This window comes from Pseudomonas sp. HP_14 (genome assembly GCF_055283875.1).
On record NZ_JBTOQI010000008.1, the window covers coordinates 57,672 to 115,342 of the forward strand.

General features: G+C 55.2%; 47 protein-coding genes and 1 tRNA gene (1 of these 48 only partly in view). 27 read left to right on the forward strand and 21 right to left on the reverse strand.

From position 1 onward, the window contains the following. The first annotated feature begins 630 nt into the window (after positions 1-630). Positions 631-1,719 carry an enoyl-CoA hydratase/isomerase family protein gene (locus ACYASS_RS07845; protein WP_463585713.1) on the forward strand — a complete coding sequence of 363 codons (1,089 nt, stop codon included), beginning with the start codon at positions 631-633 and terminating at the stop codon, positions 1,717-1,719. Positions 1,720-1,722: 3 nt separating this feature from the next. Further along, positions 1,723-2,874: an acyl-CoA dehydrogenase family protein gene (locus ACYASS_RS07850; RefSeq protein ID WP_463585714.1), complete on the forward strand. Its 1,152-nt coding sequence runs from the start codon at positions 1,723-1,725 to the stop codon at positions 2,872-2,874. 125 nt (positions 2,875-2,999) lie between these two features. On the opposite strand, the gene ACYASS_RS07855 is transcribed toward ACYASS_RS07850, so the two are convergent. Further along, positions 3,000-8,168 carry a dermonecrotic toxin domain-containing protein gene (locus ACYASS_RS07855; protein WP_463585715.1) on the reverse strand — a complete coding sequence of 1,723 codons (5,169 nt, stop codon included), beginning with the start codon at positions 8,166-8,168 and terminating at the stop codon, positions 3,000-3,002. A 127-nt stretch (positions 8,169-8,295) separates the two neighbouring features. Next, a complete protein-coding gene (locus tag ACYASS_RS07860) occupies positions 8,296-8,859 on the reverse strand; it encodes an NADPH-dependent FMN reductase (RefSeq protein ID WP_463585716.1) in 564 nt (187 codons plus the stop codon). 293 nt (positions 8,860-9,152) lie between these two features. Here ACYASS_RS07860 and ACYASS_RS07865 point away from each other — a divergent pair, with 293 nt between their 5' ends. After that, complete coding sequence (locus ACYASS_RS07865) at positions 9,153-9,365, forward strand: hypothetical protein (protein ID WP_122663823.1); 213 nt, start codon at positions 9,153-9,155, stop codon at positions 9,363-9,365. 283 nt (positions 9,366-9,648) lie between these two features. Here the strand turns inward: ACYASS_RS07865 and ACYASS_RS07870 are convergent, their stop codons facing one another. The 4 genes from ACYASS_RS07870 to ACYASS_RS07885 are packed head-to-tail and all read right to left on the reverse strand — an operon-like array spanning position 9,649 to position 12,236. After that, positions 9,649-10,200, reverse strand: a complete 552-nt coding sequence (locus ACYASS_RS07870; protein WP_463585717.1) for a GNAT family N-acetyltransferase — start codon at positions 10,198-10,200, stop codon at positions 9,649-9,651. A gap of 40 nt (positions 10,201-10,240) precedes the next feature. Then, positions 10,241-10,999, reverse strand: coding sequence for a DNA polymerase III subunit epsilon (dnaQ, locus tag ACYASS_RS07875; RefSeq protein ID WP_243249127.1), 759 nt, complete (start codon positions 10,997-10,999; stop codon positions 10,241-10,243). Continuing rightward, complete coding sequence (gene rnhA, locus ACYASS_RS07880) at positions 10,992-11,444, reverse strand: ribonuclease HI (RefSeq protein WP_122663826.1); 453 nt, start codon at positions 11,442-11,444, stop codon at positions 10,992-10,994. Before rnhA ends, dnaQ begins: the two co-directional genes overlap by 8 nt. A 30-nt stretch (positions 11,445-11,474) precedes the next feature. Continuing rightward, a complete protein-coding gene (locus ACYASS_RS07885; protein WP_463585718.1) occupies positions 11,475-12,236 on the reverse strand; it encodes a class I SAM-dependent methyltransferase in 762 nt (253 codons plus the stop codon). 70 nt (positions 12,237-12,306) lie between these two features. Here ACYASS_RS07885 and gloB point away from each other — a divergent pair, with 70 nt between their 5' ends. The 8 genes from gloB (at position 12,307) to fabI (ending at position 23,254) form a co-directional block, all read left to right on the forward strand. After that, positions 12,307-13,086 carry a hydroxyacylglutathione hydrolase gene (gloB, locus tag ACYASS_RS07890; protein ID WP_463585719.1) on the forward strand — a complete coding sequence of 260 codons (780 nt, stop codon included), beginning with the start codon at positions 12,307-12,309 and terminating at the stop codon, positions 13,084-13,086. A gap of 99 nt (positions 13,087-13,185) precedes the next feature. Continuing rightward, positions 13,186-14,772, forward strand: a complete 1,587-nt coding sequence (locus tag ACYASS_RS07895; protein WP_243249130.1) for a lytic transglycosylase domain-containing protein — start codon at positions 13,186-13,188, stop codon at positions 14,770-14,772. A 281-nt stretch (positions 14,773-15,053) separates the two neighbouring features. Next, positions 15,054-16,883: an extracellular solute-binding protein gene (locus ACYASS_RS07900; RefSeq protein ID WP_463585720.1), complete on the forward strand. Its 1,830-nt coding sequence runs from the start codon at positions 15,054-15,056 to the stop codon at positions 16,881-16,883. Further along, on the forward strand, positions 16,880-18,733 hold the full coding sequence (locus ACYASS_RS07905) for an extracellular solute-binding protein (protein ID WP_463585721.1): 1,854 nt from the start codon (positions 16,880-16,882) through the stop codon (positions 18,731-18,733). The genes ACYASS_RS07900 and ACYASS_RS07905 overlap by 4 nt, the downstream gene beginning before the upstream one ends. Position 18,734: 1 nt before the next feature. Then, positions 18,735-19,808, forward strand: a complete 1,074-nt coding sequence (locus ACYASS_RS07910) for a microcin C ABC transporter permease YejB (protein ID WP_243249133.1) — start codon at positions 18,735-18,737, stop codon at positions 19,806-19,808. 1 nt (position 19,809) lies between these two features. Continuing rightward, positions 19,810-20,829: an ABC transporter permease gene (locus ACYASS_RS07915; RefSeq protein WP_463585722.1), complete on the forward strand. Its 1,020-nt coding sequence runs from the start codon at positions 19,810-19,812 to the stop codon at positions 20,827-20,829. A 1-nt stretch (position 20,830) separates the two neighbouring features. After that, positions 20,831-22,441 (forward strand): ABC transporter ATP-binding protein, encoded by a 1,611-nt coding sequence (locus tag ACYASS_RS07920; RefSeq protein ID WP_087274481.1) that lies wholly within the window; start codon positions 20,831-20,833, stop codon positions 22,439-22,441. 18 nt (positions 22,442-22,459) lie between these two features. Next, the gene (gene fabI / locus ACYASS_RS07925; protein WP_099267271.1) at positions 22,460-23,254 is read left to right on the forward strand and encodes an enoyl-ACP reductase FabI; all 795 of its coding nucleotides are present in this window, start codon (positions 22,460-22,462) and stop codon (positions 23,252-23,254) included. Positions 23,255-23,949: 695 nt separating this feature from the next. Here the strand turns inward: fabI and ACYASS_RS07930 are convergent. From ACYASS_RS07930 to ACYASS_RS07950, 5 genes are all read right to left on the reverse strand, one after another. Further along, positions 23,950-24,957 (reverse strand): lysylphosphatidylglycerol synthase domain-containing protein, encoded by a 1,008-nt coding sequence (locus ACYASS_RS07930; RefSeq protein WP_463585723.1) that lies wholly within the window; start codon positions 24,955-24,957, stop codon positions 23,950-23,952. Further along, positions 24,954-26,237 (reverse strand): cardiolipin synthase ClsB, encoded by a 1,284-nt coding sequence (gene clsB / locus ACYASS_RS07935; RefSeq protein WP_463585724.1) that lies wholly within the window; start codon positions 26,235-26,237, stop codon positions 24,954-24,956. The genes ACYASS_RS07930 and clsB overlap by 4 nt, the downstream gene beginning before the upstream one ends. After that, a complete protein-coding gene (locus tag ACYASS_RS07940) occupies positions 26,234-27,019 on the reverse strand; it encodes an endonuclease/exonuclease/phosphatase family protein (protein WP_463585725.1) in 786 nt (261 codons plus the stop codon). Before ACYASS_RS07940 ends, clsB begins: the two co-directional genes overlap by 4 nt. After that, positions 27,016-27,933 (reverse strand): DUF72 domain-containing protein, encoded by a 918-nt coding sequence (locus tag ACYASS_RS07945; RefSeq protein ID WP_463585726.1) that lies wholly within the window; start codon positions 27,931-27,933, stop codon positions 27,016-27,018. Before ACYASS_RS07945 ends, ACYASS_RS07940 begins: the two co-directional genes overlap by 4 nt. A 139-nt stretch (positions 27,934-28,072) precedes the next feature. Next, complete coding sequence (locus tag ACYASS_RS07950; RefSeq protein WP_463585727.1) at positions 28,073-29,224, reverse strand: hypothetical protein; 1,152 nt, start codon at positions 29,222-29,224, stop codon at positions 28,073-28,075. Between the two features lie 714 nt (positions 29,225-29,938). On the opposite strand from ACYASS_RS07950, the gene ACYASS_RS07955 reads away from it, so the two are divergent. The 3 genes from ACYASS_RS07955 (at position 29,939) to ACYASS_RS07965 (ending at position 33,452) form a co-directional block, all read left to right on the forward strand. Beyond that, a complete protein-coding gene (locus ACYASS_RS07955) occupies positions 29,939-30,478 on the forward strand; it encodes a cytochrome b (protein WP_463585728.1) in 540 nt (179 codons plus the stop codon). A gap of 78 nt (positions 30,479-30,556) precedes the next feature. Continuing rightward, a complete protein-coding gene (locus ACYASS_RS07960; RefSeq protein ID WP_463585729.1) occupies positions 30,557-32,728 on the forward strand; it encodes a PA5441 family protein in 2,172 nt (723 codons plus the stop codon). A 4-nt stretch (positions 32,729-32,732) separates the two neighbouring features. Beyond that, entirely contained in the window at positions 32,733-33,452 is a 720-nt protein-coding gene (locus ACYASS_RS07965) for a DUF3142 domain-containing protein (protein WP_463585730.1), read from the forward strand. Here ACYASS_RS07965 and ACYASS_RS07970 read toward each other — a convergent pair whose 3' ends face one another. Next, positions 33,453-34,010 carry a cysteine hydrolase family protein gene (locus tag ACYASS_RS07970; protein ID WP_463585731.1) on the reverse strand — a complete coding sequence of 186 codons (558 nt, stop codon included), beginning with the start codon at positions 34,008-34,010 and terminating at the stop codon, positions 33,453-33,455. A gap of 25 nt (positions 34,011-34,035) precedes the next feature. Then, complete coding sequence (locus ACYASS_RS07975; RefSeq protein WP_463585732.1) at positions 34,036-34,959, reverse strand: LysR family transcriptional regulator; 924 nt, start codon at positions 34,957-34,959, stop codon at positions 34,036-34,038. 118 nt (positions 34,960-35,077) lie between these two features. Here ACYASS_RS07975 and ACYASS_RS07980 point away from each other — a divergent pair, with 118 nt between their 5' ends. Then, the gene (locus tag ACYASS_RS07980) at positions 35,078-35,827 is read left to right on the forward strand and encodes a 3-oxoacyl-ACP reductase family protein (RefSeq protein ID WP_463585733.1); all 750 of its coding nucleotides are present in this window, start codon (positions 35,078-35,080) and stop codon (positions 35,825-35,827) included. 174 nt (positions 35,828-36,001) lie between these two features. Here the strand turns inward: ACYASS_RS07980 and ACYASS_RS07985 are convergent, their stop codons facing one another. After that, the gene (locus ACYASS_RS07985; RefSeq protein WP_463585734.1) at positions 36,002-37,531 is read right to left on the reverse strand and encodes a hypothetical protein; all 1,530 of its coding nucleotides are present in this window, start codon (positions 37,529-37,531) and stop codon (positions 36,002-36,004) included. A 1,629-nt stretch (positions 37,532-39,160) separates the two neighbouring features. Here ACYASS_RS07985 and ACYASS_RS07990 point away from each other — a divergent pair. Then, positions 39,161-39,595, forward strand: a complete 435-nt coding sequence (locus tag ACYASS_RS07990) for an N-acetyltransferase (protein WP_463585735.1) — start codon at positions 39,161-39,163, stop codon at positions 39,593-39,595. Positions 39,596-39,819: 224 nt separating this feature from the next. On the opposite strand, the gene ACYASS_RS07995 is transcribed toward ACYASS_RS07990, so the two are convergent. Together ACYASS_RS07995 and ACYASS_RS08000 are read right to left on the reverse strand one after the other, a co-directional pair. Continuing rightward, complete coding sequence (locus ACYASS_RS07995) at positions 39,820-42,093, reverse strand: hypothetical protein (RefSeq protein ID WP_463585736.1); 2,274 nt, start codon at positions 42,091-42,093, stop codon at positions 39,820-39,822. Between the two features lie 988 nt (positions 42,094-43,081). Further along, positions 43,082-43,243, reverse strand: coding sequence for a hypothetical protein (locus ACYASS_RS08000; protein WP_463585737.1), 162 nt, complete (start codon positions 43,241-43,243; stop codon positions 43,082-43,084). 305 nt (positions 43,244-43,548) lie between these two features. Here ACYASS_RS08000 and ACYASS_RS08005 point away from each other — a divergent pair, with 305 nt between their 5' ends. From ACYASS_RS08005 to ACYASS_RS08020, 4 genes are all read left to right on the forward strand, one after another. Further along, positions 43,549-44,172, forward strand: coding sequence for a recombinase family protein (locus ACYASS_RS08005; RefSeq protein WP_463585738.1), 624 nt, complete (start codon positions 43,549-43,551; stop codon positions 44,170-44,172). A 250-nt stretch (positions 44,173-44,422) separates the two neighbouring features. Then, positions 44,423-44,707 (forward strand): hypothetical protein, encoded by a 285-nt coding sequence (locus ACYASS_RS08010; protein ID WP_463585739.1) that lies wholly within the window; start codon positions 44,423-44,425, stop codon positions 44,705-44,707. A gap of 10 nt (positions 44,708-44,717) precedes the next feature. Further along, positions 44,718-45,737, forward strand: a complete 1,020-nt coding sequence (locus tag ACYASS_RS08015) for a hypothetical protein (RefSeq protein WP_463585740.1) — start codon at positions 44,718-44,720, stop codon at positions 45,735-45,737. A 143-nt stretch (positions 45,738-45,880) separates the two neighbouring features. Beyond that, positions 45,881-46,378, forward strand: a complete 498-nt coding sequence (locus tag ACYASS_RS08020) for a ribonuclease H family protein (RefSeq protein WP_463585741.1) — start codon at positions 45,881-45,883, stop codon at positions 46,376-46,378. Between the two features lie 156 nt (positions 46,379-46,534). Here ACYASS_RS08020 and ACYASS_RS08025 read toward each other — a convergent pair whose 3' ends face one another. Further along, the gene (locus ACYASS_RS08025) at positions 46,535-48,271 is read right to left on the reverse strand and encodes a DUF6538 domain-containing protein (RefSeq protein ID WP_463585742.1); all 1,737 of its coding nucleotides are present in this window, start codon (positions 48,269-48,271) and stop codon (positions 46,535-46,537) included. 109 nt (positions 48,272-48,380) lie between these two features. Continuing rightward, positions 48,381-48,470 (reverse strand) — tRNA-Ser (locus tag ACYASS_RS08030). A gap of 228 nt (positions 48,471-48,698) precedes the next feature. On the opposite strand from ACYASS_RS08030, the gene ACYASS_RS08035 reads away from it, so the two are divergent. From ACYASS_RS08035 to ACYASS_RS08055, 5 genes are all read left to right on the forward strand, one after another. Continuing rightward, positions 48,699-48,887 carry a hypothetical protein gene (locus ACYASS_RS08035; protein ID WP_463585743.1) on the forward strand — a complete coding sequence of 63 codons (189 nt, stop codon included), beginning with the start codon at positions 48,699-48,701 and terminating at the stop codon, positions 48,885-48,887. Between the two features lie 141 nt (positions 48,888-49,028). Next, positions 49,029-49,322, forward strand: coding sequence for a DUF6388 family protein (locus ACYASS_RS08040; RefSeq protein WP_243248080.1), 294 nt, complete (start codon positions 49,029-49,031; stop codon positions 49,320-49,322). Positions 49,323-49,329: 7 nt separating this feature from the next. Next, on the forward strand, positions 49,330-49,992 hold the full coding sequence (locus tag ACYASS_RS08045; RefSeq protein WP_463585744.1) for a class I SAM-dependent methyltransferase: 663 nt from the start codon (positions 49,330-49,332) through the stop codon (positions 49,990-49,992). A gap of 110 nt (positions 49,993-50,102) precedes the next feature. Then, on the forward strand, positions 50,103-50,795 hold the full coding sequence (locus tag ACYASS_RS08050; protein WP_243248082.1) for a crotonase/enoyl-CoA hydratase family protein: 693 nt from the start codon (positions 50,103-50,105) through the stop codon (positions 50,793-50,795). A 118-nt stretch (positions 50,796-50,913) separates the two neighbouring features. After that, positions 50,914-51,885, forward strand: a complete 972-nt coding sequence (locus ACYASS_RS08055) for a magnesium and cobalt transport protein CorA (protein ID WP_243248083.1) — start codon at positions 50,914-50,916, stop codon at positions 51,883-51,885. 127 nt (positions 51,886-52,012) lie between these two features. Here the strand turns inward: ACYASS_RS08055 and ACYASS_RS08060 are convergent, their stop codons facing one another. The 3 genes from ACYASS_RS08060 to ACYASS_RS08070 all read right to left on the reverse strand — a co-directional run bounded on the left by ACYASS_RS08060 (position 52,013) and on the right by ACYASS_RS08070 (position 56,242). Further along, positions 52,013-52,732 carry an amidotransferase gene (locus ACYASS_RS08060; RefSeq protein WP_463585745.1) on the reverse strand — a complete coding sequence of 240 codons (720 nt, stop codon included), beginning with the start codon at positions 52,730-52,732 and terminating at the stop codon, positions 52,013-52,015. A gap of 117 nt (positions 52,733-52,849) precedes the next feature. Then, entirely contained in the window at positions 52,850-55,006 is a 2,157-nt protein-coding gene (locus tag ACYASS_RS08065; protein ID WP_463585746.1) for a 3-hydroxyacyl-CoA dehydrogenase NAD-binding domain-containing protein, read from the reverse strand. Positions 55,007-55,036: 30 nt separating this feature from the next. Next, a complete protein-coding gene (locus ACYASS_RS08070; protein ID WP_463585747.1) occupies positions 55,037-56,242 on the reverse strand; it encodes an acetyl-CoA C-acetyltransferase in 1,206 nt (401 codons plus the stop codon). Positions 56,243-56,874: 632 nt separating this feature from the next. Between ACYASS_RS08070 and ACYASS_RS08075 the strand changes: the two genes are divergently transcribed. Together ACYASS_RS08075 and ACYASS_RS08080 are read left to right on the forward strand one after the other, a co-directional pair. Continuing rightward, positions 56,875-57,246 (forward strand): rhodanese-like domain-containing protein, encoded by a 372-nt coding sequence (locus ACYASS_RS08075; protein ID WP_463585748.1) that lies wholly within the window; start codon positions 56,875-56,877, stop codon positions 57,244-57,246. A gap of 4 nt (positions 57,247-57,250) precedes the next feature. After that, on the forward strand, positions 57,251-57,671 hold the 5' portion of the coding sequence (locus ACYASS_RS08080; RefSeq protein ID WP_463585749.1) for a cytochrome c. 401 nt of this gene lie beyond the right edge of the window; the window shows 421 of its 822 coding nt (coding positions 1-421); its start codon is at positions 57,251-57,253; the stop codon falls past the right edge of the window.

Genomic DNA, 57,671 nt, shown 5'->3' on the forward strand with positions numbered 1-57,671 from the left:
AAAAGCGCGGCGGCCTTATAGCCGACCTGTTTTCTTGGGCTTGCGGACATTCTGTAGGAGCTGCCGAAGGCTGCGATGCGGTGTGTCAGACGAAAAATTTGTTGGATGTGCTGACGTCTCGCGAACAAGTTCGCTCCTACCGGTCCGGGGTGCTAGCGCTGTATTCGCTCTGCTTTTGATCTGCTTTTGATTTTGATCTTAAGCGCCCCGTTAAACCACGCCGGCCGGAATCCGATATTGCTGCGTGGGGCAAACCGGCAGGGATGCCGGTTTAGCCGCCTCAGGCCATGGATGGCCGGTGGCGGCGGCCCCGCGCAGCAATGTCGGATTACGGGTATGCCGAGCGACAGCGAGGCACCCAGTGGTGGGGCAAGAGCCTTTTGGTTACTTTTGGCTGGGCCGGCTTCCGGATTCAAAAGTGACGCGCTGTAAAAGCGCAACCAATGTCAGCCGTCACCGCAAAAATGGATATGCACACAAGAACAAACGCATCATGGATATCAACCGCACCCTGCAAGAACGCCCTAGTACTATGCACCTTTACCGGCTGTCTTTTGCAAATTTGCACTGTTAGCATCGTGATTGTCATCTCTCGCAGCCTATAAAACAAAAACGAACAGGGAGTTTGTAATGACTGCATCTGCTTTACCTGCCCACGAGCCGCTTATCGATAACAGCATTCTGGCCCAAGTGCGTAATCACATCGGCCATCTGACACTCAATCGTCCGGCCGATCTGAACGCCATTGATCTAAGCATGGTACGCAGCCTTCAGGCACAACTGGACGCTTGGGCCAGTGATGACTCGATCTACGCCGTAGTCCTGCGCGGTGCCGGAGAAAAGGCGTTTTGTGCCGGTGGAGACATCCGCTCGCTGTACCAAAGCTACAAAAACGGCGAGACCACACACCAGACGTTCTTTGCCGAAGAATATGCCCTGGACCTGACGATTCACCGCTATCGCAAGCCGATCGTTGCGCTCATGGACGGCTATGTTCTGGGTGGCGGTATGGGGCTGGTGCAGGGCGCAGATTTACGGGTGGTGACCGAACGCAGCCGTCTGGGTATGCCGGAAGTGGCCATCGGTTACTTCCCCGATGTGGGCGGCAGTTACTTTTTACCGAGAATCCCTGGCGAGCTGGGGATTTATCTGGGCGTGACCGGCACCCAGATAGGTGCCGCAGACGCCTTGTATTGCGGGCTCGCCGACTGGTACCTGCACAGTGAAGCACTGGCAGAACTGGACAAGAAGCTCGACCGTCTGCAGTGGCGCAGTCAGCCTCTCAAGGACCTGCAAGGCGCTCTCGCGAAAGTGGCCAGCCAGCACTTGCCGGGGTCTTCTCTGGAAAAACTTCGCCCCGCCATCGACCACTATTTCGCCCAGCCAGACATCTCCAGCATCATCGAACAACTGCGTGAAGTCGCCGTTCTGGACACCCACAGCTGGGCCCTGAGTACCGCAGCGCTGCTGGAAACACGCTCTCCACTGGCCATGGCCGTCACCCTTGAGATGCTGCGGCGCGGACGTCACCTGTCACTTGAAGACTGCTTCACGCTGGAACTGCATCTGGACCAACAATGGTTTGAACGTGGCGACCTCATCGAAGGCGTACGCGCACTGATTATCGATAAAGACAAGAAGCCGCAATGGAACCCGCCCAGTGCTCAGGCGCTAAACGCCGAACACGTGCAGAGTTTTTTCAGCGGCCATGGAGATTGAGCGATGAACGATATCGAACTCACAGAAGAACAGGTGATGATCCGCGACATGGCGCGCGATTTCGCCCGCAATGAAATTGCGCCCCATGCACAGGCCTGGGAGAAGGCCGGCTGGATCGACGACGTGCTGGTCAGCAAGATGGGCGACCTGGGTTTGCTGGGCATGATTGTTCCCGAGGAATGGGGCGGCACCTATATCGACTACGTCGCCTACGCGCTGGCGGTCGAGGAGATTTCTGCGGCTGATGCCGCTACCGGTACCCTGATGAGCGTGCACAGCTCAGTGGGTTGCGGCCCGATTCTGAATTACGGCAGCCAGGAGCAGAAACAAACCTGGCTGGCCGAGCTGGCCAGTGGGCGCGCCATTGGCTGTTTTTGTCTCACCGAACCGCATGCCGGTTCAGAAGCTCATAACCTGCGCACGCGCGCCGTGCTGCAAGGCGATGAGTGGGTCATCAGCGGCGCTAAACAGTTCGTCAGCAACGGCAAACGGGCACAGCTGGCTATCGTGTTTGCCGTCACCGACCCTGAGCTGGGCAAGAAAGGTTTGTCGGCGTTTCTGGTGCCCACCGACAACCCCGGTTACGTGGTGGATCGCTCCGAGCACAAGATGGGCATTCGCGCTTCGGACACCTGTGCGGTGACCTTGAACAACTGCCGCATACCCGCAGCCAATCTGCTTGGCGAGCGTGGCAAAGGTCTGGCCATCGCCCTCTCCAACCTTGAAGGTGGGCGAATCGGCATTGCAGCTCAAGCGCTTGGCATCGCCCGCGCGGCGTTTGAAGCTGCCTTGGCCTATGCACGGGAGCGGGTGCAATTCGACAAGCCAATCATTGAGCATCAGAGCATCTCCAATCTGCTTGCCGACATGCACACCCGCATCAACGCAACACGCTTGCTGATCCTGCATGCCGCCAGATTGCGCAGTGCGGGCCAACCCTGCTTGTCAGAGGCATCCCAGGCCAAGCTGTTCGCTTCAGAGATGGCCGAGTCGGTCTGCTCCAAAGCGATCCAGATTCATGGCGGTTATGGTTATCTGGAGGACTACCCGGTTGAGCGCTATTACCGGGATGCCCGAATCACCCAGATCTACGAAGGTTCCAGTGAAATACAGCGGCTGTTGATTGCAAGGGAACTGAAGCATTACTTGATCTGATACTGGCGTAGTGGGACCGGCTTTAGCCGGGAGAGGGGCGGTACAGCCGCAGCACTTCTATCGTCAGGAATGCAGTCTTCCCGGCTAAAGCCGGTCCCACGCCAATATCAAGTCATGTCACTGAGTCAAAATCGTTCGCGCCCCAGCAGTGTCACCAGCAAGGCCACGGAATCGGCATTGGCCATTATCACCTTCGCCCGTATCCGCGCATCATCCAGAAAAATGTCCCGCGCAACGTCAAGGGTGGGGGCATCCGTCAATTTCAGCACCTTGGCCTTGGCACCCCCGTCGGCGGTCTTGAGGTCGCGCCAGGTCCCGTTCTCACCCTCGACTTTAAACAGATCATCACGAATGGCCAGATGTGAAAGCTTGCTCTGGGTTCTGGTTTGCTCCCTCTTCAGACGGACCCGGTACTCGCCCGTATCCTCAAGCAGATCCAGGTAGGGTCTCTCTGAGTCCAGATAGGCGATATCTTCTGTTTTCCCGGCTATGTGGGAAAGCTCATGAATCAACGCCGTGGCACGAAAATGCGCGCCGGCATTGAAGCCACCCAACCGCGACTGCGCTGATTTGAGACGCGCAAAAGGAATCGCGAAGAAACGCTCACTTAAAAACACTCGTTGCAGCGGATCATCCGTGTAAGTGAATGCCGTGACATCCCGAGACTCGAGCTTGTTTGTACCTGCCACGTATCGTTGTGACGAATGCGGGGAAAGCGTGGGGTCAAGCAGCAGTCGATAAATATCAGAGATCGCCAGCTTCACGGGAATGACAAGCGAGTTACTTAAAGCCCTCACCCCAAAGAAATCCTTGAATATGCGCTCGACACGAGGATCAAGGACACGACTGGGGGACCGTAACGTCAAGTTATCCAGGGCGTTCCTCAGATAAACCCTGGCCTGCCGATGGGCTTCGACCAGTTGCGTGGCCCTCAGTGGATACAGGCGTTGAATCTCGCCCACCCCTCGAGCCTCTACTACAAAAACGTCTTCGACGTTGTAGTCAATGATGTTGGCCTTGAGGCGAGTCAGCGCACCACCGTTACGCCGCCTGCCAATTCCCATCCCAAACATCCACTGTTGCTGGGCATCAAGCGTGATCTGAGGCCCCTCTTTTTCATCTGCAATGACGTGCCAGCCATCGGTTCCGTTGCTGACTTGGTAAACGTTGCCAGAGACTGCGGCGTATTGCTTGCCGGTGAGAGGGTTTCTGAAAACATGCAGTGCATTATCTTTCTCCAGTTGGCTCAGAGAAACGTCGTGCACCTCAAACTGTCGCAAAAGGACGTCCAGATCCTGTTGCATTTGTGGGTCGTTCCACTGGTGTTCGGACCAATCATCGAGATCGCTGTCATTCTCCTGAAGTTGCGCAGAGCCTTCATTCAACTGCTGGCCGGTGGTAATCAGCACAAGTAAAGCCGCGGCAAACTCAGCAATGGCCTCGCCCCACTGTTTATCCTTGGCTGAGTCCAGCGATGAATGTAACAAGTCTTTTGCCTGCCATAAACTCACCAGCCCACCAACCCTGCCGGGCAAGAACGTCAAGGACTGCTCGACGCCCAACAACATCAAGTGCTGCCACTGAGCGCGGTCGTCCTGTGCGGTGCTTACGCTGCTTCGTCGGGCAATCAGCAACATCACCTCTTGCGCAGCCCGAAACAGGCTTAACAGGAAGTTTTCCTGAACGGCCTCAACCTTCAGTTGCACAGGACCTGGTATAGATTCACCCAGATCGGTAAAACCACCCGTGGCCCAGGAAAGGTGAGGTGTCAGAAATCCCCCCCGCTTGTAGACAAAATGCACGGTTGGATCCAGACGCTCGATCACCAACGCCTGCAACTCGGTATTGGTCTGCAGTTCGGAGAGAAAATCCGCCTGGCTGGCGTATTCCTTGAAGGTGTAATCCACGCTGGCAACAACATGCAGAATCCATGGCCCGGCATCCTGATCTTGTGGGCCGATCAGATAGATCCCGGTAGCGACATCCGGGAGATAGCCAGGGGCTGGCACCAGTTGCAACGGGCTGAAGATGATGCTTCGCCCGCCTACGGGTAGCCGGGCGAAGCCATCCGGCATATTGATCAGATTCTCGACGAAGCCATACGCGGTGCTCGTCAGTTTGCCCTGAAGCCTCAACTGGAATGCCATGAGCAACAGTGCACACGGGGCCTGCTCGATAAACTGGCCCAGCCGCTCGAGGTAGTCCGGAGACGTTTCGCTGAACTTGCCCTTCAGGTATTGCTGATAACTGCTACCAACATCCAGAGTTCGAGCCAGATTGCGCACATAGAGCGCATCCAGAGACGCAGGCAACGACGTCGTGCTACTGGTCGAAACACTCAAAGAGGCGTCCTGAAACCTGGAAAAGCGATTGATGGCGAAGTCAGACAGGGATTCGCTCACCGTGCTGGTTGCTGCAGGGATCGACGAGGGAATTTGCCCAGCTCCGACGGGTGCGGCGGTGTAATGCGTCAGCGTGATCAATATCTGTTCAGGATCGAGTTGCGCTGCGGGGAAATCCTTTTGCAAACGCTGGCGCACCTGTTCAACAGTGTATTGATCCAGTGATGCAAGCGAGACAACCCGTTGTCGCGATGTGTAGAGCTGCCAGAAACGGATCATCAGCCCCCTGAACGCTGACAAATCGCGCTCGCAAGCGTTTTTCAGCCAATCCGGCAGCAGCCCTTTCATCAACGTGTACTCAAGCCGACCGGACAGCGTATCAATAACGGTTCTTGCCTTGTCGTCCGACTCCATCGGGATCAGCATCCGTTTCAACAACACGGCATCGGTTTGCCATCGAACTGCCGTGCGGTAAGCATGTTCAATACCCAGGCATTGCCTGCTCAGCTCATCCTCGACCAGGCGCTCGATGAAGTCCTCGTCGACACGGGCCAGATTGATGGTGAGGTTTGGCGTCGCGCCGTGCCTGAAAAACGCCCGAAGCCTGGGCTTGTCGGATTCGGCGATCAGGTCAAACCATCTATCCCGGGATCCGGGATACGCAAGCCTGGCATTGAGATCGGTCTGAAGGGCACTGATGCTTTCGAATTCCCTGAGACCCAGGATCGCAGAACACAGCAGAGGTTTGCCATGACCATTCAAGGGCTGCTGGAGGACGAACACATTGGTGAGTTGCAAGGGTGGCTGATTACTGTCGTACACCAGGTAAGGAATGGACACTTCGACGGCCTCGAAACCAAAGCGCTCACGAAGCTTGAACAAGGGGCGGTCCAGCACTTGCTCAAGCATATCAAGCCCGCTTTTACTCACCTCGCCGGAGGTGCGATGCATGCTCAGGGCAAGTCTGATCAGCCCGTCCTGAATCAGGCGCGAAGCATTGGCCGAAATCACTCTGGAACCGCGTACCCGCAATTGCGAACCATAAAATGCCCTGACCTGATCCAGGTACTCCTTGGCAAAGCTCTGCCGGGCACGATTCATTACGTGATCGAGCAACTCCGGCGTCAGCCATGACAGATGCATGGCGTAAGCGGAATCAGGTGGATCGGCGTAAACCTTGCAATCCTCGGGCACCTTTGCCCCGCGACGCCCAGTGACCCGGTCCAGAAGCAGCACCGACAAACTCACAACGCTGTCATCGTCATCGCGGAACCACATGCGCTGTGCATCCACGCCTCCACTGTGCAATACCGAAAAATAGCGATTCAGGAGTCTGCGAGCACATTCAGAAACGGTTGGGTGAGCGTCGAAAATACTGTCGACCCGCGTGCGAGCATCACGAAGGTACGTTGCCCATAGCAGCGGCGCAGCCTTGCTGGCATCCTGGATCTGGATACCCAATGCAGAGATTCTCGATGGTGAACTGAAGCTGGTCCAGAGCTGCTCGGAGCCCGCCAACGCTTCGTTCCATTGCTTTGTCTCACCGGCAATAACGAGACGCGGGTCAATCAAATGACGGATATCCAGTGCAACCTCGAGCAATACCGATGCTTGAGCCGGAGACTTGAAAGCAGATTTCAGGATGCTGGCAAGGTTGCGTTTTTGCAGTGCAATCACTGACTCGGCGAGCCTGATGAGCGGAGTGTTGCTGACCGAGTCCAGCCTCAAGTGAACCGCGCCTTGAGCACGCAATAACTTTTCATCATCGAGCGATGCGTAGTCGAATATTTCGGTGCGGCCTTCGATACCGGCGAAGTGCACAGCCACCGCGTCCACGCTGTTGAACCGTCGCAAACCGCGCTTCGCGCAATACAGGAAAATATCCGACAGCAGCTCCGAGGTGAATCCGATCAGCACGACGCCCGTCAGCTTGAGCGGCTCCTGATCACGTATCGCGACCGAAACCCGAGACATTTCCACGCTTCCTGACACAAGTCCATCTGCCTGACACAGGGTCTTGAGCAAGGCATATTCAGCAGCGGTGACCGTGCAATCCTGTCGAGCGGTCAGCAAATGCTGTCGAAAACAACCGATGAATGCCTGACCGAGCACATCACGCAGGGTCATGCCGTCCGCTACCCAGGTGCGCCAGTAATCATCCAGAAGGTTTTCATAGACACCGGCCAGGGTGCCTGAAACGCTGGTGACCGCTCGTTGCCATGAGCTGGCTGCTTCCCCCGTCAGCTCATTGCCTTCAATGTCCAGCCATTGCTGCCGGATTCCGCTGATCAAAGGCGTCCCACAAAAGCCCCGTATAGCCACATCGACGAGCGTCTGTGTGCCCAGAATGGCGTCTTTTTGCGTGCCGTTCTCAGCCTGTTTGATCTGCGCGATATGCGTGAGCACGTTGAGCTTCGAGCCAGGGAAACGCGTAGCAACCTCTTTTTTCAGTGCGTCACCCATGGCGGTGCGCAGTGACGGCAAACGCTGCAAGAGCCGGGACAGCCGCTCAAGCTGTTGTGCCTGCTGATCGATGATCGAGAACATACGGTGCCCGGACACCTCGCCTTCGATTTGCTCGTATTCAAATTGTGCCGGATCACCACTTTGCAGACCGAACCGCGCGGTTAAGCCCGCCACCAGTTCCTGACGAGTGCTGAACCTTTCTACGCCATCGAGGGGGCTACAGAAATAAACCTCGGGGGTCAGATTCGTGACATCGCTGATCAACAATGCCCCCGCCAGTTCAGCGTGTATCAGCCCGTCGTCACCACGGGTCAGTCGATCAACCCGCGGCGGGGTCGCCTGCTCATCTCCGGGCTGGACGAGGAGCTCCAGCCACCGGGCCTGCTGGTCGGTGATGCGTCCGGCTTCCAGCGCATCGGCAATGTCCAGAGGAAGTCGCGAACTGAGCGACTCGGAATAAAACCAGGGGGAATCTGTGGATGACATGACAAGTTCCTTTTGCAATGAAAACCCATCGCCTCACAGGGCGATGGGTTGAAAGAGCAAAGGAGCTTATCGGGGGCTACTTCAATGCAGACGGTACATAAAGCAGCGCATTGCCGAATAAGTCGGCTCAGGCCTTGTGATTCTGCTCAACCCAGGCGGCGTAGGCATTGATGAAGGTTTGCAGGAAAGGCCTGGTCTGTTCGGACAAGGCGCCTGACGCATCAAAAAATGTACCGGCGTTGCCCAGGTAGGCTTCAGGCTGCTGCAGGCACGGCACGTTGAGAAAAACCAAAGACTGGCGCAAATGGTGATTGGCCCCAAACCCGCCGATAGCGCCAGGTGAAGCGCTGATCACTGCGCCAGGCTTACCGCTCCAGGCACTTTTGCCGTACGGACGGGAGCCGACATCAATGGCGTTCTTCAGAGCGCCCGGTACCGACCGGTTGTATTCAGGCGTCACGAACAGCACGCCGTCGGCCGCGCTGATCTGCTGGCGAAACGCTGTGTAGCTCTCCGGGCTTGAAGTCGCAGTATCGATGTCTTCGTTATAAAGCGGCAGGTCACCGATTTCGACGATCTTCAGTTGCAGGTTGGCCGGAGCCAGTGTGGCGAGGGCCAGCGCGATCTTACGATTGATGGAATCAGCCCGCAGGCTGCCAACTACCACGGCGATCGAATAAACCTGACTCATGGATATGTCCTTCAACGAATGAAAAGAGCCATTAGTTATAGATCAAGTCGGCGCCCAGGTGCAGATTGCATTGCAGCGATGGATGATTAAACAGCACAAACCATCCAAAATCCCGACGCCGACTATTTTTTAATCGCAGGCAAACTACCCGTCAAAACAGCGGTCTACTTCGCTTGATTGCACGCTGCGTGCTACGTCTGTCCGAGTCTTGCTGGATACGGACCCTGGCGCTCGATGCGCAGTGTTAGCATGCAGGGGTAAACAGGCGGTTATCTTCAGAGGTTACAAAGCAAATGGCTTCAATCAAGGTTGGACAATTTCATGCACGCGACGCCGAAGGCCGCATTTATTCAGTGCATGAATTCCGGGAATCACAGCTCGCCGAGGCGGGTGGCACGGAGCCTGTTTCAATCTACAAACTGGCGATTGGCGACAGGGTCAATCACTTGGGCGGGGATGAGTTTCAGCTGGTCCAGTCCGGCATTACCATGACGCGTACCTCCTGAGAGTGACCCATACGAGGTCGCTCGATATCACTGACACAGCGCTGTCGTGAAGCAAACAGAGGACTGGTAGGACCGGATTTATCCGGGAAGGCAGCATTGCTGACGATAAAAGTGCGGCGAATGTGATGGCCCCTTCCCGAATAAATTCGGTCCCACGGGCTCTGTATGAAATCAGATAATTACAGGTTGTTTGAGTAAGAGCAGCTTTGGTCGCGAGCGGTCCGGTAAATTAAGATCTTCACTGCCTGGTACTCACTTCTCCCGGCTAAAGCCAGTCCTTCTGTCAACTGAACAATAGATACCAGAAAATCGCAGACTCGCGCGTTTGAGGGTCGATGGCGCGATAGCGCAGATGATCGACCCCTCCCATCACGAAACCATAGCTTTCATACAACCGGCAGGCAGCCAGATTATTGTTCTGGGTTTCGAGCATGATCCCCGGCAGGTTCTGTTTGCGCGTCCAGAACTGCGCGACATCCAGTAGGGAGCGCGCGACACCGTTGCGGCGCGCAGAAACGTCAACGGCCAACTCATCGACATGCGCGAAACCATTCCAGTGTCGGCTGAGGACCACATGCCCGACAGCCCGCTCGCCCAGCCAGGCGACCATTACCGTACTGTCAGCGGCATCCCGGTAGTCGCAAAACTCCTGGGAATCGATACCGTAGTTTTTACTGTAAGGCTCCACAGCCTCGACCTGCCACTGCTCAACGCTCTGCCCAACCTGTGCGACCGCATAGCCGCTAACGGTGAAGGTGAATTCGCTGTTGAGGATGTAATCCTCGAAGCATTCGTCTGCAACGCGAATGCTCAGTGCCGGATTAGCCAAGCTCATGACCTCGTTAAGCAGCCAATGAATCGGTCGAGCCGGTGGCTTACGCCTGTTGGGCAGCCGCCGCTTCCTGCAACTGTACCCACAGCGCCGGAGCACCCGCAGACTTGGCGATGGCAGCCATGCGCACGTCATGCTCGGCCAGCTCACCTTCGCTGGCGCGAATTACCCGGCACTTCTGCCGATCGGCGGGCAGACGGCGAATTTCAGTCGCGGTATTACCCGAGCCTTCACCGGAGCCATTGCCATCACTGGCGTTACCCGCCAGGGACAAGCTGGTCTGGCCGCCGGTCATGGTCAGATAAACGTCAGCAAGAATCTCGGAGTCGAGCAAGGCGCCGTGCAATTCACGGCCGGAGTTGTCGACGCCATAACGTTTGCACAATGCATCAAGGCTGTTGCGCTGGCCCGGGTGACGCTCACGCGCCATCATCAAGGTGTCGAGCACGGTGCAATGCTGAGTGATGTCAGCCCTGTCTTGCTGGCCGATCAGCGCGAATTCGTTGTTGATAAAACCAACGTCGAACGCCGCGTTATGAATGATCAGTTGCGCGCCTTTGATGAATTCGAAGAACTCGTCGGCGACTTCAGCAAAACGCGGCTTGCCCACCAGGAATTCGTTGGTGATGCCGTGGACGCCAATCGCGCCCTCGTCACTTTCCCGGTCAGGTTGCAGGTAAACATGGAAATGCCGCCCTGTAAGACGACGGCCCATCAGTTCGACACAACCGATCTCGATGACACGGTGGCCATCGGTGACCGGCATACCGGTCGTTTCGGTATCGAGTACAACGCTACGCATGTTTGATGCCTCTTACTTCGTCCACACCGCGGTTAGCCAGTTGGTCGGCCCGCTCGTTGCCGGGGTGACCAATGTGGCCACGCACCCATTTCCAGGTCACGGTGTGGCGATTGACTTGTTCATCCAGCAATTTCCAGAGGTCGGCATTCTTTACCGGCTCCTTGGCTGCGGTTTTCCAGCCACGCTTCTTCCAGTTGACCATCCATTCGGTGATGCCTTTCATCACGTACTGGGAGTCGGTCACCAGCAGCACTTCACAGGAGCGTTTGAGTTCTTCCAGGCCGCGAATGGCGCCCATCAACTCCATGCGGTTGTTGGTGGTATTGGCCTCGCCGCCCCACAGTTCCTTTTCAACGCCCTTGCAGACCAGCAAGGCGCCCCAGCCGCCAGGCCCGGGGTTGCCCTTGCAGGCGCCATCAGTGAACAGCTCAACGGTATCGCTCATTAATACATCCAGAATTGGTGGGCTTCAGCGCTACTCAGGCTCGCAGGTATCGCGATTGACCTTGGCCATCGGCAGCGGGATCAGCTTGCCCATTGGCTCGCGACGTAACTCGCGCAATGGCCGCAATCCTACCACCAGCTTGCGCGCGACTAATAAATAGAAGCCACCGCCCGGGCTTTGCCAGCCATCGCCGAGCCGTTCGAGACCTGCCAGACGGGCTTGCCAGCTCGCTGAAGCAAGCGGCGGACGATAGCACCCGAAGCGCCGCTTCTCCAGTGCAAAGCCCAGCAAATTAAGCCAGTCGGCGACCCGCGAGGGGGAAATGCAGCGCGCCTTGTGCAGCGCGTCCTTGGCAAAAACATGCCGCAACCCCCATGTACTCCAGGGGTTAATACCCACGATCAACAAATGCCCGCCAGGCCGTACGCTGCTGGCCGCTTCACGCAACAACCCATGGGGAGACAGGCAAAAATCCAGGCCATGCTGCATGACGACGACGTCGGCGGCGTGCTCACTGAGCGGCCAGGCCTGCTCCTCACAGACAATTTCCACACCCGGCAACGGTGCTCCCAGGCGCACATTACGTTGAACCTGCTGCGCCGCGGGCGGCGTTTCGGCTGAAGGCCCGTAGTGGACCAGATAGCCGCCGAAAAAACGCCCGAGCTCTTCTTCCAGAACCCGCCGTTCTTCCTCCAGTAAAAGCTGGCCCAGCGGGCCTGACAGCCAGTCACGCGCTGAACTGATCAGCGCGAGCCACTCAGGATCAGCTTGTGCGAATGCTTCATCGGTCATGTGTGATCCTCGCATCAAGCGTCATCAGACTCTAAGATGCCTTATTGTTTCCCGCCAAGCGAACTGCGCCATGATACAGATCGATGCCCTGCCGGCTTTTACTGACAATTACATCTGGTTGTTACAGGATCCTGCAAATAAACGCTGCGCCGTGGTTGATCCTGGAGACGCTGCGCCTGTCATCAATTGGCTGGAGCAACATCCTGACTGGACGCTGAGCGACATTCTGATTACCCACCATCACCACGATCATGTGGGTGGGGTCGAGCAACTTAAACAGTACACCCAGGCCCGCGTACTCGGTCCGGCCGACGAAAACATTCCCGCCCGGGATGTGCCGCTCGTCGATAACGACCGCATCAATGTGCTGGGACTGGACTTCGAAGTCTTCGCGGTCCCCGGTCATACCCTTGGCCATATCGCTTTTTATCATGCGGCATCCCAAGCACCGCTGCTGTTCTGCGGCGATACGCTCTTCGCAGCAGGATGCGGGCGGCTGTTCGAAGGTACGCCAGTGCAAATGCACCAGTCGCTAAGCCGGCTGGCCGAGCTGCCGGATGCGACACTGGTGTACTGCACTCACGAATACACCCTGAGTAATCTGCGCTTCGCCCAGGCCGTCGAACCTGACAACACCGACATCGCGCAACGCTTGGCACAAGTCACCCGGTGGCGCAGTGAAAACCGCATCAGTTTACCCTCGAATCTTGCGCTGGAACGTCTCACAAACCCATTCATTCGCACCAATGAAACATCTGTTAAAGAAAAAGCAGACGAACGGAGCGGCACCCGGAATCAGTCGCCAAGCGAGATTTTTGCTGCCCTGAGGGCTTGGAAAGATACGTTCTAAAAAGCGCATTCTTGAGCACAAAATCGTTGAAAGGTTGACCATTGGCAGGGGTGTTCCTAGAATCGCCCGACATTTTCGCCTGGAACTATCTCCCAGCCAATGTCGTCATCTATACGCAGAACCATTAATCCAGACGCATTGACTCGGTTAGCTCAGGCTATTGCTGTAGCCGTTAGCGCCACGCTTGCCGGCTGCCAAACCACCAGCCACGTCGAACCCAGCAGTAGCCACCGCACGCCTAACCTGGCGGCGGGAATCAAGCAGAAACCGATCTTTCTTACTCATAAACCTGCCCCACTTGCGCCACCGCAAGATGTCTGGGAGCGGATGCGTCAGGGCTTTCAGTTGCAGCAAGGCAACGACCTGAACCCGCGCATTGATCAACAACGACTCTGGTTTGCCAACAACCCTTCGTTCCTGGAGAACGCAGGCGAGCGCGGCAGCCTTTATATGCATTACATCGTCGAGCGTCTTGAAGAGCGCAATATGCCGCTGGAACTGGCGCTGCTGCCAGTCATCGAGAGCGCCTATAACCCGATGGCGGTATCGCGCAGTAAAGCCGTCGGCCTGTGGCAGTTCATTCCGTCAACCGGCCGCTACTTCAATCTGCGCCAGACCAATTTCTACGACGGGCGTCGTGATATTCAGGCGTCCACCGTGGCGGCCATGGATTACCTGACGCGCCTGCACGACATGTTCAACGGTGACTGGCTGTTGGCGCTGGCAGCGTATAACGCTGGCGAGGGTACGGTCAGCCGGGCAATCGAGCGCAACGAAAAGCTCGGTCTGCCAACTGACTACTGGAACCTGCCCCTGCCGCAGGAAACCAAGGACTACGTGCCCAAGCTGCTGGCCTTGTCCCAAGTGGTATTGGCGCCCGAAGCTTACGGCGTGAACCTCAATCCGATTGCCAATGAACCGTATTTTGAAGTCGTTGAGCTGAACCAGCGCATGGACCTGTCCAAGGTTGCTGCGATGGGCAACATCGACGAAGACGAGCTGATCCAGCTCAATCCTGCGTTCAAGAAGCACATGACGATCGACGGTCCCAAGCATTTATTGGTGCCTACGGCCAAGAAGCAACTGCTGACGGCCAGCCTGTCGAACATGAAGCCTCAGGAACTGGTGGACTGGCAGCAATACCGGGTTCGCAAGGGCGACACTCTCGCCAGTCTCGCCAGCCGTTATCAGGTTTCGGTCAGCTCGCTGAAGAGCTCAAACAAGCTTTCTGGCAACAATTTGCGAGTGGGTCAGTCACTGAGCATCCCGACGCAGCCGGGTATGACGCCTTCGCAACCGGTATTCGAAACACTGGCAAGCACCGAAAAACCGGCCAGGAGCAGGAATTACACCGTCAAAAGCGGTGATAACCTGTCGCTCATTGCCAAGGCCAACAAGGTCGACGTCAAAGAGCTGCAACGCTGGAACAAGTTGTCAGGGCAGAATCTCAAGGTTGGCCAGACGCTGGTGATGGAAGACAACACTGCCAAAGCCAAAAGCACGGCGACGGCCAGCGCCAAACCGGCTGACAAGAAGTCAATGCAGTACAAGATCCAGAAAGGCGACTCGATGTACCTGGTTGCCAAGCGTTTCAACGTAGAGATGCAACATCTCAAACGCTGGAACCCGCGCAGCGGATCTGCACTCAAGCCGGGCCAGACCTTGACGGTTTATTTGCCGCATTGATGGAGTTTTCCATTCCCGCTGGTCCACCATAATCTCAGGCTTATGGTGGACCGGTGGGACCGAATTTATTCGGGAAGGCAGTATTCCAGGCAATACACAGGCTGCGGATGTACCGCCCCCTTCGCGAATGAATTCGCTCCCACGGGGATTGTGCTTGCAGGCCTATATAGAATCTCCCACATGAGACAGCCGCCCCGCAGAGCCTCGCTCATCAGCAGCCCTTTTTCCTGTCGATACAAGCTGTTACTGTTGACGACCCAAAAGCCCAAGCCGTCTGGATCGTGATACGTCCCTTCCTGCTCATCATCAGCCTGGCCTTGAGCTTTCCCGTCTACGCGGCCATCAGCGAAAGCCATGGCTACGCGCAGTTTGGTGTTCTCAAGTATCCGGCCAGTTTTACGCATTTCGACTGGGTTAACCCCGAGGCGCCGAAAGGTGGCACCTTGCGAATGATGGCTTTTGGCTCCTTCGATACACTGAACCCCTATACGTTCAAGGGCAGCAGCCCGATTTCCACGGCCAATTTCCTGCAATACGGCGTCAATGAGCTCAATGAGCCGTTGATGGTCGGCACGGGGCAGTACGACCCGTCTGGCGATGAACCGACATCGAGCTATGGCCTGATCGCGCAGAGCGTCGAGTACAGCGAAGATCGCAGTTGGGTAGTCTTCAATTTGCGTCCGCAGGCTCGCTTTCATGATGGCAAGCCAATCACCGCTTACGATGTTGCGTTTTCTTACCGCACCCTGCTTAAAGATGGTCATCCGCAGTACCGCACGGCCCTGCAGGAAGTGCAGCGGGTCGACATTCTCAATCGCCACCGTATTCGCTTCGTGTTCAAACGCACGGGCAACCCCCTGTTGATCCTGCGTTTGGGCGAATTACCGGTGCTGCCTCAACACTATTGGAAAGACCGTGACTTCAAGGCCACGACATTCGAGCCGCCACTGGGCAGCGGGCCTTATCGGATTACCAAGGTGCAACCCGGTCGCCAACTGGTCTTCGAAAGGGTGAAGGACTACTGGGGCAAGGATCTGGCAGTCAATCGCGGCAAGTACAACTTTGACCGGGTTGAAGTAGAGTTCTATCGCGACAACGACGTTGCCTTCGAAGCGTTCAAGGCAGGCGAGTTCGACATCTACATCGAACATCAGGCCAAAAACTGGTCCACGGGTTACAACTTCCCGGCGATTGCCAATGGTCAGGTGATCAAGGCTCAGATAGAGCACAAGATTCCGACCCAGACCCAAGGTCTGTTCATGAACACCCGGCGCAGCATGTTCGCCGATGCAAGAGTGCGCGAAGCGCTAGGGCTGATGTTCAATTTCGAATGGACCAACCGTACCCTGTTCAGCGATGCCTATTCGCGTACGACGAGTTACTACCCCAACAGCGAATTCTCCGCGACCGGCCTGCCTACCGGTGCCGAATGGCTGATGCTGTCGGCTTATCGAGAGCAACTGCCTGCGAGCCTGTTCACCCAGCCGTTCAGCGTGTCGAAAACCGACGGTGGCGGCATTCCGCGTGAGACCCTGCGCAAAGCCTTGAAGCTGTTTGGCGAAGCAGGCTGGAAGCTATCGGACCACGGCCTGGTGAACGCCAAAGACCAACAACTTCGCTTTGAGATTTTGCTGGTAAACCCAAGCCTGGAACGTATTCAACAGCCCTTTATCGAGGACCTGCGCCGCATCGGTATCGACGCTCGCTTGCGCACCGTCGACCGTGCCCAATACAAGCAGCGGCTGGACCAGTTCGATTTCGACATGATCAGCATGACCATGGCGCAAACGCTCAGCCCCGGCCTGGAACAGTGGCAGTACTTCCACTCCAGTCAGGCCGCAATCAAGGGCAGCAAGAATTACGCAGGTGTGGCCAATCCGGTGGTCGACGGCCTGCTCAATCAACTGCTCGCCGCGCAGACACGGGACACGCAAGTGGCCGCCGCGCGCGCACTGGATCGCGTCCTGCTGTCGCAGCACTACATGATCCCCAACTGGTATCTGAACAATCATCGCCTGGCGTACCGCAACCGGTTCGCCATGGTCACCACCCCGCCCTACACCCTGGGTTTGCGTGCGTGGTGGTTAAAGCCTCTGGAGAAGACCCGATGAACCCGTTGCGTTCCCTGCTCACGCGGGCTGGCGGCCTGTTGCTGGTCGGCATTGCCTGCACCGCCCAGGCTGCGCCCCAGCATGCCCTGACACTGTATGACGAAGCACCGAAGTACCCCGCCAGCTTCAAGCATTTCGACTATGTAAACCCGGACGCGCCCAAGGGCGGCACCCTGCGTCAGGCGGGCTTCGGCGGTTTTGACAGCCTCAATCCGTTTATCAACAAGGGCACGCCCGCTGAAGACATCAGCCTGATCTACGACACGCTGGCCCGCTCCAGCCTGGATGAGCCGCTGACCGAATACGGGCTGGTGGCCGGGAAGATCGAGAAAGCACCGGACAACACCTGGGTGCGTTTCTACCTGCGTCCCGAGGCGCGCTTCCATGACGGTCACCCCATCCGTGCCGAAGACGTGGAGTTCACCTTCAACACCCTGATCAAAGACGGTGCGCCGATGTACCGGGCTTACTACGCTGGCGTCGACAAGGTAGTCGTCGAAGATCCGCTGCGGGTGCTGTTCAAGTTCAAAGACAGCCACAGTCGCGAGTTGCCTTTGATCCTTGGCCAACTGCCGGTATTGCCCAAACACTTCTGGGCCACTCGCGAGTTCAACAAAGGCAACCTTGAGTTCCCGTTGGGCAGCGGCCCTTACAAAGTCGCCGAAGTAAAAGCCGGACGCTCGGTGCGCTACGAACGGGTCAAGGACTATTGGGCCAAGGACCTGCCGGTCAACCGCGGCCAGTACAATTTTGACGTGATGAACTACGACTACTATCGCGACAGCGATGTGGCGTTGCAGGCATTGAAAGCCGGGCAATACGACTACCGCCTGGAAAATACCGCGAAGAACTGGTCCGCAGCCTACGACATCCCCGCGGTGCGCGAAGGACGGTTGATCAAGGAAGAGCTGCCCAACGGCAACCCACAAGGTATGCAAGGTTTTGTCCTGAACTTACGCCGCCCGGTGTTTCAGGACCCGAAAGTGCGTGAGGCGCTGACCCTGCTGTTCGATTTCGAATGGACCAACAAGCAGTTGTTCAACGGTTCCTACACGCGCACCAGAAGCTACTTCGACAATTCGGAAATGGCCTCCAGCGGCCTGCCCTCTGCTGCGGAGCTGAAGCTTCTCGAACCGTTGCGCGGCAAGATTCCTGATCGAGTGTTCACCGATGAATTCGTACTGCCAACCACCGACGGCAGCGGCATGATTCGTCCCCAGATGCGCCGTGCTTATCAGTTGCTGCAAGAAGCCGGCTGGCGCATCAAGGATGACCGGATGACCGATGCGCAAGGCAATCCGGTCAAACTGGAGTTTCTGATGGCGCAGACCGCCTTCGAGCGGGTCATGCTGCCTTACAAGCGCAACCTCAAGGACCTCGGCATCGAGCTGACTATCCGCCGCGTGGATGTGGCGGAGTACATGAATCGCCTGCGCTCGCGGGACTTCGACATGATCGTCAGCAGCTTCCCGCAATCGTCGTCGCCCGGTAACGAGCAACGTGAATTCTTCCACTCGGTGAGCGCCGACCGTACCGGGAGCCGCAACTTCATGGGCCTCAAAGACCCGGCAGTCGATGCGCTGGTGGATGGCCTGATCAACGCAGACTCGCGGGAAAGTCTGGTTGCCCATACCAAGGCGCTGGACCGCGTGCTGCTATGGGGTTTCTACATGGTGCCTAACTGGCATATCAAGAGCTGGCGGGTGGTCTACTGGAATCATCTGGCGCACCCGCAGGCCAAGGCTTTGTCGGATATTGGCCTGGACACATGGTGGGCAAAGCCGGATGTACAGCCTGCTCCGCCGCAGCAACCTGTACCCGATGCAGACGCCGAGCAGGAGGAGCGCTGACATGCTGGCCTATATTCTGCGGCGTCTGCTGCTGATCATCCCGACCCTGTTCGGCATCCTGTTGATCAACTTTGTGATTATTCAGGCCGCGCCCGGCGGGCCGGTTGAACAGATGATCGCCAAGCTCGAAGGCTTCGAGGGCGCCACCAGCCGAATCGCTGGCGGCGGCTCCGAAGTCTCGGTGGCCGGTTCCAACTATCGTGGCGCACAGGGTCTGGACCCGGCCCTGGTGAAAGAAATCGAGAAGATGTACGGCTTCGACAAGTCGGCACCGGAACGTCTGTGGATCATGATCAAGAACTACGCCCATCTGGACTTCGGCGACAGTTTCTTCCGTGATGCCAAGGTGGTCGACCTGATCATCGAAAAAATGCCGGTGTCCATTTCCCTCGGGTTATGGAGCACGCTGATCATGTACCTGGTGTCGATCCCGCTGGGGATCGCCAAAGCCACCCGACATGGCAGCCACTTCGACGTCTGGACCAGCTCGGCAATCATCGTCGGGTACGCAATCCCGGCCTTCCTGTTCGCCATCCTGCTGATCGTGGTGTTTGCCGGTGGCAGCTATTTCGACTGGTTCCCGTTGCGCGGCCTGACCTCGAACAACTTCGAAGAACTCAGCGCGGGCGGCAAGATTCTCGACTACTTCTGGCACTTGGTGCTGCCGGTTACCGCGCTGGTGATCGGCAACTTCGCGACCATGACCCTGCTGACCAAAAACAGCTTCCTCGACGAAATCGGCAAGCAGTACGTGACCACGGCCAAGGCCAAGGGCCTGAGCAACAATCGCGTGCTCTACGGCCATGTATTCCGTAACGCGATGCTGCTGGTGATTGCCGGTTTCCCGTCGGCGTTCATCGGTATTTTCTTTACCGGCTCATTGCTGGTCGAAGTGATTTTCTCCCTCGACGGCCTGGGCCTGATGAGTTTCGAAGCCGCCATCAACCGCGACTATCCCGTGGTGTTCGGCACGCTGTTTATCTTCACCCTGCTGGGGCTAGTGGTGAAACTGATCGGGGACATCACCTACACCCTGGTGGACCCGCGCATCGACTTCGAAAGCAGGAAACATTGATATGAAGTTGTCTCCTCTGAATCGTCGACGCTTCGAGCGTTTCAAAGCCAACAAGCGCGGCTGGTGGTCGCTGTGGCTGTTCCTGATCCTCTTCGTCCTGAGCCTGGGCGCGGAGCTGATCGCCAACGACAAACCGCTGGCCATACGTTATGACGGCAGTTGGTACTTCCCGGTGCTGGAGCGTTATCCAGAAACCACCTTTGGCGGTGAATTCCCGCTGGAAGCCAACTACAAGAGCCCCTACATCAAGGAATTGCTTGAAGCCAAAGGCGGCTGGACGTTGTGGGCACCGATCCCGTTCAGCTACCAGAGCATCAACTATGACCTGAAAGTCCCGGCCCCTGCCCCACCCTCCGCGGAAAACCTGCTTGGTACGGATGATCAGGGCCGTGACGTACTCGCGCGAGTGATCTACGGCTTCCGGATTTCGGTGCTGTTTGCCCTGACGTTGACCGTGCTCAGCTCAATCATCGGCGTCATCGCCGGTGCCTTGCAGGGTTTCTATGGCGGTTGGGTGGATCTGGTGGGGCAACGCTTTCTGGAAGTCTGGTCCGGGTTACCGGTGCTGTATCTGCTGATCATCCTCGCCAGCTTCGTTCAGCCCAACTTCTGGTGGCTGCTGGGCATCATGCTGCTGTTTTCCTGGATGAGCCTGGTGGATGTCGTAAGGGCCGAATTCCTGCGTGGGCGCAATCTGGAATACGTGCGCGCCGCACGGGCACTGGGCATGGAAAACGGTGCGATCATGTTCCGCCATATCCTGCCCAACGCCATGGTTTCGACCATGACCTTCATGCCGTTTATCCTCACCGGCGCCATCGGCACCCTGACCGCGTTGGACTTCCTGGGCTTTGGCTTGCCCGCCGGGTCGCCGTCACTGGGCGAGCTGGTTGCCCAGGGTAAATCCAATCTCCAGGCTCCATGGCTGGGCATCAGCGCGTTCGCGGTGCTGGCCCTGATGTTGAGCCTGCTGGTGTTCATCGGCGAATCCGCCCGCGATGCTTTCGACCCAAGGAAATGAAATGAACAATGACAATCTGATCGAGATCCGCGATCTGGCCGTCGAGTTCGTGTCCGGCGAAGGCTGTCAGCGCGTGGTCGAAGGCATCAATTTTGACATTCGCCGAGGCGAAACCCTGGCGCTGGTGGGCGAAAGCGGCTCGGGCAAATCGGTCACCGCACACTCGATTCTGCGCCTGCTGCCCTACCCCTTGGCTCGTCATCCGAGCGGCAGCATTCGCTATGCCGGTCAGGACCTGTTGACTCTGGACGAGAAAAAACTGCGCAAGATTCGCGGTAATCGCATCGCGATGATCTTCCAGGAGCCGATGACTTCGCTTAATCCACTGCAGTCGATCGAGAAGCAGATCAACGAAGTCCTCGGTCTGCACAAAGGCCTGACCGGTAAGGACGCCACCCGCCGTACCCTGGAGTTGCTGGAACTGGTGGGCATCCCGGAACCGGTGAAACGCCTGAAAGCCCTGCCCCATGAATTATCGGGCGGCCAACGGCAACGGGTGATGATCGCCATGGCCCTGGCCAACGAGCCGGAGTTGCTGATTGCCGACGAGCCCACCACTGCGCTGGACGTGACGGTACAGCTGAAAATCCTCGAATTACTCAAGGAACTGCAGGCACGTCTGGGCATGGCTTTGCTGCTGATCAGCCATGATTTGAACGTTGTGAAGCAAATAGCCAACCGCGTATGTGTCATGCAGCGCGGTTGCATCGTCGAACAAGCGTCCTGTGACGAATTGTTTCGTTCGCCCCAGCATCCGTACACCAAAATTCTGCTCAGTGCAGAACCCAGCGGCGGCCCAGCGGCCAACCCGGCTGGTGCACCGCTGCTGGAAGTCGAGGATTTGCGGGTCTGGTTTCCGATCAAGAAGGGCCTGTTCAAACGGACCGTCGATCACGTCAAGGCTGTGGACGGCATCCACTTCAGTTTGCCCAAAGGGCAAACGCTGGGGATTGTCGGCGAAAGCGGCTCGGGCAAATCGACGTTAGGCCTGGCGATACTTCGTCTGATCGGTAGCCAGGGTGTCATCCGTTTTCAGGGCGAGACGCTAGACTGCCTGTCGCAGCAGCAGATTCGTCCGTTGCGTCGACAGATGCAGGTGGTTTTTCAGGACCCGTTTGGCAGCCTGAGCCCGCGAATGTCAGTCGGTGAAATCGTCGGCGAAGGCCTGCGAATTCACCGCATGGGCACGGCGGCGGAGCAGGAAACGGCGATTATCGAAGCGCTTAGAGAGGTAGGACTGGATCCGGAAACCCGGCACCGCTACCCTCACGAGTTCTCCGGTGGGCAACGGCAGAGGATCGCCATTGCCCGGGCACTGGTTTTGAAACCGGCGCTGATTCTGCTGGACGAGCCCACTTCGGCGCTCGACCGGACAGTTCAGCGTCAGGTAGTCGAGCTACTGCGCTCACTGCAAACCAAGTACAACCTGACGTATTTGTTTATCAGCCATGACCTGGCTGTCGTCAAAGCCCTCAGTCACCAGTTGATGGTGGTCAAGCAGGGCCAAGTGGTCGAACAGGGTGATGCGCAAGAAATCTTTGCCGCACCGCAACATTCTTATACACAGCAGCTGCTGGAAGCCGCCTTTTTGGCACCAGTAGCTGTCGATTAACCTGAAGAGGAACAACACATGGGTTTTCTCGCCGGTAAGCGCGTCCTGATCGTCGGTGTCGCTAGCAAACTGTCCATCGCATCCGGTATTGCTGCCGCCATGCATCGCGAGGGTGCAGAGCTTGCTTTCACCTACCAGAACGACAAACTCAAAGGTCGCGTCGAAGAATTCGCCGCTGGCTGGGGGTCGGGCCCTGAGCTGTGCTTCCCTTGTGACGTCGCCAGCGATGAAGAAATCGCCAAGGTCTTCGAAGACCTGAGCAAGAAGTGGGACGGCCTGGACGTGATCGTTCACTCCGTCGGCTTCGCTCCAGGCGACCAACTGGATGGCGACTTCACTGAAGCCACCACCCGTGACGGTTTCCGTATCGCTCACGACATCAGCGCCTACAGCTTCGTGGCACTGGCCAAGGCCGGTCGCGAGATGATGAAAGGCCGCAATGGCAGCCTGCTGACTCTGTCGTACCTGGGCGCCGAGCGCACCATGCCTAACTACAACGTGATGGGCATGGCCAAGGCCAGCCTGGAAGCCGGTGTACGTTATCTGGCAGGCAGCCTGGGCCCTGAAGGCACTCGCGTTAACGCGGTATCGGCAGGTCCGATCCGTACGCTGGCGGCATCGGGTATCAAGAACTTCCGCAAGATGCTGGCTGCGAACGAAGCGCAAACTCCGCTACGTCGTAACGTGACCATTGATGAAGTCGGCAATGCTGGCGCGTTCCTGTGTTCGGATCTGGCGTCCGGCATCAGCGGCGAAATCATGTATGTGGATGGTGGTTTCAACACGACCGCTATGGGCAATATCGAAGAGTAATCTTCGAGTACGCCTGTGAAAAAGCCCGCAGCTTGTGAGAGTTGCGGGCTTTTTTGTGGGCGTTTGGTTTCTTATTTGTACATATCCGTTATTGCGGTAACGGCTGATATTGGTTGCGCTTTTACAGCGCCTCACTTTTGAACAGCGCAAAAGTAAGCAAAACGCTCTTGCCCCACCACTAGGTGCCTCGCTGTGGCTCGGCATGCCCGTAATCCGACATTGATGCGTGGGGCCGCCGCAATGGGCCATCCATGGCCCGGTGCGGCTAAACCGGCATCCATGCCGGTCCACCCCGCCCTCCCCTCCACCCCCAACACCTACAGAGGCCGTGTGTGCTGCACGGCAGCACTGTGTCAGGAAATGGGGCGGCTCCTACAGATCGCTAAGCTACTCGACCTGCTTTTGATTTTGATCTGAGGCGCCCCGTAAATCACGCTGGCCGAGCGCAGATTCTGAAGCGTGGGCAACCCGGCAGGACGCCGGGTTAGCCGCATCGGGCCATGGATGGCCCGTTGCGGCGGCCCACGGTTCAGGATCTGCGGGCGGGTACACCGAGCATCAGCGAGGTGCCGAGTGGTGGGCAAAAGCGTTTTGCTTACTTTTGTCTGGGCCGGCTTCCGGATCCATCAAAAGTGAGGCGCCGTAAGGGCGCAACCAATAGAAGCCGTTACCTAAATAACGGATATGTACACAAATCAGACGCCACCCTCAGCCTGATTCCTCTCACCCATCTTCTTGCTGCGCTTCTCCAGCACCAGATAAACCACCACAGCAATCGTCAGCGGCAGCAGAAAGTAAATCGCTCGATAGCCAATCAACGCCGCCAGCAGCGTGCCTTTCGAGAACTCATCCTGCAGCAAGGTCATGAAGACCGTTTCCAGGACCCCAAGCCCCGCCGGAATATGCGTGATAACCCCGGCAATACTGCTGATCAACAACACCCCGAGAATGGCTGGATAGAACGCCTTGTCCGGCAGCAACGTATAGATAACCAGCGCCATCAGCGACCAGTTCAGCGCGCCAAGGCTGGCCTGCAGCAGCGCCTGCTTCATGGATGGCAGCGTTATCTCCTGCTTGCGAATGGTCCACGAGCGACGCTTGGAAAACCGGCAAGCCAACAAATAAGCCCCCGACACCGCCAACAACGCAAAGCCGATCAACCGCAGCGTTCCGGTTCCAACCGCCCAGTCTTTGGGCAGCTCCAGAAAGCCCATGGAAAAAACACCACCTGCCAGAATCATGTAACCCAACCAATTGGTGATCAGGCTTAGGCTCAGGATACGAGTGATGGTCGGCACATCCAGGCCAAGTCGGGAGTACAGGCGATAGCGCAAGGCGATCCCCCCGACCCAGGAACTGAGGTTAAGGTTGAAGGCATAGCAAACAAAGGCCACCGGGACGATCTGCTTGATCGCCAACTTGTGCCCGGTATAAAACCGCGCCAACACATCAAAACAGCAATAAGTCAGGTAACTGCACAGCGCAATCACCACGCCCAATGCCAAGGTGCTGAGTTTGTAAGACTGCAACGCTTGCTTCACTTCCTGCCAATCAAGGTTCTTCACCAGCAAGAACAAAAGCACCGGCACGGCAATGAAAAAGAACAAGTTGAAAGCGCGCTTGGCCCACTTCCACTTCGTACCATGCTTGTCCGATGACTGATCCGCGGGCTGATCCGAAGACGCCTCATAAGCCTTGCTCATAACGACTTCTCCTGATCCGACTGCAAACTGGACTTCAACTGCTGAGCAACGCTGCTTTGTTCGTTTTCAATGACGCTGGCTTCAGGGATCACATCGGCTGTCCGAAGCGGCTTGAGACGCATGCCATGGGCCGGGAACAGACCGGCAATAGCCGGAAAATGGCGCAAGAAGTGAAAGCTCAGGAAGATCATTGGCGTACGCCACCATTGACCCCGCGCAGCGCCCTTCAGGCTCATTTCTTTACTGTGAGCGGCGGCCAGCCCCGTCAAATGTTCATGCAGATGCTGATTGAGATGCTGATCGCGGATGAACAGGTTCACCTCAAGATTCAATGCCAGGCTCAATGGGTCAAGGTTGCTGGAGCCCACGGTTGACCACTCACGGTCGATCAGCGCGACTTTGCCATGCAGGGCGCGTTGGGTGTATTCGTGGATTTTCACCCCGTCACGCAGCAGATAGGTGTAAGTCAGGCGTGAGCAGACCCGCACAAAAGGCATGTCTGGCTGGCCTTGCAGAATCAGCGTGACCTTGACGCCCCGCCGCGCCGCATTACGCAGCTCACGCAGGAAGCGATAACTGGGGAAAAAGTAGGCATTGGCGATGGTAATCCGCTGGGTCGCGTTGCGAATCGCCTGCAAATACTGCTCTTCAATATCGGTGGTGTGTTCTTCATTGTCGCGTTCGCACAGCAGCATTCTCGCACTGCCCGCGTGCTGGGTTGCCACCTTCAAGGCAGGTACTTTGGCTCGCACCGCTTCGCTGAGCAAGCGCAAGGCCGAGTGATGTATATCGGCAACAATAGGGCCGCGCACCAGTACCGCATAATCCTGCTTGGCGGTCAGCCCGGTGTCGCTCATATGGTCGACGCTGTAGTTGATACCGCCGATGAAGGCCAGCTCACCGTCGACAACCACTACTTTGCGGTGCAGGCGCCTGAACAGGTTGGTGCGCATGCCCATTAAACGTGGCCGGGGATCAAAAAGCTGGATATGAACCCCCGCAGCCAGCATGCGACTGACGAACGATTTACTCAGGTCAGAGGTGCCGTAGTCGTCAACCGTGACGACGACATGCGCGCCGTTAATGGCTGCCTGAATCAGGGCCTGTTGCAGTGCTTCACCAACGCGGTCTTCGAAGATGATGAAAGTTTCAAGCAGCACTTCTTTGCGTGCGGCCCTAATACACTCAAAAACCCGGCTGAAGTAGTCTTCGCCATTAATCAGCAACTCAACCGAATTGCCGTCTTGCCACTGCCCACGGTTATTCGCCTGGTCACTCATAACGTTACCTCCACAGCAAGCGGTGCATGATCTGAAAGGTGAGACCACGGACGATTGGACAATACTTTGGGGCGATTGCTCGTCGCGTTGCGCACGTAAATACGGTCCAGCCGAAGTAACGGCCAGCGTGCAGGGAAGCTCTTGGCGGGGACACCAAAGCGCTGGACAAAAACTTCGTGCAGGCCTGTGCCCTCCAGCACCGCGTCTGCGCGTTGCCGCCAATCGTTGAAGTCACCAGCAACGATCACTGCTTCCCCCTCAGGCAACCGTTCCAATAATTCGGCAAGCAGTTTGAGCTGCTGCAGACGATGATGTTCCCGCAAGCCCAGATGCACGCAGATCGCATGCACCTGGCCGTGATGGGGAACCTCCAGTACGCAATGCAGTAAGCCTCGCTCTTCAGTGCCATGAATCGATATATCGAGGTTCTCGTGGAAGCTGATCGGGTACTTGGACAGCAATGCATTGCCATGGTGGCCATGGGGATAAACCGCATTGCGTCCATAGGCGAAGTCGGTCCACATGCTGTCTGCCAGAAACTCGTACTGGGAGGTGGTCGGCCAGTCTTTAACACGCTGCGCGTGGTTTTGATGTTCGCCATGCACTTCTTGCAAAAACACCACGTCCGCGGACACCGTACGAACGGCATCGCGTAGCTCGGGCAAAATGAATCGACGATTAAGAAAGCCAAATCCCATGTGCATATTCATGGTCAATACGTTCAGGGAAACGTTTGCAGAGGTTGCTGTTCGCACGCCAACAGGCGTTGTGGCACTGGTCAAAACTCAACTCCTTTCAGATCGCCCGGCGCGACTTCCAGTTCCTGGGCCAGGCCGAAGCGCTCAAGCAACTGACGTGCGTCATAGGGCGCCCGGACTTTGATGTCGTTATCGAAGTAACAATAAATATCCCGGGATTTGCGTGCGGGACCGCTTTTGGCCATCACCAGATGAGCGTCGGCAGGTTGTGAGCCGCGACGCCAGGCATCAATACGCTCACCCCAGTGTTTAATAGCCGCGTCGCTATAACCACTGGCATAGAGCTTCTTGTCACCGTGCAGCCGCAGGTACAAAAAATCACTGGTCAGGTCTTCGATATACGGCCACTTCCCCGCCGTATCAGCCGTCACCAGCGCAACGTTGTATTTGCGCAACAACGTAATGAACTCGGGGACCCTGAAACTTTCATGACGAATTTCTACGGCATGACGCAGATGACCTGTCTTGGGAATGTCCAGATAACCAGGTTTGTGCATTTTTTCATCACAGGCTGCAGCGCAGCGCCTGGCCTCTTTCATGTCATGAGGCAGCAGCGTCAGGAAGTGTTCGAATATCTCGGCATCGAATTTGAAGCTGGGCGGAAACTGCCAGAGAATCGGACCCAGTTTGTTTTTGAGCTGAAAAATGCCCGACGCGAAGAAATTCGCGATGGGCTTTTCCACGTCATTCAGCCGTCGCACATGGGTAATAAAGCGGGGCGCCTTGATGCTGAACACAAAATCATCAGGCGTATCGGCATACCAGCGCGCATAAAGGTCAGGCGACTGCAGGGCATAGAAAGATCCGTTTATCTCGATACTGTTGACCGCTCTGGAAGCGAATTTCAGTTCGTTTTTTTGCGTCAGCCCTTTCGGATAGAAGTCACCTCGCCACGGGACGTAACGCCAGCCAGATATGCCAATGCGGATGTCGCTCATGATGAAAAGCCCAGTGCAATGCGCGTCGCTTGAACAGGTCAGACCTCCGGGCAGCTCCTGGCCGGGGGTCCATGTCCGTGCTCAAGCATGAATGTTCAAATCATATGAAGCCTGGCACTGGCACAGGTTCAATACCGATCTAGCGGCTTAACCGCCCATCACTGACAGCGCTTGCAAAGTCGTTATATTTACGGCCGAGCTCTGCCGCGCACTGGTGAACATCCTGAAGTTTCATGTGCGAGAAAGCGAACCCCAGCAGTGACTCGATGATTTCCATATTCTCAGACTCGAAGCTGACACTGCCGTCAGCACCTATCGCGCGAATCCCGTCCTGGCGCTGCCCCGCCTGATTGACCGCAATGGCGTCGCCACGCGACACCCCATAAGGGAGCGCCAACATAACCTGCCCCATGCCCACCCGAACCGGATACCCGCCCGGCAGCCCATTTGGGCTTGGGGCATGGGTGATGATTTCATGTTCAGCATGCAAACTCTCGAGCAGCCGAATAGCAGAGATTGCGTTAAAGAAATTAATGTCTACCCCACCCAGACTGCGAAAGTGTGTGCACACCGCCTTGAAAATAACCTCATCATCAAACTCTCCTGTACATTCCCGGTTGTCCACCCAGTAGGTGAGTCGATACTGCGCATCCAGCGGCAATCCCGCTCGGGCGACCTGATGACAAAAACCTTGCTGCGCAACCAGCCTGACCTGAACGTTCTCGGGAGTACGCAGGGCTAACCGGGCGATTGAAAGTCGAATGGCAGGAACCAGATTAGCCACACCGCCAATTCCGGTGTCGGGGGCCATGCCGACTTTGTCGAGCACAACATTGACGGCGTCGGGGAATGCCGCATTGACCGTGAACACTTTTAAGCCTGAATGCTTGATGGCCCGCATGAGTTCATAGGCAGGGGCCAGGTGCATAGGCAACCAGGGGCCAAAACGGGCACGGTCCAACGCCTGATAGTGCACAGAGGATAGTTGCGTGATAACTCGCCATGACTGCAAGGAAGCACTGTTAAAAATAACATCAGGACGAATACGATGAATGATACCGGCGTTTTCCTCAATGTTGCCTTCCGCAAGGTCCATCGCCACAGGATAAACAGTGCAAGTCCCTCCTCCCATCTGCAAACAACCCAAGCGTAAAAAATTACAACTCCGGGTTATTTTTTCAATATCGCGACCGGCGACGTAAAAAATAAAACCATCACGGGGCACTAGCATTTTCAGAATTTGCAGGCAAAGATCGCCTCCACCCACTAACATCAATTTTTTACGCTCCATTGACATTTCTCCCACGCAGCGCGCTGCACGCCGCCTTGGCGGGAGCTCGATAGAGCGCCTGACTCAGTGACGATATTCTTCGGTACCTCGATGACGCACTCTAAAAGCCAACCAACAGGCTTCAACTACTCACCTTTAAGAAGGCCACCTACGAAAGAACCAATCCGCTTTTAAATTTGCCGGCCCGCCATTCACCCGGCGCCCCTTTATTAATTAAACGCCCCACAATAATCCAAGGTTTGTCCCTCTGACTGCTCGCAGGTGTAACGCGCCCGCTACATTACAAGCCCACTCGTAAACCGCGCTCACAAGCAGATCTGTTCCACGACAAGATGGATCCAATCGAAAAAGCTGTCAAACAGATAGGCAGCATTTACCATCATCATTGGATATAACCGCACGCTCTTTTAAAGCAAACATTTAATTCGACTGTTTAATTCAAGCGTTCGACTTCGTCTAATGCACTCAAAATACCTCATTCCGCTTTCGCGCAACGCACACTTCAGGCATGAGGATTGCTTTTGACAAAGCAGATGCAAGGCAGTCAAAAAAGCGTCATTGCACAGGTCACGGATTATTTGTTGAGATTAAGCAAAAGAGCGTATCGGATAGTCAGAAAGGCAAGCCGCAACGCTGACGGTTCCTGTAGAGGCGGCTCAAACGCGAGCAATGTCGACGGCCCGCTCCCCCAAAAAATCAACCAAGGAAAGCACCGTGAACACAACATCCGTAGCACGCTACAGCTACAGGGCTCGCTGGCTTCACTGGGTCATGGCGGTTTTGATTGTGCTGGCCTACGCCCTTATTCTGAGCCGTACGCAGTTTTCACGGGGTTCGGAACTGCGTGCACTGGTTGTGCAAAGCCATTTCTGGGTCGGCATTGTCGTGTTGGTTATGGCTATATTTCGCATTGCAGAGCGACGTCGCCATACGCCCCCGGACATCACTCCGCCCCTTGAAGGTTTTTTGCGGCAAGCAGCCACCCTCTCCCACTATCTGCTTTATGCATTTCTGTTGGCCCAACCACTATTGGGGCTGTTTACCGTATTGATAGAAAAGGGCTCGCTACCCATACCGCTGACACAAATATTAATCCCTTCACCCTTCCCTCTGTCCGAACATTTCGCGGAGTCTCTGGAAGACCTGCACAAGCTGCTGGGGTCGATTTTTTATTACGTGATTGGCTTGCATGTCGTTGCCGCACTCTGGCATCACGCTGTGCGCAAAGACAATACGCTCAAACGCATGCTGTAGAGACTTGTGGACGTTAAGGTGACGCTAGGTATCATCGCCCGCGCCCGCCTCCTGAGCCCCAGATATCAAGGACGTTCCATGCATACCCGCTTGTTCACTGCTCTGGCCATTGCCCTGAGTGCAACCATCGGTTCACAGGCCCATGCCAGTTCCGATGATTCCTGCTACCCGACATGGTCACTGCTCAAAGAACATCTGGACGTATGCAGCAACCTGTCTTTCCTCAGCCCCGGTAACGACAGTTCGGTGAACTTGCGGCTGTTGCTCGCTAATGCCAAAGACCACGGATTGACCCCGGCAGCCCTGACCGAGGATGACCTGGCGGAAGGGTACGGCGAGGTGCCTTTTGCGCATTACCGTTTACAGTCAGCAGCGGAGAAGAACGAAGAAAATACGTCAGGAAGCCCTGATACGCTTGGCCTCAATGAGATGTTGGCCACATTGGGCGTCAAGCGCGAGCCTGCACAAGTGGCTGGCGATACATTGCTCGACGGAGAAGGTAGCCGCTGCCGCAGCAACAACGAAACAACCGCCACGCATTTCATCCAGACATTGATCAATACCCCACAGCTTGCTCCGGCCGAGCGTGCGGCACTGGCAACCAGCCGAATGCAAATGCTCTCCGCCTGTGGCTGGGAACCCGAGCAGTTGACCAGCCTGCTGCCGGGTAATATCCAGTCAGTTGCGGGCAAGTCATTCGTGAACTACCTGCAGGCGGCAGCCGACTTCTACAGCGGACGCTTTATCGAAGCGAGCAAAGGTTTCACCCTGCTGGCAGACAATCCTCAGGAGTGGCTGAAGGATACAGCGCTCTACATGATTGGCCGTACCGAGCTGAACCTGGCTCAGGAAAAAGCTTTTGAATACGGCGAACTCAAGCCCGATCGCGTAGATCTGGCCGCAGCCAGACGCGCCGAAAGTGCCTTCAAGAACTACGTCGACAACTACCCGTTCGGCACCTACTCCAACACCGCTCGCGGCTTGCTGCGTCGGGTGCACTGGCTGACTCAGGATAACAATCAGCTCGCCGCCGATTATGAAGCACATCTTTTGGGGGAAGACAGTCAGTCGGCAGGCCCTGCAGATGAAGCGCTGATCCGCGAATCCGACCTGAAGCTGATCACTCCGAACAAGGCGCCTGTCAATTCGCCGATCATTGCCGCTGTCAACGATCTGATGTGGATGCGCGAAGGGAGCAGCAACGCGCTGACCAAAGCCGCTCTGCTGGCGCAGAAGGATGCCTTTGCCGGGCATCCGCAACTCTTTACTTATCTGCAGGCAGCTTTTGCGCTGTACGTCGAAAATGATCCCGACGGCGCGTTGAAACTGCTGCCAACGGACATACCAGACACACTTGGCTATCTGGCGTTCAGCCAGCAAATGCTGCGAGGGCTGGCTCTGGAAGCCAGTCAGGACTGGAAGCAGGCACAAACGTTATGGCTGCAGTTGTTGCCATTAGCCAAATTGCCGTTGCAAAACGAACAACTGCAACTGGCACTGGCCATGAGTTACGAGCGAGACGAACAACTGGCCAAAGTGTTTGCCGCAGACTCGCCCATCAAAGCGGCAAAGTTGCGCTATATCCTGCTAAGCAAGACCGCCGATGCGGACCTCTTGATCCAGCAGACGACACAAGGCGCCAGCGAAACAGAGCGCAATACTGCGTTATTCGTACTGCTTTACAAAGACTTGATGCGCAGTCAGTTCGCCAGGTTTGGCGATGACCTCAAGCGGCTGCCAGATGCTCCGTCGCCAGAGAAACTCGGCTACAGCCTTGGCTATGTACACAACCAAGGCCCGTCGCTGAGTCTGTTTCACTGGAAAGGCAACGAAGCTGACTCCGGCTACGCCTGCCCTGGCATTGCTGAAATAGCAGCCGTACTGGCCAAAGATGCAATCAACCCTCGAGGTTTGAACTGCATGGGCGAATTCATCCGGAGCAACCACCTGGACGGCATGCCGCTGGACGAGAAGCGCAACCCCGATGTACTTGGCGGCACACCGCCTGGTTACGTGAAAAGAGTATTCGCCCGGCACACAGCCTATCAGGCGGTGATCGTCAATCCGAAAGCAGGCCACGAAGACAAAGCCTACGCACTGTATCGCGCCATCAACTGTTATGCCCCGTCAGGCAACAACGGCTGCGGCGGTAAAGCCGTGGTACCCGCAGAGCGCCAGGTATGGTTCAAAAAACTCAAAAGTGAATTTGCCGACACGCCCTGGAGCAAGTCGCTGCAGTATTACTGGTAACCCATTGTTAATTTCGCTGCGAACCTGGCTGACGTTGCTTTGCCTGCTGCAAACGGGTTCAGCCAGTGCGGCGGTGAACGCCGAAGAGCACGATGCATTCTGGCTATGGGGAGGCGTTACCGCACAGCCCGTGCTGGCCCAGGCGAAAACCCTTTACCTCTTGCAGGGGCAGGTCAGCAGCTCGCGCAGCGAACAGCACCGCAGAGTCAACTTCGTCGCTCAAGGCATGGCCGTGGCAAAACTGCCTCAGCGCGAAATCTGGATCGTCTATCGCGCTCACACCCTGCGCTGGCCTGAACCGGTTTATAAGCAGCTGCTGGGTCAAATCAAACGCTGGCGTGATACAGGAAGCCGGGTGGTCGGTGTCCAGATCGACTTTGACGCCCGTACCCGCTACCTCGACGAATACGTGACGTTTCTGCGCGACGTGCGCAAACGCCTGCCTGCGGACTATCGCCTGAGTATCACCGGCTTGCTGGACTGGAGCAGCCATGCAGATACCGCTGTTATCGGCGAACTCAAAGGCGTGATCGATGAGGTGGTGGTGCAAACCTATCAGGGCCGCCACAGCATTCCCGACTACGACGCTTACCTGCCCCGTGTGGCTCGACTAGGCCTGCCGTTCAAGATCGGCCTGATGCAGGGCGGCGAATGGCAAGCGCCAGCCAGTCTGCAAGACAATGCCTGGTTTAAAGGTTACGTGGTGTTCCTGCAAAACCCTTGATCAGAGTCTGCTCAATAGCGCTTCGGTGGCCATTACCGTCGCATACTCTCCATGCAGATTGCCCAGAGACATAGCATGTACATCTTCCGCACTGCGCGGGGTACCGAAGAAGTCAGGTGTGTCGAAGGTATAACATCCGTCATGAGGCACTATCACCTCAAAGCCGAGGTTGCCGCCCGATCGCGCACTGGACTCGACCGAGTTATTGGTCACGACGCCCACTATGATCAACTGAGTGATGGCTTCGCTTTTCAACCATTCTTCTAGCGGCGAATTGCAAAACGCATCCGGCACCTCTTTGCGCAATTCGCGCTCGCCTTCCATCGGCAAAAAAGCCGGCTGATAGTCAACGCCGGACTGTTGAGGCCAGAACACCGATTCAGGCTCGCGGGAAAAATGCCTGACATGAATGACCGGCCGCTGCGTTCTCCGCCAGGCTTGCAGCAATTTGAGCATCTGCTCATCTGCATGAGCATTGTTGCGCCGCCCCAGTTTTGGATGCTGGATGCCTTGTTGCATGTCAATGATCAGTAATGCGGCGTTGGCCTGAATATCCATGTTGAAACAATTCCATTGAGAAGGGTTATACCGCACTGAATGTTCTGGCCAGTCCCTGACTGGCAAACTGCTCAAGCACAAAATCTACAAATGCCCGAGTCTTGCCCGGCAGCAATTTGTGCTCACTGTAATAGAGAGAAATATTGCCGTCATCGACATACCAGTCCGGTAACACGCGGCTTAGCTGTCCGCTACGCAAATAAGGCACGGCGAATGGCATGCTCACCAAAGCAATGCCCAGGCCTTGCTCGGCGGCAGAGCATGCCGCTTCCGAGTCACTCATGGTCATGCGCGGCTTCAGGCTCAGAGGGCTGTACTCATGCGCGCGACTGGTCAAGGGCCAGGAACGGATCCGGCCGGTCTGGGGCGAGCGGATCAGAATCCCCGGATGTGCCTGCAAATCTTCCGGGTGCTCAATGCGTGGCTGTTCAGCCAGATAACCCGGTGACGCCACCAGGATTCGATGCGCAGGTGCCAGCTTGCGTGCTACGACGCCTTGAGGCAGGTCGAAACCGCCGCCAATGGCCGCATCAAATCCTTGGGCGATCAGATCGACCTGTCGATTATCAAAATGCCAATCCGGTGTGATTGCCGGGTAACGATGCAGAAACCCGGCCAGCAGCGGCATGATGTAAAGCCGCCCGAATACAGTGCCCATGCTTACTTTGAGCGTACCGGCTGGCTGCCCTTCCGAGCTCGCCAGATTGGCAACGGCATTTTGAATGGTGATGAAGCTAGCCCCAACCTCCGCCAGAAAACGGTGTCCGGCTTCTGTCAGTGTCAGGCTGCGGGTACTACGCTGGAACAGGCGTACGCCCAACCGCGCCTCAAGCTTGGCGACACTTTTGCCCACTGCTGCGGGGGTAAGGCTCAGACGCCGGGCTGCTTCGGCAAAGCTGCCGACTTCGGCGCTGCGCACAAAGCATTCGATGCTGCTGAAGTTATCCATGAGTCGGATTCTAAACTTTTGGTTTACTCAGACTATCGCAATTACCGTCTACTCAGCATGCAATCTGCGCCGGATACTGCTCGCCATTCACTCACTCGCAATTGCTCAGGAGAATCACATGACTCAGCACACCCCTCTCAGCACTAAAGTGGCCCTGGTACAGGGTGGCTCACGCGGCATCGGCGCGGCCATCGTAAAACGTCTGGCCGATGAAGGCGCCGCAGTGGCCTTTACTTATGTCAGTTCAGAAACCAAGGCGCAGGAACTGCAGGACAGCATCACCGCAAGCGGTGGCAAGGCCCTGGCCATCAAAGCCGACAGCGCAGATGCCGAGGCCATTCGCAACGCAGTCGCGCTCACCGTCGAAAAATTCGGTCGGGTCGACATTCTGGTCAACAATGCAGGCGTGCTCGCGATTGGCCCACTGGAAGAGTTCAGCCTGGAAGATTTTGACCGTACGCTGGATATCAATGTGCGCAGCGTGTTCATTGCCTCACAAGCCGCAGCGAAGCATATGGGTGACGGCGGTCGCATCATCAACATCGGTAGCACCAACGCCGATCGCATGCCCTTCGCCGGCGGCGGCGTGTACGCCATGAGCAAATCCGCCCTCGTCGGCCTGACCAAAGGCCTGGCAAGGGACCTCGGCCCTCGCGGCATCACCATCAACAACGTCCAGCCCGGCCCCGTAGACACTGACATGAACCCGGCAAGCGGTGATTTCGCTGAATCCCTGATTCCGTTGATGGCGGTAGGCCGTTACGGCCATGCCGAAGAGATCGCCAGTTTCGTCGCGTACCTTGCAGGCCCTGAAGCGGGCTACATCACCGGTGCAAGCCTGACGATTGATGGCGGGTTTGGCGCTTGATGCAGGCTTGAACCCTGTTTTACTCAGCGTCTGCTGAGAGGCTCCAGGAAAGCCAGAAACGAAAAACCCCTGATTTCTCAAGGAAGTCAGGGGTTTCGTTTGTAGCGAATTTGGCGGTGAAGGAGAGATTCGAAAGCCCCCTTTTACAATATGCTATCCGCTCAATACGATTACTTACCACCGTCGAGGTGGCAGTTTGGGATCGATAAACACGATTACTTGAGACTGGTCTAGCTCACGGAACTCCTCCTTGTACATGCTCACATCGTCCGAATTTCCGCAGCCAACGTAGATTTTTTTGCCCTGACTTACCAGTAGCTTAATTTCGTCAGCAAGAACGAACTTCCTCGAACTCATACGAAATGGAGTCGTATCTAGATACAACGTCGTACAGCTCGGCGCGAACTGAACAATTACAGGCTTCCCATATGGAAGTCCAATAACACCGTCCCGAATTCTTAGCCTGCAATGTTGACGAGCAGTAGTCAATACAGCGTGCACAAGGGGCAGTTCAATAACATACGTGTTTCCACTTGCACCTGCAGGGACTGTAAACTGCACTTCCCCAGTTTCTTCATATTTCAGGAGATATTTTAGAGCTCGCGCACCGCCCCTTCCGCCAACCAATAGTGACCTTGGATCATAGGTTTTACCATCATCCCGAAACGTGACTTTAGAGGATGAAAACTGGATGGATACTTTGTTTGCACCACCGTGGCGAATTGCGTTTTGCGTGAGTTCCAGCAGCCCATCCACACAATGACGCGAGAAGTCAGCACCGTAGCCGTCCGGCGATGCATAACGCTTCAGCCTATACTCTAACTGTGCACCAAACCTTTCATCGAGGTCGTCATTCAATTGATCAATACTGTGCCCCAAGGCATCAAATATGATCGTATCCTCTTCAAGAATTTCCCTGAGAGGGCCTGTTCGCGAGAAATCCTCTAGAGAAATCGAACTATCCAATTCCAATGATTGCAACAGAGGTAAAATATTTTGTGCAGCGAGTCCTGCCTTTTCTTCTTGGCGACTTCTATCAAAATCATCTCCTCCATTGTCGGAAGCCGCCTTTAAGATCAGCCAAGGAAAGTTTCGAGATAGGAACGCAAACGCCTCCATCTCTCCGCCAAGTGTCCCTGGCATGCTCTGTACCAACTGATCGCGAAGCCCACTATCCTTGTAGAGGGTCTCTGCACTAATTATGTTACCAATCTCTACATTCGGAGAGGTTTTTCTTAGGTCAGACTTTATGCGTTGGACCTGATTGCCATCGATGCTCACAGAGCTGATATGCCAATTCCCTTTTGGATGCAGTTCACCCGCCGCCGCGTGCAGCACATTAGCGCACCACACCTCATTGCTAACAATAAGAGCTTCTGGCGGCGTAGTTGCGGGATTCCTCCAGCAAAAACCGACTAAAATCACCAATCGCGGCACTGGCATCTCGGAGTTTCGCAGGAAAGCACTAGCGATTCTTCCTATGGAAAGATCTCTTGAAACACCCGACTCGCCTGAAAGGTGCAGAACCACTGATTCTCCAAGAAATCCGAGATATGCCCCCGAAGTTATCTGCCTGACCTCAGCATCTGCTGAAGCTGACATCACGGCTTTCACCGCTTCTTTCTCCACGCTGTTTGAGGTCAATAAGAGGCAATAATTATTTTCGAGTTCAGCCTTCCGAAGCCGCACATCAATCTTTCCCATAACATCTCCTTTGGGTGCCGCCCGTGGGGTCCGTTGCTCAGCGGCGGAATGCTTTTGTTAATAGCGGTAAAAGTGAGAGAAGCCCATTATAGCTCGAGCTATATTTTAACAACTAAAAACATTGAACTAAACAACTACCCCCCCCCCGGCAAAACACCCTCTTACTTGCCTTGATCAGAGATGTTCCAAGTAGATCTACAGTATAGGCTAAGCCTATCCATTTGCCTCCTTGCCGGGGAAGCCCTTCATGATGAGGGGCTATTAGCAGGATGGAATCTGCAAATAACTCATTCTGTGCAAGCTCCCAACCCTAAAGCCTTGTCATCGGACGCCGCGTCAAAATATGATACTTTCCTCAAGGCATTTAAAGTCGAGAGGGACGCCTTTTGCAGTAAGATTTCTTCTCCCCGGCACACTCGACTATCATTCCGATAACTTCTCGATCCGTAGGGGCCGCGTATGTATTCGTTTATACCACACAGCTTTTGGTAAAGCCTCTTTAAGCTATGGCCAATCTTACATTAGGCAAATATCTAAATCATTTACACATCCCGCACAACCATTACTCGCTACAAGATCCACTTCCAGAGGAAGCGAAACCCATGGAGCAGTGTCCCTTCTCTATTGTCAATTTCATTAAAACAACCTTTGAATGAGCACCTTTTCGGGACCGATGCGGATTGATTTTATCCAGTATTTTACTAAAAGTGCCAAATAAAATTCTATAGAGCAAGCTTTCAGTCATTAGCAAGTCCTTGAGGTAACTAGCGATACCCCGAAAGCTGCGAAAATTGCTCCTTGGAGCGCCTATCGTGAAAGATAAGCGATGAGTGGCATGCCGAGCAAGGGTTACGAGCATCTATAAATTTCTAGTCGCTCGGCATCATCATTCCTATATTTCAATGCCCCTAGAACATGTGTAATGCTCGTAGAGGGCGCCGTTGTTCGCAATGAATCGGAAGTCAGATTTTCCACAATACCCTCCCGAAATACCACAGGCATCACGGGTCGGTCGCTCCATTGCAAAGACCATCTGTATACGCATTTTGGACGAGCTTTGTGGAAGCCAGACAGCAAAAAGCCCCGGAGCTATAGCTACCGGGGCCTTGCGAATTTGGCGGTGAAGGAGAGATTCGAACTCTCGATTCTACCAAAGCCTCACAAAGCCCTGTGTTTAGTGGCATTTCATCTCAATCAATACAGAAAAGTGTACACATAAGGAGTACGCATGAAAAGCCCAGCGCTTACCGTCTTATGCTTCGAACCAGTCGGAAGCTCAAAACTGCCAAGTTATCTGCAACATTAACGACACCGCTTTTATCAGAAGTGATAATTGCCCCGCCCAGTCCACATTTGCTTCAAGCGTGTTCAGAGCCCCCATCAAACGCTGTTTCCTCTGATTAGAAATCACGAGAGCAGCACTTCATCCCTTAGTGACGGCATCCAAGCCTAGCGCTAATTTATTCGACGGCGCTATACCTGAGCTGGCAAATCGCGGTTACCCATTAACAACGAATTCCAAAGGGATATAGGGGCGCACAAGCAATGGAATTGGGATAATGTGAGTGAGACAAAGCCGCGCAAGGCTGGTAAAACAGGAGGCTCAACCACAGATATCAGAGTGAACCTATGCCTACAGAAGACGAGATGCTGAAGGCCAGTGAACGAACCCAATTCTTTGCAGAGCAGCTATCGGAGTATCTGAAGGATACATTTCGGTTAAAAAACCCAGGCGTTACGCTGGGCATATCTCCCAGCACTGTTGACGCCAGGACGGCTAAGTATGACCTGTACTTCAGGGTTACCCCACTATCTGCCACAGGTTGGAGAAGCAATACACTGGTGGTTGCAAGGATTGGGTTTATGGATCGAGGTAAGGGAAACGGCAAGAATCTGATGCGCTTTCTTGTTAAAATCGCCGATAGCATCCCTTTTGAGTACATTGGTCTAGAGCAAACAAACAGCAGCGCAACGGCTTTTGGGGGCAAATTGGGGTTTAAGTGGCATGGCGAGGGTCAGCACCTACTAGCGTCGATTGACGACGTTGTGGCGCACTTAGCCTAGGTTTTTTAGGTTCTACCTGACACCGTTAACTATAAGCTCCCAGTTTCTAATAAACTACAAGAACGGAAACCCTTGGCATTATTGATAAGCCAAGGGTTACTGCGTTTAGAGTTCGCTGCAAATACATTAGTAGCCATCAAGGAGCGACAACTTTCAAAGCGTCGCCGACTCCTACTTCACCTCTCTACCCACAAGCTATTATGGGTACAGAAGATCTTGAACTACTAATCTTCGACGCCAATCATGCTAGCACTAAGAAACTGCTTTATAGATTCGCTGTACCGCTCTTTCTGCTTCTCATCAAAATCCCCCTTAATGGTCGACTCTAACAGCGCTATCAGATCCTTTTCAAAGCGCTGGTCAGAAAAGATTTTTCTAATTAACGCGAAATCCGATTTAAACGTGCGCTGCGTATAAACAAGAACTTCATTCAACGTATTATAGCTCTCTAACTCATCATGACGTGCGTCATCAACCTCTTCAGTTATGCGCCTTGTTAGCTTCGTCAAGAGACTAATGACTGCTCCTGTCTCTCCAGGATCGTCCCCAAGAAAAATTGCGAGCGTGTCGATTAAGCTGCCATTCTTTGAGTCCTTGAAGAAATCTTCATCCACTAACGCAAGGACACTATCTTTTAAATCCGCACTATCAATCCTGAGATCAATCATAGAAAGACGCTCAATAGCTCGTTGAGGCATATAAACTAGCCATTCGGCGTGTGGGTGTTTTTCCCTGTACGCTTTCCTTAGAAACTGCTGAGTTGTATCCCACGTTATTAACATTGGAGTTTGCAGCATCCCAGAAGCATCCAGGTGATTGCCATCCTCACCTAGAATCTGACATGCAATAATGTCATTTTTGAGAGTTTGCCTCTTTCTGCGCACAGGTGAGTAACGAGAAAAACGACGCATGATGTCGTCATAAAAAACCTCACCCTCATACTTAGTATTCGAAATGAGCTTGATACCACCCATCTCAAGAAATTGACGCGAGCAAGTAATTAGCGCGTTGAAATTTGCCGCACCGCTAACATGCCCTCCCTCAAAACCGACAAAGCTGTCTAGAAAACTTGAAAAAGAGAAGCCTTCCCTAGAGCGCTTCTTCACTCGAAGATACAGGTTGAAGAAAATATTTTTAGAATCACCCAGCCTCTGTATCAACTCATCATTAGCAAAACGGCTGACTTTCTCAGCGTTCTCCAAATGACGAATTGTCTCTTCAAAATGCTCTAGCGTAACCCTGATCTCCTTTGTCTTTAGGTGCCTAACACTTTCCTTAAGATTTTTGACAGTTACAAATGCTCCATCCACTAGCTCATCAGGATACCGCATGAGAGCCATATAGCGAATAAGCACTGGAGCATCCAAATAAAGGAAAAAACCTTTATTCTCAACATATCGTTCCAATTTCGATTGATTCAACAAACCAATACAAAGTCGGGCCGAGCAATAATTAGAAAGATATTCATTTTCAGCAGACGCTTCGACGAGTTCGTGAGATGCAATCTTTGCGTTCTCTTCTGACAATCCACCTGCAACCTTAAGGAGCGTCGAAATATCTTCAATCGCTTTCCTGACTATAGAGACCTTGGGCGGCTCAAAATTCTCCTCAGTCACCTGGATATCTACAGAAGCACCATAAGCCTCTTTGATAAGATCAAGAATATCAGCTGAAATATCACTATCCGTATACTTACGAACAATCGACCTAATACCTTCTATAACTTCTTCACGCCTAGCTTCATCTTTGGTAGCAACATTATTAATCCGGACAGTTTCATGCTCAGTAAGCTTTACATCATCGCCTACAACTTCTATTCGCCCCATGCGTTTCAGGTTGCCTATTCTTGATTTCGCAACACCGGCCAAAACGCCAAGCGCGGTAATAGACTCCGTCAAATCTGAAACCTTCAGCTGATGCCCGTACAGAGTTGAAACTATATGAGAGTCGACAATCACATGCTTCAACAACGCAGTATCTTTGCTTAGAACAAGATAATCATAAAATGCCCTCTGCTTTATATCTATATCCGCATTTGACGTCGGTTTATATTTATGAATTCCCTCCAACAAGAACTGCAACAAGTCAGGATAATCATTCGTCAACTTCTGAGCAATCTTATTACCATCATAAAACTCTATAGTTATACCATAATTAACTCTTGCGCTAGTTTTAATAGCATCTTCTCTGCTAGCACTTAATGTGTAGGACCAAAAGAAATTCAATATAGGTGGATAGTTATGCTCACTCACTAGCAAAGAGACTTTTTCTAAGTCCTCTTCAATTTTAGTTTCTAGTTGTTTTTCTTGTATTGAGATCTGCAGGGCCTGTCGCACTTCTCGCCCCCGCACAACGTACACTAGATCCCTACCACCATCATAAGGCCCACCAACAAGATAAGCATCAGCGCTAAATATTTTCTGGGCAAAACGTCGTACAAGCTCTTCAAAATCTGACACTACTCGAATTGACGATACAAACCCGACGTTATTATCCAATTCCTGCTCCCTATACGAAGAATACTCTCAAAATTCCACGACTTAATTCTATGTCGTTTTTTGGTATGGATACAGTCTATCGTATTGGCTTAACATCTCACCTTTTTTTGTGATTCCGGCCCAGGAAATTTACATAGCCCAAGGCCAAGCCTTACAAAGCATATGCCAGCCCACGCTGCGGGAAATCGAGTAAGGACTGGATGAGTCAGTCATTTAGGCTCCTGCACACCGTTACCAGAGGAGGCCACGCCGAATGCCGATAAAGGAGGGAGCTGATGACCTGTCGGAAAACAATAGTTTTACACGTCATATGCTCAGCGCCATTTACCTCAAAGCCAAGGCATGGGTCGTCACAAGCACGGTATTTTGACACTCCAAAAATTACCGCTGCCGACCAGGATGGATACCCTGCGCCTCCAAACTACTAGGCTTAGGCGGCATGTCAGGTAGATGATTTAAGATACTACGCAGTTCATGCCAAGGGTACGGACAATGCTGGGTAGCAACGCAATTCTGCGCGTGCACAAAACTTTGATGCGCCATATCGATAGGCTGCGCGATTAGGCATTGGCCGCAAACAACGAAGTCCCCCATCAAAGTCCACTGTCCTGACCAGCCGATTTGTCGCTCATACAAAACACTGCTGGCACTCAAAGCCATGCATCTTTCAAATAGGGCCTGCTTATCCATCACACTTCTCCTTGTGCTCTCTGGCAGGAGGCATCCAGCGCCTCCCATAGGTAGCAAGTATAGGCTAGATCTACAGCACACGATGTCGATAAAGGCCACTGTAGGAGCTGTCTGACCAACGGGCTGGAGGATACCTGTACCTAGCCACGTGCTTGATGGTGGGACGTTATCTGATGCGTTGAAGAGCGGCTTTTTTTATCTGGAAAATCTGAACGACCTAGATAAGTAGAACGGTAATTCCACTTCCCCCCCTACCCCTACGCCCAGCTCCTTGGCTAATTTGCCTAGCGAAGATTCTTCACATGGGGTTCCATGCATCTACGCGCTTACCCATCGAGACTGCTGGCATGACCTTGAGATACATAGCAATCACATTACTAGTGCTGACCGCAGCACCCAGCATAGCCTTGGCTGGCGAAGGCCACGACGCCGGGTATGCATGGGCGGAGGAAAACGACATCGACGATATATCTTCCTGTAGCACTCCCTCTCCCTCATTCAACAACGGTTGTGAGGAATATGTGGATGAAAGCCAGTCAACCGAGAGTAATGACAATGAAGAGGATTACGAAGAATAGGGTTAACCAGACCTCATAGTCCACGTTCAACAGGCAGTAAGCTCTCTGAATACCTGGTGGTCGATTGGGTATACACCAGCGAGCACGGAGAACCTTGAACAGATCATGTTCGTATAAAGTCTATTGACTACTTATACGAATACACTATTATCGACCACACTTATACGACCACAAGGACCGTCGACCCATGTTTATCCGCGCTTACCTTCGTGCCTCTACTGCCGAACAGGATGCCAACCGCGCCAGGGACCAGCTCACTGAATTCGCAGCAAGCCAGGGCCACAAGATTGCCGACTACTACGTTGAGAACGAAAGTGGTGCCTCCTTGCAGCGACCTGAGCTGTTCAAGCTGCTGGGCCAAACACAGCCGGGTGACATCCTCCTGGTCGAGCAGGTTGACCGGCTATCACGTTTAACCGAGGCCGACTGGCAGAAGCTCCGTGCAGTCATCAAGGACAAGGAGGTCAAAGTCGTTTCGCTGGACCTACCTACGTCTCACCAGTTCATGGCGAAGACTACGACAGCCGCTGACGCCTTCACGTCCAGAATGCTTGCGGCTATTAACGACATGTTGCTGGACATGCTGACCGCAGTGGCCCGGAAGGATTACGAAGACCGTCGACGTCGTCAGGCCGAAGGCATCAAGAAGGCAGTAGACAGGAAGGCGTACAAAGGGCGTGGCATCGACAAGGAAAAGCACGACCGTATTCTTAAATGCCTGGCCAGCGGTATGAGCGTACGGAACGCGGCAGAGGCCACAGGGGCTAGTACGGCCACCGTGCAGCGCGCCAAGAAGATGGCCTCTGGTTGATTCGGTCAGCCTGCAATTGGCTTGCTTCCCTATTTAGGGCCAATCATTGATTGACTGATAACCCCTCCAGCTATTTACCACCAGTCTACCCACAAACCACCTTCAAACTTCCCGTCACCTCGGGTACTGGTCGTTCGTGTCGCCACTGGTGAGTTGTCACCAGTCCTAGCAGAACCCCACCGTCGCCCACCCTGCCTGGTTCCTCCAGTGCGGGGCGTCGGCGCTTCTATCACCGCAGGAATACCTACCAATGAAACCCCAACTACCGGACAACCTTGTCCGCTTCAATATCTACATGCTCCGCGACCACGTTGCCCGGCTGATTCGCATAGCCGAACGACTGACAGAAACCAAGCGTCGTGACGTCCGCCTGGGGGAAGCCCTTGAGGTGGCCCTTACGGCTGGCCTGTCCTGGACTGACCGTGACATTCTGGATTTATCTACGCCAGACCACCAGGCTGACCACTGGCTCCAAGTCGGACCGGTCTACCGCCGTGGCGGGGAAGTCCTCCTCCCGTCTGTACTGACGCGCTAAGGCTACTGCAATGGAATCACTTACCACACTGCAGCCAATTCACATCAGCCTAGACTCTATTGTCACGGACAAGCGACTGCAGAACCGCAACGTCGGGATGCAGAAGTTTAAAGAACACAATGACGGCAAGCGTTACAAGGCCCATGTTGCCGACCTAAGAAGAAGCATCCGGTCTAGGGGGCAGAAAACACCGATACATGTAGTTGCCGCCGAGTGCGATTGGGTACTTGCAGAGGGTGCTGATAAGCCGCATTCAGTGCCTACCAAGTTCTTCTTAGTCGATGGCCACCACCGGCTGGAGGCATTGCATAAAGAAGGAGCTGCACAGGTACTGGCTAGAATACTGCCAGGCCTAGGCTTTCTTGATGCGCTGGATGCCTGCCGCCTATCCAATCAGGACGTGGTTCAGGGCATGAGTCAGGATGAGCGTACCGAGAATGCTTGGTCCGCCATGAATCAGGAGCGAAATACCTACAGGAGACTTCGTGTTGATGAATTAGCAAGCCTTCTAGGCGTGTCGGAGTCGACCATCAAGCGCTTCCGTAGCGCTATCCGTCAGGACGGCATCGAGGCGGGCAAAATTGATCCCGACGCCAGCCGCGACAAGGCGGAATTGCAGCTTCAGGACTACTGGGACCGTATGGCGAGGCATGGTCTTCAGTACATCACCTGGCGTACTCACAAGCAGAGGCGTCGTAAGCCGGTGTCTCCAAGCTCCGCCGCCGCAACGCGGCACAAGATCAAAATGGTAGTCATCCAAGCGCTATTGGGCACCGATGGCATGTATGACCTAGACGACGTCGTCCTTTCGCTGGAAGAACTGGGGGCCGATGCCCAGCGCCCCAAGGCTGCTGAATACCTGGTGAAGAAGTACAAGCCGAAGGTAAGCCAGCCTGTGAATGACGACTACGACGAAACTGGATGTGAAGGAGTCGACCATATCGACCTCGGAGCTGCAGTAGCGGCTTTGAATGCTCAGAGACAACCCCCGCCCTCGGCTGGCTCACCTAGGGCCTCTACAGACTTCTAACCGAGGGCTCCAGGTGAGGGGGTCTCAGACCTCCCAATCCTCCACGCGCCCCGCAAACCAAGCCTTTCCACTGGCAGGCCTCCGCACTCGTTGCTCAGGGGGCGGCCTTGCTTCGCCTAAAATTTACCTATCAGGAATACACCATGACGATTCGCACTTACACCATCCACACAGACGGCTCTTGCCTGAACAATGGCAGTCCATTTGCTATCGGCGGCTTTGGAGCTGTCTTACGACGCGACGACGGAGCTGTCCTTGAAGTCGCAGGGCTGCTGAACGACAGTGTCGCGCCAACTAGTGTGCGGGCCGAGATGACCGCAGCCATTCGAGCCCTAAGCCGCCTTAAAGCCCCATCCATCGTGACCCTATACAGTGATAACGAAATGCTCGTGAGGGGTTGCAACGAGTGGATGCAAGGCTGGAAAGCAAAGGGCTGGCGGAAGTCCAACAAGAAGCCCGTCGAAAACGTCGACCTATGGCAAGGCCTTGACTCGTTGCTCCAGCGGCATAACGTGCAATTTGTATGGATCAAAGGGCATAGCGGCAACCCCGACAATGAAAGGGCGGACCAGTTGGCCAGCCTGGGCGTTAATGGTAAACCCGTCAATGAGCTACAGGAGCCGGAACGCCCGCTGATATAGGGCTTGCTTACCCGAGGGGAGCGTCTCCTCGGGAGTCTTAAGTGCTGGATCTTGTGGCAGCAATGTTCACGTCCCTTGTCCAGCCCCCTGTAGTTTTCATGGGATGGGGTCGCTATCGCGTTGCGGCCAGACAGCTATCACGGGCTGGGATTGGTCTCAGGCGGCCGCCGCTGGTAGTAGTCCGGCTTCACGGGCGATGCTCGGGAACTTTTTCAGCTCCTCTGCCTTCCTTTCGAGAGGCATACTGCCGTAAGTACGTCCAACCGTGCCACCACTGTGCCCTGTAATCGACTCATGCACGTCGTCCGGAATGCCAGCACCTCGACATAGCGTCTTGAACGTATGGCGGAAGCCGTGCATAGGTGCTGCAGGGCTGTCGACCCCGGCTACCTCCTTCAGGTATGGACCCCAATGACGACCAAACGACGTGCCGAATTTACCACCAGCGTCCTGGGTCAGCTTGGGAAACAGTTGGCCAGATGCAGGGAGCGATTCAACGTAGACCATGAACCCGAGCTGCAACAGGTCAGCATGAAGAGGTACGTCACGGCGGCTACTCAAGGTCTTGACCCGTCTTCCGTCGCCTTCGTCATCCTCGACATCGTTCAGGATGCTTAGGTACGCGATGCCTTCAGGGCTTGTGCGGACGTCACGTACAAAAAGCTGTGCTAGTTCGTTCTGCCTTGCCCCAGTATAAGCAGCAAGAAGGGGCATCCAATACAGGGCGTTGCCCAAGTCAGTTACCTTCGGACGCCAGTCACTCGTATAAACAGGGCTGGTAAAGATTGAGGTCATTTCGGCCCGTGTGTACTCCTTACGTTTCCGGCCGCTGGTGCTGGATTTAGCGCTGTCGCGGGCGACACGTTTCGAGGCACCTGAGTCCAAGATGGGATTGGTCTTGATCCAGCCCATGTCCTTCGCAAACGACAAAACGGACGACATTGCACGCAGACGCTTTTTAATGGTGCCCGCTTCAATCTTGGGCAGGTCGTTCGTTTCAGCCAATGCTATTTGCTCACGGGCAGTCAGACCACGAATACCTTTGCCCTTACTAACAGGCGTACGGGCCAGCATAAGGCGGTATTCCTGGGCTAGCTCGTTGGTGAAGCTACTGATGGCAATGTCGCCAAATAACTCGACGAAGGCTTGGACAATGCCTCTGTAGTCATTCAGCGTGGTAGCGGTCGCAGCGCCCTTCCCCGCAGCGCGGTCGGTCTTGTAAGCCTCCCATACGTCCATCATGGTGCGACCTTCACGCTTCGCGATGGCGGCGCGTTCGAACGACAGTGGGGCGGCAGGTGCTATCACGGGAGGAGCAACGTAGCGCGAGCCTGCATTCATCCGGGACAGACACAGATAGGACAGGTCGCATAGGTGCATCCAGAACGCCTCGGCAAGCTGGTGGTGTAAAGCCGTACCAGTAGCAATGGGCGGTAGCTTGTGCAAGGCAAGCATTTCCTGAATTGCGGGGTCAGTGTGACGCGCCATTTCGGCGGTAGAGCCTGGGTCGACTATCGACTGGTATGTATCGAAGGTGCGCCCGATCGGCATACCGTCAGAGGGGGCAAGGCTTGAATCCCAGCCTTCCACCAGCCAGTGACAGTAGTCCCCGGTACGCTCCAGCTCGGCACGTTCCTTTCTGAACCATCGCGCGGCGAGCTGTTGAACGTCTGCGGCATCCAAGCGAACGCTGCCGTCATACATACCTTGAGCCAAGGCGAACGCCTGTGCGCACTCCTCCATCACGGGGAGTACATGGCGAAATGCAACCGCTTCGTCTCTGGTGCTAAGGCTTTGTTTCCACATTTTCTTGCCCATCAGCGGCTGAAGATGTGGAGGGACCTTGCGGCGATACTCAAACACGCCACGGGCGTCACGGGTCGGTCGTGCCATTGCTAAAACCATGCGGTGTACTCATCCGGTGTACGCATTTTGGACGAGCTTTGTGGAAGCCAGACAGCAAAAAGCCCCGGAGCTATTAGCTACCGGGGCCTTGCGAATTTGGCGGTGAAGGAGAGATTCGAACTCTCGATACAATTTCTTGTATACACACTTTCCAGGCGTGCTCCTTAAGCCACTCGGACACTTCACCGTATCTCGTCACACCGTTGGTCTGTCGAGGCGCGCTAATGTAGTCGAAAGCTTTTACGAACGCAAAGGTTTTTTCAGAATTTTCATGCGGTTAAGCAAAATACCCACCAGCGCTCAGGTGTGTGCAATTCAGCGATGCAGGTTCAAGGGTAATGCTGATGCTGGCCAGGGTGATTTCCTACCGGGCATTGCTCTATATTCGAGGCCTGCTTGGCGGAGATAGAAATTAATGGCCCATTCACCCCGGTATCAAGTCTCAGAATCCATTCGCACTATCGAAACTGAAGTCGGCAAATTGCTGGATCTGGTCGTCATGCTCAAGGAGGCTGGCGACGAAGGGTTATCCGCCTGCGTGGCGCTTCAGGCGCATAAGCTGCTGGAAGCAGCAGTGGCACTGCGGATGGCGATGGCGGATTGAGAGTCTGAATACTCTTGAACACCAAAAGCCCGGCGGCACTGGCAGCGCCCCCCTCAATCAAGCACAATCGCGCTTCCTGTCGCTACGGCGCATTATCCGCCGGAGATGATCGATTTCGCTGCACACCTGCCGGAGAACCTAATGAATCTGCTCGAATGGAACGACGTCACTCAGGCCAAGTACCTGGAGACCAATCCGCTCCTGCGCGACGAAATCCAGAACCTCAGCGCCAAGGATCAGCAGGATCAGATCAAGTGGGCCTTTGAAGACGAGGCAGAGGCTCAGGGCATTGAGCCTTGGGAGCTGGCGGCGCAATTGATCGCTGAAACGCCAGAACAACTCAAGGAAATACGTCACAACACCCATCAGCAGGTGGCTGAAGCTCTGGGCATGGAATGGACTGAATACTGCGAGTTGAACGACATTCAGGAGTGAGGCACGCATGAGTACTTCGTCCGAAGCCGGAGCCGCCGTTTACTCTCCTCTCACGCTGAAACTGTATGACGCCTGGGTGCTGGGTATATCGAACCGTTTTGCCTGGCACTGCCCTACCCGACAAGTATTGCAGCCTTTCTTTGACCGACATGTAGGCGCGCGCCATCTTGATGTCGGTGTCGGCACCGGTTATTACCTGGCCAATGCCCACCTGCCGGATACCACCCATGTCACGTTACTGGACCTGAACCCCAGCAGCCTTCAGGCAGCCAAAGATCGGTTCGGCCGCCCTGACACGGATACCCTGCAGCACGATGTGTTCAAGCCGCTGGATGCCTCGCAGCATGGTCGCTACGACTCGATCTCTCTGTTCTATCTACTGCATTGCCTGCCAGGCAACATGGTCGACAAGGCTCAGGTGTTCAGCAGCCTTAAACCCTGCCTGAAGGAAAACGGCGTGTTGTTTGGCGCGACAATTCTCGGGGATGCTGCCGAGCACAATGGTTTTGGCCGCAAGCTGATGGACATCTACAACAAGAAAGGGATTTTCGGTAACCGCAGCGATAGCGTGGCTGGTCTACGCAGCGCTCTTGAACAGCACTTCGCTCAGGTGAGCATTGAAGTGGTGGGCAAGGTTGCGCTATTCAGCGGCCGTTCGCCTATTCAATGAGCGGCCACAGGCCCGTGGCGATCAGAACAAAACTGACTCGGTAGTCATTGCTTTACCTGCCCCTCCGGGGTGGGTAACGTCTGCTCACGTCAATAACAAGGAACATTGCCATGAGTGATTTGATCTCTTACCAACTGGAAGACGGTATCGCCACCCTGACCCTGAGCAATGGCAAGGTCAACGCCATTTCTCCTGCGGTAGTGGCCGCTTTCAACAGCGCGCTCGATCAGGCCGAAAAAGACCGCGCGGTGGTGATCATCACCGGCCAGCCCGGGATTCTTTCCGGTGGCTATGACCTGAAAGTCATGACATCCAGTGCTGAAGCGGCCATCGGCCTGGTCAAGGAGGGCTCGACACTGGCCCGTCGCATGCTCGCACACCCCTTTCCTATTGTGATCGCGTGCCCAGGTCATGCCGTTGCCAAGGGTGCCTTCCTGTTGCTGTCCGCGGATTATCGAATTGGCGTCGAAGGGCCGTTCAGCATCGGCCTGAATGAAGTGCAGATCGGCATGACCATGCACCACGTCGGCATCGAGCTGGCACGGGATCGCCTGCGCAAATCAGCCTTCCATCGCTCGGTCATCAACGGCGAAATGTTTGATCCTGCCGGTGCCGTAAACGCTGGATTTCTCGACAAACTGGTCAGCGTCGAAGAACTGCCTGAAGCTGCACGCACGGTGGCGCTGCAACTGAAAAAGATCAACATGAGCGCCCACAAGCACACCAAGCTGAAAGTGCGCAAAGCGTTGCTGGAAACGCTGGATGCAGCTATCGAAGCGGACCAGCATCACGCTCTGAGCTGAGATCAGGTCGCCCGTCAAGGCGGGCGCACTCAAGCCCGCGAACTCCGCAGGCTTTACCGACTCTTAATCGTTAGCCCGCTGCCCGGGCATACCCGCCATTCTCAGGATGCAAAAACAAATGGGTCGAGTCGTTGCCGCTGCGGTGTACAGCGCAGGCAAGAAAGTCTGCAATATCAGCCTCGAAGAAGGCGCAGCCTGGGCTGCAAAGCCCGGCCACTTTGTCTGGATCGGTCTGGAACAACCCAGCGCGACAGAACTGGCCAGCCTCAAGGAGCAATTCAATCTGCATGAACTGGCCCTTGAGGACGCTCTTGAGGTTCACAGCCGCCCCAAGCTGGAAACCTTTGGTGATGCGCTGTTCATCGTCACCTATGCACCCGTCAGGGAGAACGGAAGACTTGAGTTCATCGAGACTCACATTTTCGCTGGCAAGGGCTACATCATCACCTCGCGCAATGGCCACTCCAAGTCCTACGGGCTGGTGCGCCAACGTTGTGAAGCACGGCCATTGCTGCTTGAGCATGGCGAAGACTTCGTGCTCTACGCCTTGCTGGATTTCGTCACTGAAAACTATCAACCCGTCACCGAAGCCATCCATTGCGAGCTGGAAGAACTTGAGCACAGCGTACTCAACGGGGCACTGAAAGAGAGCGACATCCAGCGTATTCACAGCCTGCGCCGAGACCTGCTGCGACTGAGGCGTTACGTGGCCCCCATGGTGGAAGTCGGCGAAGAACTGCAGAAGCTCAACTTTCCTTTCATCGACAAGAACATGCGGCCCTATTTCCGCGACGTGGAAATTCACGTCAAGCGGCAGATGGAAGACCTGGGCAACCTGCGGGACATTGCCAGCCAGACAATTGAGATCGGCCTGTTGCTGGAGTCGTCACGGCAGAGCATCGTGCAGCGCAAGTTTGCCGCTTACGCAGCGATTCTGGCGGTGCCAACCGCAATTGCAGGTATCTACGGAATGAACTTCGAGAACATGCCCGAGCTGACATGGCACTACGGTTACTACGTGGTGCTTGGCACCATCGTGACCGTGTGTGGGGGATTGTTTGCCAGCTTCAAACGCTCGGGATGGCTTTGAGGATCCCGGACTTCATGTGGGACTTTAGCCGGGAAGAGGCCTGTACAGCCGCTACATCTGTACGATTAAAAACACCGCCTTCCCGGCTGAGCTGAAGCCGGCCCCACGAAGTGCTGTCAGGGATACCTTAAACCACAGCTTTATGCTGCACGAACCGCATCATCCACTCGGCCACGGTCAGACCATGATGGTCATGATCGAGGCTGGCGAGACCCGTCCGGTACACCGTTTCACCCAGGCACTCCTGGCGGATGTCCAACAACGTCCGTGAGTAATCGTGGATGAACTCCGGGTGCCCTTGAAAGCACAGCACTTGATCATTGATGTGATAAGCCGCGAACGGGCAGAACTCGCTGGAAGCAATCACTGTAGCGTTCTCCGGCAAGGCGGTGACCTGATCCTGATGACTGATCAGCAAGGTCAGCTTCTCCATGCCCGGTGTCATCCATGCAGTGGCAGGCGCCAGTGTGTAGTGATGAATACCCACGCCCCAGCCTTTGCTTGCACGCTCACTCTTGCCGCCCAGTAGCAATGCCAGCAACTGGTGTCCGAAGCAAATACCGAGCAGCTTGTCGCCACGCTGGTACAACTCGAGCAGATAGACTTTCAGGGTCTGAATCCACGGATCGGTACCGAAAGAGTCAGCTTTGCTACCGGTTACCAGGTACGCGTCAAAACGCTTGCCCTCGGGTGGATAGACGCCCTGCATCACGTTGTAGACCTCGAACTCGGCGGCAATGGGCTGGCGCGCGAAAAGCCGTTCGAACATCCGTCCGTATCCCTGGTATTGATCAACCAACTCGGGACGCAGGACGTCGGTTTCCAGAATGCAGATGCGTAGCGACATAGAAAGTACCTGAAGCGGTAAAGGCAATAGTGCACTGCTCAAGCCTGCCTTGAACGGGCATGCCAAGGCAAGAGTCCTTTCAGAGGTCTTTGCACGATTACCTGAACCGCCGCTGTATCAGCGTCGTTTATAAAACCGTTCCCCTTTGAGGGCCTTGTGTAATAACAGAGAAGGCGGTTCGAACCGCTCGCCATAGCGCTTGGCAAGGTACTCAGCGCGGGCGATGAACTCCGGCAGGCCGTACTGGTTGATGAACTGCAACGTCCCCCCTGTCCAACCGGCAAAGCCAATGCCAAATATCGACCCCACATTGGCGTCTGCCACGGATAACAAGACGCCTTCTTCCAGGCAGCGCACGGTTTCAATCGCCTGAATGAACAACAGTCGATCCTGCACATCCTGTGAAGCTAACCGCGGGCCGGTTTTTTCGAAGCGCGTTAACAGACCTGGCCAGAGATGCCTGGGCTGGTCTTGCGGGTAATCATAAAACCCTGCCCCAGCCGCTTTGCCAAGGCGCCTGTGCTCATTGACCATCAGCTCAAGTATCACCGTGGCCGGATGTTCCTTGACCACCTTGCCCTCGGCCTGGAGATCCTTGCGGGTCTGTTCGCGGATGTGAGCCATGAGACTCAACGACACCTCATCAGCAACAGCCAAAGGCCCTACCGGCATACCGGCCTTGCGCGCTTCGGTCTCGATCATGGGCGCTGGAACACCCTCGCCGAGCATGGCAATACCTTCATGGGTGAAGGTCGCGAACACCCTTGAAGTGAAGAAACCACGGCTGTCGTTCACGACAATGGGAATCTTCTTTATCTGTTGAACGAAATCGAAAGCCCTGGCAAGCGTCGCGTCACTGGTCTGCGCGCCCTTGATGATTTCAACCAGTTGCATCTTGTCTACCGGGCTGAAGAAATGCAGGCCGATGAAACGCTCAGGCTCGGTCACGGCGGTTGCAAGACCGGTGATCGGTAATGTCGAGGTGTTGGAGGCGATAACGGCATCCTTGAGCGCAAACTGCTCGGCCGCAGCGCTGACTCTGGCCTTGAGCGCACGGTCTTCAAACACCGCTTCGATGACCAGATCACAGCCCGCCAGCTCGGCATCGTGCTCGGCGCAGTGAATCCTCGCCAGAATAGCCTCGCTTTTTTCGGCGCTCATCCGGTCGTTGGCAAGCTGTTTCGCCAACAGGCGAGCGCAGTGCTCGCGGCCTTTTTGCGCAGCCGCAAGATTGATGTCTTTAAGCACCACGTCAATACCTGCACAGGCACTGACGTAAGCGATACCAGCGCCCATCATGCCTGCGCCCAGCACCCCGACTTTGCGGGTGACGACCACAGGCAGATTGTGCGGTCGGGATCCGCCTGCTTTGATTTCATTCAGCTGAAACCAGAAAGTGCCGATCATGTTCTTGGCAACCTGTCCGGTCACCAGTTCCGTGAAGTAGCGGGTCTCGATCAACTGGGCGGTGTCAAAGTCCACCTGCGCGCCCTCGACAGCAGCGCAGAGGATTTTTTCCGGAGCGGGAAAGCAACCTTGGGTTTTACTGCGCAGGATCGATGGTGCAATGGCTAACATCTGCGCAACCCTGGGATGTGAGGGGGTTCCGCCCGGTAGCTGATAGCCCGCTTTATCCCACGGTTGCAGTGCGTCGGGATTGGCGAGAATCCAGGCGCGCGCCTTACTCAGCAATTCATCGCGATCACGTGCGATGTCGTCCACCAGACCGGCCGCCAGCGCCTGCCGGGCGTTGAGTTTTTTGCCTTCGAGCAGATACGGCAACGCTTTTTCCAGCCCAAGCATGCGCACCGTGCGCACGATCCCGCCGCCGCCCGGCAGCAAGCCGAGCGTGACCTCCGGCAAGCCGACTTGAGCATGAGGCTCATCCAGCAGAATACGATGCTGACACGCCAGGCAGATCTCCCAGCCACCGCCCAGTGCGGTCCCGTTAATTGCCGCAACTACTGGCTTACCCAAGGTTTCCAGGCTACGAAGCTGAGCTTTGAGCGTCTGCACCATGTCGTGAAACCATTGCGCACGGTCTTTGCCAACCTGTACCAGTTCATCAAGGTCTGCGCCGGCAAAAAAAGTCTGCTTGGCCGAAGTGATGATGACCCCGGCCATGGAGTGCCTGTCTGCCTGCAGCCTGACAATTGTTGCTGCCATCGCGTCGCGATACACCGCGTTCATGGTATTCGCGCTTTGCCCTGGCATATCAATGGTCAGGACGACAATCTGGTCCTGACCTTTTTCATACTTAATGGCTTCAGTCATGAAAATGCTCTCTGCTATGCGGGAAAGGACTCAGTAGCGCTCGATGATGGTAGCGATGCCCATGCCGCCGCCCACACACAAGGTCGCCAGGCCGTAGCGCAACTGACGCTCTTCAAGTTCGTCGAGCAAAGTGCCGAGGATCATGCAGCCGGTGGCACCCAAAGGATGGCCCATGGCGATGGCGCCACCATTGACATTGACCTTGAGCGGATCGACGTCCAGGTCCTTGATGAACTTGAGCACGACCGAAGCAAAGGCTTCGTTGACCTCGAACAGGTCAATGTCCTGAACCGTCAGCCCGGCTTTGCTCAGCGCTTTGCGTGTGGCAGGTGCTGGCCCGGTGAGCATGATGGTGGGGTCGGTGCCGGTGACAGCGGTGGTGACGATTCGACCACGGGGCCGCAGTCCAAGCGCCCTGCCCTTGACGTCTGAGCCGATAAGCATCGCAGCCGCGCCATCGACAATGCCGGAGCTGTTGCCTGGGGTATGCACGTGCCGGATACGCTCCACATGGCTGTAGACCCGAAGCGCGGTGGCATCGAAGCCCATTTGCCCGATCATCTCAAAGCTCGGCTTAAGCTTGCCCAGACCTTCCAGTGTCGAGTCGGCACGAATGAATTCGTCGTGATCCAGCAGCAAACAGCCATTCTGGTCACGAACCGCAATCAGTGATTTGCGAAAGGCTCCTGACTGTCGCGCACGGGCTGCCTTGTGCTGTGAGTCGAGCGCAAAAGCATCAACATCTGAGCGGGAAAATCCCTCAAGCGTAGCGATCAAGTCAGCGCCGATGCCCTGAGGCGTGAAGTGACAGTGCATGTTGGTTTGCGGATCCAGTACCCAGGCACCACCGTCACTGCCCATGGCCACGCGAGACATCGACTCGACACCACCGACCACCACCAGCTCTTCGAAACCGGAGCGAATTTTCATGGCACCCAGATTCACCGCCTCAAGCCCGGACGCGCAAAAGCGATTGACCTGCACCCCCGCCACGCTGACATCCCAGTCGGCGACCATGGCAGCGGTCTTGGCGATATCCGCACCCTGATCACCTACTGGTGTGACGCACCCCAGAACAATGTCATCGACTTCGGCGGTGTCCAGGTCATTGCGCGTTTGCAGGGCTTTGAGAAGCCCGGCCAGCAGGTTCACCGGTTTGACGCTGTGTAACGCGCCGTCTGCCTTGCCCTTGCCACGCGGCGTGCGTACCGCATCGAAAATCAATGCTTCGCTCATGAAGTCCTCGATCACTTTATTGTTATGGGTGAGTCATTTGAAGACACATTAGCCGCAAGTGACAGGGATTCAATCGAGAGCACAAAGACCAGCGTAGGAAAATTCCGACACTGACGAACGGTTGCCGGGGCCTGAGGCACAGCGGACGTTGCTGGAAGCGTCTATTAAGGGAGCATCCGCCGGAACGCAGACTTTTATATAACCATTAATTCGCTACAGTGACACCTAAATACGAAATAGTTCTAAACAGCAGCGCTCGTGGACTCTAAGGTTAATTTTGTAGCAACAGTAGCGCGATAAGAAATACAGGTAGCGCTTGGTTTGTCGGCGGCTTCGCCGAACCGGTTGCTCAATGAATCACCTTTGCCAGCTGCCCGGACATTCATTAAGAATTCGGCGAGCTTTTGTCGCTCAGGAATAACAAAAAAGGCGGACAGCCATGTTCAAGCATTCCAAAGTACGTCAGGCCGGACTCATTGTCTTCGCCACCACCCTGTTGTTGATCTTGCCAAACCTGAGTCGCCTGTTTGGATGAGGCCCTCGTGGCAATCAGGTTTTGATCATGTCAGCGCCCTACCGGACGACGCGCATCTGTGCCAATCTTTCCTCTCAAGGGAAAGGAGGCAGTCACGATGAATAAAGGGTTGGCGCTGATATTGGTGGCTTTTTGCGGCAGTGCCGCAGCAGGCGAAGTCGAACAGGCAGTGGCGGTAGCAGCGCTGAAAGAAGGGAAACTGGCCGTCGATGTGCGTAGCCAGACTGATTACGACGCAGGGACAGTGCTCAATGCCGTGCGCGTTGAAGAACAGCGCCTGGTCAATCAGATGAAGCAGGTGCTCAACGACCGCAACGTCGTGTTCGTCGTGTTCAGCAGCAGTAACGAAAAAGCCAGCAAGGCTCAGGACAAGCTGAACAAAGCCGGGTACTACAGCGTTATCAACGGTGGTAACTACGAAGAGCTGCACAACGCCCTTTACGATATCAGCGACGATCCTGGGGAGTGATGATTTGCGTTTTATCCTTTCCCTGGCCGTGCTGATTCTGACACTAGCCCCTCAATGCTCCCTGCAAGCCGCACAGCTGAAGATTGAACGAGAAGATCAAGTCAACATCTGGCAGACCAGTCAGTTGCTCTCGCACCCGCAGATTCAGACCATCAAGATTGATGAGGACGTCGCCTACAAGCGTGCGATGAGCTATCGCGCCATACCGCTCGCGGCGTTGCTTGAAGGGGTCACGCCGCAGGATCACCTGCAGGCTGTTGCAACCGACGGCTTTGCGGCGGAGATACCAGCAGCGCCGGTCATGCAGCCCAAAGGCTCAAAAGCCTGGCTGGCCATTGAAGACCCAACTCATCCATGGCCGCCCCTCAGCAACGGTACGCAGAGCGCCGGCCCGTTTTATCTGGTGTGGACGGATCCTCAGGCCG

Bases quoted from the DNA above. Each gene is read 5' to 3' on its own strand.
- ACYASS_RS08005 (WP_463585738.1), top strand. From the start codon at position 43,549: ATGTTTATCCGCGCTTACCTTCGTGCCTCTACTGCCGAACAGGATGCC.
- ACYASS_RS08035 (WP_463585743.1), top strand. From the start codon at position 48,699: ATGGCCCATTCACCCCGGTATCAAGTCTCAGAATCCATTCGCACTATC.
- ACYASS_RS07920 (WP_087274481.1), top strand. From the start codon at position 20,831: ATGAACAATGACAATCTGATCGAGATCCGCGATCTGGCCGTCGAGTTC.
- rnhA (WP_122663826.1), bottom strand. From the start codon at position 11,444: ATGAGCGATACCGTTGAGCTGTTCACTGATGGCGCCTGCAAGGGCAAC.
- ACYASS_RS07895 (WP_243249130.1), top strand. From the start codon at position 13,186: ATGTCGTCATCTATACGCAGAACCATTAATCCAGACGCATTGACTCGG.
- ACYASS_RS08020 (WP_463585741.1), top strand. From the start codon at position 45,881: ATGACGATTCGCACTTACACCATCCACACAGACGGCTCTTGCCTGAAC.
- ACYASS_RS08040 (WP_243248080.1), top strand. From the start codon at position 49,029: ATGAATCTGCTCGAATGGAACGACGTCACTCAGGCCAAGTACCTGGAG.
- ACYASS_RS08070 (WP_463585747.1), bottom strand. From the start codon at position 56,242: ATGAGCGAAGCATTGATTTTCGATGCGGTACGCACGCCGCGTGGCAAG.
- ACYASS_RS07985 (WP_463585734.1), bottom strand. From the start codon at position 37,531: ATGGGAAAGATTGATGTGCGGCTTCGGAAGGCTGAACTCGAAAATAAT.
- ACYASS_RS08065 (WP_463585746.1), bottom strand. From the start codon at position 55,006: ATGACTGAAGCCATTAAGTATGAAAAAGGTCAGGACCAGATTGTCGTC.
- ACYASS_RS07945 (WP_463585726.1), bottom strand. From the start codon at position 27,933: ATGAGCGACATCCGCATTGGCATATCTGGCTGGCGTTACGTCCCGTGG.
- ACYASS_RS07990 (WP_463585735.1), top strand. From the start codon at position 39,161: ATGCCTACAGAAGACGAGATGCTGAAGGCCAGTGAACGAACCCAATTC.
- ACYASS_RS07980 (WP_463585733.1), top strand. From the start codon at position 35,078: ATGACTCAGCACACCCCTCTCAGCACTAAAGTGGCCCTGGTACAGGGT.
- ACYASS_RS07870 (WP_463585717.1), bottom strand. From the start codon at position 10,200: ATGAGCTTGGCTAATCCGGCACTGAGCATTCGCGTTGCAGACGAATGC.
- ACYASS_RS07845 (WP_463585713.1), top strand. From the start codon at position 631: ATGACTGCATCTGCTTTACCTGCCCACGAGCCGCTTATCGATAACAGC.
- clsB (WP_463585724.1), bottom strand. From the start codon at position 26,237: ATGAGTGACCAGGCGAATAACCGTGGGCAGTGGCAAGACGGCAATTCG.
- ACYASS_RS07905 (WP_463585721.1), top strand. From the start codon at position 16,880: ATGAACCCGTTGCGTTCCCTGCTCACGCGGGCTGGCGGCCTGTTGCTG.
- fabI (WP_099267271.1), top strand. From the start codon at position 22,460: ATGGGTTTTCTCGCCGGTAAGCGCGTCCTGATCGTCGGTGTCGCTAGC.
- ACYASS_RS07970 (WP_463585731.1), bottom strand. From the start codon at position 34,010: ATGGATATTCAGGCCAACGCCGCATTACTGATCATTGACATGCAACAA.
- ACYASS_RS07860 (WP_463585716.1), bottom strand. From the start codon at position 8,859: ATGAGTCAGGTTTATTCGATCGCCGTGGTAGTTGGCAGCCTGCGGGCT.
- ACYASS_RS07855 (WP_463585715.1), bottom strand. From the start codon at position 8,168: ATGTCATCCACAGATTCCCCCTGGTTTTATTCCGAGTCGCTCAGTTCG.
- gloB (WP_463585719.1), top strand. From the start codon at position 12,307: ATGATACAGATCGATGCCCTGCCGGCTTTTACTGACAATTACATCTGG.
- ACYASS_RS07850 (WP_463585714.1), top strand. From the start codon at position 1,723: ATGAACGATATCGAACTCACAGAAGAACAGGTGATGATCCGCGACATG.
- ACYASS_RS08060 (WP_463585745.1), bottom strand. From the start codon at position 52,732: ATGTCGCTACGCATCTGCATTCTGGAAACCGACGTCCTGCGTCCCGAG.
- dnaQ (WP_243249127.1), bottom strand. From the start codon at position 10,999: ATGCGTAGCGTTGTACTCGATACCGAAACGACCGGTATGCCGGTCACC.
- ACYASS_RS07960 (WP_463585729.1), top strand. From the start codon at position 30,557: ATGCATACCCGCTTGTTCACTGCTCTGGCCATTGCCCTGAGTGCAACC.
- ACYASS_RS08050 (WP_243248082.1), top strand. From the start codon at position 50,103: ATGAGTGATTTGATCTCTTACCAACTGGAAGACGGTATCGCCACCCTG.
- ACYASS_RS08025 (WP_463585742.1), bottom strand. From the start codon at position 48,271: ATGGCACGACCGACCCGTGACGCCCGTGGCGTGTTTGAGTATCGCCGC.
- ACYASS_RS07910 (WP_243249133.1), top strand. From the start codon at position 18,735: ATGCTGGCCTATATTCTGCGGCGTCTGCTGCTGATCATCCCGACCCTG.
- ACYASS_RS07865 (WP_122663823.1), top strand. From the start codon at position 9,153: ATGGCTTCAATCAAGGTTGGACAATTTCATGCACGCGACGCCGAAGGC.
- ACYASS_RS07885 (WP_463585718.1), bottom strand. From the start codon at position 12,236: ATGACCGATGAAGCATTCGCACAAGCTGATCCTGAGTGGCTCGCGCTG.
- ACYASS_RS08075 (WP_463585748.1), top strand. From the start codon at position 56,875: ATGAATAAAGGGTTGGCGCTGATATTGGTGGCTTTTTGCGGCAGTGCC.
- ACYASS_RS08015 (WP_463585740.1), top strand. From the start codon at position 44,718: ATGGAATCACTTACCACACTGCAGCCAATTCACATCAGCCTAGACTCT.
- ACYASS_RS07975 (WP_463585732.1), bottom strand. From the start codon at position 34,959: ATGGATAACTTCAGCAGCATCGAATGCTTTGTGCGCAGCGCCGAAGTC.
- ACYASS_RS08010 (WP_463585739.1), top strand. From the start codon at position 44,423: ATGAAACCCCAACTACCGGACAACCTTGTCCGCTTCAATATCTACATG.
- ACYASS_RS08055 (WP_243248083.1), top strand. From the start codon at position 50,914: ATGGGTCGAGTCGTTGCCGCTGCGGTGTACAGCGCAGGCAAGAAAGTC.
- ACYASS_RS07930 (WP_463585723.1), bottom strand. From the start codon at position 24,957: ATGAGCAAGGCTTATGAGGCGTCTTCGGATCAGCCCGCGGATCAGTCA.
- ACYASS_RS07915 (WP_463585722.1), top strand. From the start codon at position 19,810: ATGAAGTTGTCTCCTCTGAATCGTCGACGCTTCGAGCGTTTCAAAGCC.
- ACYASS_RS07950 (WP_463585727.1), bottom strand. From the start codon at position 29,224: ATGGAGCGTAAAAAATTGATGTTAGTGGGTGGAGGCGATCTTTGCCTG.
- ACYASS_RS08045 (WP_463585744.1), top strand. From the start codon at position 49,330: ATGAGTACTTCGTCCGAAGCCGGAGCCGCCGTTTACTCTCCTCTCACG.
- ACYASS_RS08000 (WP_463585737.1), bottom strand. From the start codon at position 43,243: ATGTCGTTTTCCTCCGCCCATGCATACCCGGCGTCGTGGCCTTCGCCA.